Origin of the sequence: Pseudomonas sp. RtIB026 (assembly GCF_016861355.2) — a bacterium.
Lineage (GTDB): Bacteria > Pseudomonadota > Gammaproteobacteria > Pseudomonadales > Pseudomonadaceae > Aquipseudomonas > Aquipseudomonas peradeniyensis.
In genome coordinates this window covers 2938194-2995122 of sequence record NZ_AP023348.2, presented here as the reverse complement: position 1 = coordinate 2995122, position 56929 = coordinate 2938194, and the positions used below count along the sequence as shown (strand labels likewise).

The 56929-nt window shown below is 65.3% G+C and carries 50 protein-coding genes (1 of these 50 running past the window's edge); 30 read left to right on the top strand and 20 right to left on the bottom strand.

All coding sequences use genetic code 11. From position 1 onward, the window contains the following. Positions 1-406, bottom strand: the start of a protein-coding gene (locus PRtIB026_RS13555) for a LysR substrate-binding domain-containing protein (RefSeq protein ID WP_203647171.1). 506 nt of this gene lie to the left of the window's left edge; 406 of the gene's 912 nt are visible here — the first part of the coding sequence; the start codon lies at positions 404-406; the stop codon falls past the left edge of the window. A gap of 94 nt (positions 407-500) precedes the next feature. Here PRtIB026_RS13555 and PRtIB026_RS13550 point away from each other — a divergent pair, with 94 nt between their 5' ends. The 6 genes from PRtIB026_RS13550 to PRtIB026_RS13525 all read left to right on the top strand — a co-directional run bounded on the left by PRtIB026_RS13550 (position 501) and on the right by PRtIB026_RS13525 (position 10152). Beyond that, entirely contained in the window at positions 501-1592 is a 1092-nt protein-coding gene (locus PRtIB026_RS13550; RefSeq protein ID WP_234562408.1) for a tartrate dehydrogenase, read from the top strand. Between the two features lie 264 nt (positions 1593-1856). Further along, positions 1857-3455: a BCCT family transporter gene (locus PRtIB026_RS13545; RefSeq protein ID WP_198744704.1), complete on the top strand. Its 1599-nt coding sequence runs from the start codon at positions 1857-1859 to the stop codon at positions 3453-3455. A 209-nt stretch (positions 3456-3664) separates the two neighbouring features. Then, on the top strand, positions 3665-4786 hold the full coding sequence (locus PRtIB026_RS13540; protein WP_050706148.1) for an aromatic ring-hydroxylating oxygenase subunit alpha: 1122 nt from the start codon (positions 3665-3667) through the stop codon (positions 4784-4786). Positions 4787-4843: 57 nt separating this feature from the next. Further along, positions 4844-5818 (top strand): PDR/VanB family oxidoreductase, encoded by a 975-nt coding sequence (locus PRtIB026_RS13535; RefSeq protein ID WP_267812162.1) that lies wholly within the window; start codon positions 4844-4846, stop codon positions 5816-5818. Positions 5819-6193: 375 nt separating this feature from the next. Continuing rightward, positions 6194-9352 carry a T6SS effector BTH_I2691 family protein gene (locus tag PRtIB026_RS13530; RefSeq protein WP_203647175.1) on the top strand — a complete coding sequence of 1053 codons (3159 nt, stop codon included), beginning with the start codon at positions 6194-6196 and terminating at the stop codon, positions 9350-9352. Positions 9353-9354: 2 nt separating this feature from the next. After that, positions 9355-10152 carry a DUF6708 domain-containing protein gene (locus tag PRtIB026_RS13525; RefSeq protein WP_244670911.1) on the top strand — a complete coding sequence of 266 codons (798 nt, stop codon included), beginning with the start codon at positions 9355-9357 and terminating at the stop codon, positions 10150-10152. 182 nt (positions 10153-10334) lie between these two features. On the opposite strand, the gene nfsB is transcribed toward PRtIB026_RS13525, so the two are convergent. After that, the gene (gene nfsB / locus PRtIB026_RS13520) at positions 10335-10988 is read right to left on the bottom strand and encodes an oxygen-insensitive NAD(P)H nitroreductase (protein WP_110733882.1); all 654 of its coding nucleotides are present in this window, start codon (positions 10986-10988) and stop codon (positions 10335-10337) included. Positions 10989-11092: 104 nt separating this feature from the next. Here nfsB and PRtIB026_RS13515 point away from each other — a divergent pair, with 104 nt between their 5' ends. From PRtIB026_RS13515 to PRtIB026_RS13500, 4 genes are all read left to right on the top strand, one after another. Further along, positions 11093-12013 carry a LysR family transcriptional regulator gene (locus PRtIB026_RS13515; protein ID WP_203647177.1) on the top strand — a complete coding sequence of 307 codons (921 nt, stop codon included), beginning with the start codon at positions 11093-11095 and terminating at the stop codon, positions 12011-12013. 34 nt (positions 12014-12047) lie between these two features. After that, entirely contained in the window at positions 12048-12662 is a 615-nt protein-coding gene (locus PRtIB026_RS13510) for a LysE family translocator (protein ID WP_267812155.1), read from the top strand. 77 nt (positions 12663-12739) lie between these two features. Next, complete coding sequence (locus tag PRtIB026_RS13505; RefSeq protein ID WP_203647179.1) at positions 12740-13570, top strand: AraC family transcriptional regulator; 831 nt, start codon at positions 12740-12742, stop codon at positions 13568-13570. A 49-nt stretch (positions 13571-13619) separates the two neighbouring features. Continuing rightward, entirely contained in the window at positions 13620-14204 is a 585-nt protein-coding gene (locus PRtIB026_RS13500; RefSeq protein WP_203647181.1) for a LysE family translocator, read from the top strand. A gap of 18 nt (positions 14205-14222) precedes the next feature. Here the strand turns inward: PRtIB026_RS13500 and PRtIB026_RS13495 are convergent, their stop codons facing one another. Then, a complete protein-coding gene (locus tag PRtIB026_RS13495; protein ID WP_203647183.1) occupies positions 14223-15110 on the bottom strand; it encodes an EamA family transporter in 888 nt (295 codons plus the stop codon). 262 nt (positions 15111-15372) lie between these two features. On the opposite strand from PRtIB026_RS13495, the gene PRtIB026_RS13490 reads away from it, so the two are divergent. Next, positions 15373-16770, top strand: a complete 1398-nt coding sequence (locus PRtIB026_RS13490) for a purine-cytosine permease family protein (RefSeq protein ID WP_203647185.1) — start codon at positions 15373-15375, stop codon at positions 16768-16770. A 326-nt stretch (positions 16771-17096) separates the two neighbouring features. Continuing rightward, entirely contained in the window at positions 17097-18404 is a 1308-nt protein-coding gene (locus tag PRtIB026_RS13485) for a phosphate ABC transporter substrate-binding/OmpA family protein (RefSeq protein WP_203647187.1), read from the top strand. 5 nt (positions 18405-18409) lie between these two features. Here the strand turns inward: PRtIB026_RS13485 and PRtIB026_RS13480 are convergent, their stop codons facing one another. Further along, positions 18410-19744: an ATP-binding protein gene (locus tag PRtIB026_RS13480; RefSeq protein ID WP_203647189.1), complete on the bottom strand. Its 1335-nt coding sequence runs from the start codon at positions 19742-19744 to the stop codon at positions 18410-18412. Beyond that, a complete protein-coding gene (locus PRtIB026_RS13475) occupies positions 19741-20454 on the bottom strand; it encodes a response regulator (protein WP_232857155.1) in 714 nt (237 codons plus the stop codon). Before PRtIB026_RS13475 ends, PRtIB026_RS13480 begins: the two co-directional genes overlap by 4 nt. Positions 20455-20608: 154 nt before the next feature. Here PRtIB026_RS13475 and PRtIB026_RS13470 point away from each other — a divergent pair, with 154 nt between their 5' ends. Both PRtIB026_RS13470 and PRtIB026_RS13465 read left to right on the top strand, forming a co-directional pair. Beyond that, positions 20609-20944 carry a hypothetical protein gene (locus PRtIB026_RS13470; RefSeq protein ID WP_203647191.1) on the top strand — a complete coding sequence of 112 codons (336 nt, stop codon included), beginning with the start codon at positions 20609-20611 and terminating at the stop codon, positions 20942-20944. After that, the gene (locus PRtIB026_RS13465) at positions 20941-21600 is read left to right on the top strand and encodes a DUF3313 domain-containing protein (RefSeq protein WP_203647193.1); all 660 of its coding nucleotides are present in this window, start codon (positions 20941-20943) and stop codon (positions 21598-21600) included. Before PRtIB026_RS13470 ends, PRtIB026_RS13465 begins: the two co-directional genes overlap by 4 nt. A 35-nt stretch (positions 21601-21635) precedes the next feature. Here PRtIB026_RS13465 and PRtIB026_RS13460 read toward each other — a convergent pair whose 3' ends face one another. Continuing rightward, positions 21636-22688 (bottom strand): NAD(P)-dependent alcohol dehydrogenase, encoded by a 1053-nt coding sequence (locus tag PRtIB026_RS13460; protein WP_203647196.1) that lies wholly within the window; start codon positions 22686-22688, stop codon positions 21636-21638. A 178-nt stretch (positions 22689-22866) separates the two neighbouring features. Between PRtIB026_RS13460 and PRtIB026_RS13455 the strand changes: the two genes are divergently transcribed. Further along, on the top strand, positions 22867-23772 hold the full coding sequence (locus PRtIB026_RS13455; RefSeq protein WP_203652670.1) for an AraC family transcriptional regulator: 906 nt from the start codon (positions 22867-22869) through the stop codon (positions 23770-23772). A gap of 157 nt (positions 23773-23929) precedes the next feature. Here PRtIB026_RS13455 and PRtIB026_RS13450 read toward each other — a convergent pair whose 3' ends face one another. Then, the gene (locus tag PRtIB026_RS13450) at positions 23930-24526 is read right to left on the bottom strand and encodes a TetR/AcrR family transcriptional regulator (RefSeq protein ID WP_203647198.1); all 597 of its coding nucleotides are present in this window, start codon (positions 24524-24526) and stop codon (positions 23930-23932) included. Between the two features lie 93 nt (positions 24527-24619). Between PRtIB026_RS13450 and PRtIB026_RS13445 the strand changes: the two genes are divergently transcribed. The 4 genes from PRtIB026_RS13445 to PRtIB026_RS13430 all read left to right on the top strand — a co-directional run bounded on the left by PRtIB026_RS13445 (position 24620) and on the right by PRtIB026_RS13430 (position 29331). Further along, the gene (locus PRtIB026_RS13445; RefSeq protein WP_203647200.1) at positions 24620-25219 is read left to right on the top strand and encodes an NAD(P)H-dependent oxidoreductase; all 600 of its coding nucleotides are present in this window, start codon (positions 24620-24622) and stop codon (positions 25217-25219) included. 122 nt (positions 25220-25341) lie between these two features. After that, the gene (locus PRtIB026_RS13440; protein ID WP_203647201.1) at positions 25342-25848 is read left to right on the top strand and encodes a sigma-70 family RNA polymerase sigma factor; all 507 of its coding nucleotides are present in this window, start codon (positions 25342-25344) and stop codon (positions 25846-25848) included. Next, complete coding sequence (locus PRtIB026_RS13435; RefSeq protein WP_203647202.1) at positions 25845-26822, top strand: FecR family protein; 978 nt, start codon at positions 25845-25847, stop codon at positions 26820-26822. The genes PRtIB026_RS13440 and PRtIB026_RS13435 overlap by 4 nt, the downstream gene beginning before the upstream one ends. 91 nt (positions 26823-26913) lie before the next feature. Beyond that, positions 26914-29331, top strand: coding sequence for a TonB-dependent siderophore receptor (locus PRtIB026_RS13430; protein ID WP_267812148.1), 2418 nt, complete (start codon positions 26914-26916; stop codon positions 29329-29331). Between the two features lie 7 nt (positions 29332-29338). On the opposite strand, the gene thpR is transcribed toward PRtIB026_RS13430, so the two are convergent. Further along, positions 29339-29884 (bottom strand): RNA 2',3'-cyclic phosphodiesterase, encoded by a 546-nt coding sequence (thpR, locus tag PRtIB026_RS13425; protein WP_203647203.1) that lies wholly within the window; start codon positions 29882-29884, stop codon positions 29339-29341. Between the two features lie 215 nt (positions 29885-30099). Here thpR and lpxO point away from each other — a divergent pair, with 215 nt between their 5' ends. Continuing rightward, entirely contained in the window at positions 30100-30999 is a 900-nt protein-coding gene (gene lpxO, locus PRtIB026_RS13420) for a lipid A hydroxylase LpxO (RefSeq protein WP_028691801.1), read from the top strand. A gap of 184 nt (positions 31000-31183) precedes the next feature. Here the strand turns inward: lpxO and PRtIB026_RS13415 are convergent, their stop codons facing one another. Then, positions 31184-31480 carry a DUF3077 domain-containing protein gene (locus tag PRtIB026_RS13415; protein WP_203647204.1) on the bottom strand — a complete coding sequence of 99 codons (297 nt, stop codon included), beginning with the start codon at positions 31478-31480 and terminating at the stop codon, positions 31184-31186. A gap of 417 nt (positions 31481-31897) precedes the next feature. Between PRtIB026_RS13415 and PRtIB026_RS13410 the strand changes: the two genes are divergently transcribed. The 8 genes from PRtIB026_RS13410 to PRtIB026_RS13375 all read left to right on the top strand — a co-directional run bounded on the left by PRtIB026_RS13410 (position 31898) and on the right by PRtIB026_RS13375 (position 41845). Beyond that, a complete protein-coding gene (locus PRtIB026_RS13410) occupies positions 31898-32803 on the top strand; it encodes an AraC family transcriptional regulator (RefSeq protein ID WP_203647205.1) in 906 nt (301 codons plus the stop codon). Between the two features lie 263 nt (positions 32804-33066). After that, a complete protein-coding gene (locus PRtIB026_RS13405) occupies positions 33067-34377 on the top strand; it encodes an ABC transporter substrate-binding protein (RefSeq protein ID WP_203647206.1) in 1311 nt (436 codons plus the stop codon). Between the two features lie 70 nt (positions 34378-34447). Continuing rightward, positions 34448-35371 (top strand): carbohydrate ABC transporter permease, encoded by a 924-nt coding sequence (locus tag PRtIB026_RS13400; protein ID WP_203647207.1) that lies wholly within the window; start codon positions 34448-34450, stop codon positions 35369-35371. 10 nt (positions 35372-35381) lie between these two features. Continuing rightward, on the top strand, positions 35382-36215 hold the full coding sequence (locus PRtIB026_RS13395; protein WP_011533227.1) for a carbohydrate ABC transporter permease: 834 nt from the start codon (positions 35382-35384) through the stop codon (positions 36213-36215). A 180-nt stretch (positions 36216-36395) separates the two neighbouring features. Next, positions 36396-37508, top strand: coding sequence for an ABC transporter ATP-binding protein (locus tag PRtIB026_RS13390; RefSeq protein ID WP_203647208.1), 1113 nt, complete (start codon positions 36396-36398; stop codon positions 37506-37508). Positions 37509-37873: 365 nt separating this feature from the next. Continuing rightward, positions 37874-39349, top strand: a complete 1476-nt coding sequence (locus PRtIB026_RS13385) for a mannitol dehydrogenase family protein (protein WP_203647209.1) — start codon at positions 37874-37876, stop codon at positions 39347-39349. 16 nt (positions 39350-39365) lie between these two features. Next, positions 39366-40856, top strand: a complete 1491-nt coding sequence (gene xylB / locus PRtIB026_RS13380; RefSeq protein WP_203647210.1) for a xylulokinase — start codon at positions 39366-39368, stop codon at positions 40854-40856. A 41-nt stretch (positions 40857-40897) separates the two neighbouring features. Next, complete coding sequence (locus tag PRtIB026_RS13375) at positions 40898-41845, top strand: carbohydrate kinase family protein (RefSeq protein ID WP_203652671.1); 948 nt, start codon at positions 40898-40900, stop codon at positions 41843-41845. Between the two features lie 64 nt (positions 41846-41909). Here the strand turns inward: PRtIB026_RS13375 and PRtIB026_RS13370 are convergent, their stop codons facing one another. The 10 genes from PRtIB026_RS13370 to PRtIB026_RS13325 form a co-directional block, all read right to left on the bottom strand. After that, the gene (locus tag PRtIB026_RS13370; RefSeq protein WP_203647211.1) at positions 41910-42323 is read right to left on the bottom strand and encodes a hypothetical protein; all 414 of its coding nucleotides are present in this window, start codon (positions 42321-42323) and stop codon (positions 41910-41912) included. Continuing rightward, positions 42324-44102 (bottom strand): FAD-dependent oxidoreductase, encoded by a 1779-nt coding sequence (locus PRtIB026_RS13365; protein WP_267813889.1) that lies wholly within the window; start codon positions 44100-44102, stop codon positions 42324-42326. Between the two features lie 41 nt (positions 44103-44143). Next, positions 44144-44935 carry an SDR family NAD(P)-dependent oxidoreductase gene (locus PRtIB026_RS13360; protein ID WP_203647217.1) on the bottom strand — a complete coding sequence of 264 codons (792 nt, stop codon included), beginning with the start codon at positions 44933-44935 and terminating at the stop codon, positions 44144-44146. Further along, the gene (locus PRtIB026_RS13355; RefSeq protein WP_203647219.1) at positions 44932-46701 is read right to left on the bottom strand and encodes an FAD-dependent oxidoreductase; all 1770 of its coding nucleotides are present in this window, start codon (positions 46699-46701) and stop codon (positions 44932-44934) included. Before PRtIB026_RS13355 ends, PRtIB026_RS13360 begins: the two co-directional genes overlap by 4 nt. Positions 46702-46758: 57 nt before the next feature. Further along, complete coding sequence (locus PRtIB026_RS13350; protein WP_203647221.1) at positions 46759-48177, bottom strand: 3-deoxy-7-phosphoheptulonate synthase class II; 1419 nt, start codon at positions 48175-48177, stop codon at positions 46759-46761. 41 nt (positions 48178-48218) lie between these two features. Next, complete coding sequence (locus PRtIB026_RS13345) at positions 48219-48818, bottom strand: chorismate--pyruvate lyase family protein (protein ID WP_203647223.1); 600 nt, start codon at positions 48816-48818, stop codon at positions 48219-48221. A 36-nt stretch (positions 48819-48854) separates the two neighbouring features. Then, positions 48855-50090 (bottom strand): FAD-dependent monooxygenase, encoded by a 1236-nt coding sequence (locus PRtIB026_RS13340; protein WP_267813918.1) that lies wholly within the window; start codon positions 50088-50090, stop codon positions 48855-48857. A gap of 368 nt (positions 50091-50458) precedes the next feature. Further along, complete coding sequence (locus PRtIB026_RS13335; RefSeq protein ID WP_203647229.1) at positions 50459-51382, bottom strand: LysR substrate-binding domain-containing protein; 924 nt, start codon at positions 51380-51382, stop codon at positions 50459-50461. A 155-nt stretch (positions 51383-51537) separates the two neighbouring features. Then, on the bottom strand, positions 51538-52482 hold the full coding sequence (locus PRtIB026_RS13330) for an LLM class oxidoreductase (protein ID WP_203652672.1): 945 nt from the start codon (positions 52480-52482) through the stop codon (positions 51538-51540). Positions 52483-52529: 47 nt separating this feature from the next. Next, entirely contained in the window at positions 52530-53768 is a 1239-nt protein-coding gene (locus tag PRtIB026_RS13325) for an MFS transporter (protein WP_420713664.1), read from the bottom strand. Between the two features lie 392 nt (positions 53769-54160). Between PRtIB026_RS13325 and PRtIB026_RS13320 the strand changes: the two genes are divergently transcribed. Both PRtIB026_RS13320 and PRtIB026_RS13315 read left to right on the top strand, forming a co-directional pair. Continuing rightward, positions 54161-54583 carry a hypothetical protein gene (locus tag PRtIB026_RS13320; protein WP_203647231.1) on the top strand — a complete coding sequence of 141 codons (423 nt, stop codon included), beginning with the start codon at positions 54161-54163 and terminating at the stop codon, positions 54581-54583. Between the two features lie 71 nt (positions 54584-54654). Next, a complete protein-coding gene (locus PRtIB026_RS13315; protein ID WP_203647232.1) occupies positions 54655-56478 on the top strand; it encodes a hypothetical protein in 1824 nt (607 codons plus the stop codon). A gap of 100 nt (positions 56479-56578) precedes the next feature. On the opposite strand, the gene PRtIB026_RS13310 is transcribed toward PRtIB026_RS13315, so the two are convergent. Next, a complete protein-coding gene (locus tag PRtIB026_RS13310) occupies positions 56579-56788 on the bottom strand; it encodes a hypothetical protein (RefSeq protein WP_203647233.1) in 210 nt (69 codons plus the stop codon). Positions 56789-56929 lie beyond the last annotated feature (141 nt).

The following is a 56929-nucleotide window of genomic DNA, read 5'->3' as shown; positions in this document are numbered from 1 at the left end:
CCACCAGGCGGTCGTGCACATCCAGGCGGATGTCCAGGCGCGGATAGCGCGCCGCCAGTTCCGACAGCGCCGGCGCCACGAAGCGTCGGCCCAGGCCAAGGCTGCTGGCGATACGCAACTGCCCGACCGGCTCGCGCTGGCCGGCGTTGAGGTCGTCGCCCATGCGTTGCAGGGTCTCGAAGATCTGCTGCGCCCACTGGTACACCCGCTCGCCCTCCTCGCTCACCGTCACCCGCCGGGTGGTGCGGTGCAGCAGGCGCACGCCGAGGCTGTCCTCCAACAGGCGGATGCGCTTGCTGACGAACGCCGCCGACATGCCGCGCTCGTCGGCCACCGCGGCAAAGCTGGCGCGACGGGCCACCTGCAGGAAGATATCGAGGTCATCCAGGTTCGGCAGATTATTCACGATTCGTGCACCAAGAATTGATAGATTGCCGGATTATCTCCGAAGCACAGCCTTATAGCATGGCCGCATCTTCCCTGAACACGAGAGGCGCCCCATGACCAAGACCTTCAAGATCGCCGCCATCCCCGGTGACGGCATCGGCAACGAAGTCCTCCCCGAAGGCCTGCGCGTGGTCGAGGCCGCCGCCCGCAAGCACGGCCTGAACCTTGAGTTCGAGTTCTTCGAGTGGGCCAGCTGCGACTACTACCTGGCCCACGGCAAGATGATGCCCGACGACTGGTTCGACCAGCTCAAGGGCTTCGACGCCCTGTACTTCGGCGCCGTCGGCTGGCCGGACAAGGTCCCGGACCATATCTCGCTGTGGGGTTCGCTGCTGAAATTCCGCCGCGATTTCGACCAGTACGTGAACATCCGCCCGGTACGCCTGTTCCCCGGCGTGCCCTGCCCGCTGGCGAACAAGCAGCCCGGCGACATCGACTTCGTGGTGATCCGCGAGAACACCGAAGGTGAATATTCGTCCCTGGGCGGGCGCATGTTCGAAGGCACCGACAACGAGTTCGTGCTGCAGGAGTCGGTGTTCACCCGCCGTGGCGTGGACCGCATCCTCAAGTACGCCTTCGACGTGGCCCAGACCCGCGAGCGCAAGCACGTCACCTCGGCGACCAAGTCCAACGGCATGGCCGTGAGCATGCCCTACTGGGACGAGCGCACCGCCGCCATGGCCGCCCACTACCCCGAGATCAGCTGGGACAAGCAGCACATCGACATTCTCTGCGCCCGTTTCGTGCTGCAGCCGGAGCGCTTCGACGTGGTGGTGGCCTCCAACCTGTTCGGCGACATCCTCTCGGACCTCGGCCCGGCCTGCGCCGGCACCATCGGCATCGCGCCGTCGGCCAACCTCAACCCCGAGCGCAAGTTCCCGTCGCTGTTCGAGCCGGTGCACGGTTCGGCGCCGGACATCCATGGCCAGAACATTGCCAACCCGATCGCGATGATCTGGTCCGGCGCGCTGATGCTCGAGTTCCTCGGCCAGGCCGACAATGACGCCCGCTACCAGGCGGCCCATGACGACATCCTCAAGGCCATCGAGACAGTGATCGCCAACGGCGACACCACCCGCGACATGGGCGGCAGCCGCTCGACCCAGGAAGTGGGCAAGGCCATTGCCGAGCTGCTCGGGGCCTGAGTCGGCGGCGCTTGCTTCGCGGGTAAACCCGCTCCCACAGGATGGATGCAAACCCTGTGGGAGCGGGTTTACCCGCGAAAAGGGTGAAACCAACCATCCGGATTGTCCGACGATCCTATTGCCACCCACTTCGATTCAATGCAGAATCTGTAAACCAAAAGATACTTGTTATCCATCGGTTAACAGAAAGGAAAACCCAGCCTCGATACGGACTTCCCCAACGCCTGACGCCTACTACAAAAAAAATGCTCCAGGAGACAATTGATGTCCCCCAATAACAAAAAGATCGACGTGTTCCTGATCGCCGTGAGCCTGTTGGCCGTGCTGCTCACCGTGATCGGCCTTGCTGCCTTCCCCGCCCAGGCCGAAAGCCTGGCCAACCAGCTGTTCGAGGTGGCCACCCGCACCTTCGGCACCAGCGTCCAGGTCCTGGTGTTCGGCAGTTCCCTGGCCGTGCTGTACCTGGCCTTCAGCAAGTACGGCAACATCCGCCTGGGCGCCGGCAAGCCGGAGTACTCCACCACCACCTGGGTGTTCATGTTCATCTGCGCCGGCATGGGCTCCTCGACCCTGTACTGGGGCGTGATGGAGTGGGCCTACTACTACCAGACCCCGGGCCTGAACATCGCGCCAATGTCGGCCAAGGCCCTGGAGTACAGCGTTAGCTACTCGTTCTTCCACTGGGGCATCAGCGCCTGGTCGATCTACGCCCTGGCCTCGCTGGCCATGGCCTATCACTTCCATGTGCGCAAGAAGAGCGGCCTGAACCTGGCCTCGATCATCGAGGCGGTCACCGGTTTCAAGGCCACCGGCCCCGTCGGGCGCGCCGTCGACCTGATCTTCCTGCTGACCATGATGGGCGCGCTGACCGTGTCGCTGGCGCTCACCGCCTCGACCCTGACCCGTGGCCTTGCCGACCTGGCCGGCACCCCCAACACCTTCACCGTGCAACTGCTGGTGATCGGCGCGGTGGCGCTGCTGTTCTCGCTGAGTTCGTACATCGGCATCGACGGCGGCCTGCAGCGCCTGTCGAAGATGGTCTGCATCGGCGCCCTGGTGTTCGCCGCCATCGTCCTGCTGGTCGGCCCGACCCAGTTCACCCTGAACAACACCGCCAATTCCATCGGCCTGATGCTGCAACATTACGTGCAGATGAGCCTGTTCACCGACCCGGCCGGCGATGGCGCCTTCACCCGCAACTGGACGGTGTTCTACTGGCTGTGGTGGGTGTCCTACGCGCCGGGCGTGGCCATGTTCGTCGCCCGCGTCTCGCGTGGCCGGCTGATCAAGGAAGTGGTGTTCGCCCTGCTGCTGGGCGGCAGCTTCGGTTGCTGGTTCTTCTTCGGCGCGCTGGAAAGCTACAGCATGCACCAGTTCATCAACGGCCAGATCGACGTGCCCAAGCTGCTCGGCACCCTCGGTGGCGAAGCGGCGGTGACCGATCTCTTGCTGGCCCTGCCATGGGGCACGCTGTTCCTCGCCGCGTACCTGTTCATCATGGCGGTGTTCTGCGCCTCGCACATGGACGCCGCCGCCTACGCCGTGGCCGCCACCAGCACCCGCAACCTGCGCGAGGGCGAGGACCCGAGCCCGACCCTGCGCCTGTTCTGGTGCGTGGTACTGACCCTGGTGCCGCTGGCCATGCTGTTCGCCAAGGCCTCGCTGTCGACCATGAAGACCGCCGTGGTGCTCACCGCGATCCCGTTCATGGTGATCCTGCTGGTGAAGATCTACGGCTTCTTCAAGTGGCTGGCGGCCGACTACGGCCAGGTGCCGGCGTACCGCATCGAGGAAGAGGCCACCCGCCTGGCCGGCGAAGAGCCGCAGCAGCAGGCGCCGCGCAGCGCAGCGGCGGTGCACTGACCATGTAGGAGCGGCCTTGTGCCGCGAAAGGGGCGCGAAGCGGCCCCCAGGATCTGGGGTCTACCTCGGATTTGCAGGGGCTGCTGCGCAGCCCTTTCGCGGCACAAGGCCGCTCCTACAGGAAGCAGCGTCACGCAGCAGTACAAAAAAATTTACCCAACTTGTTAACCAACAGATACGCGTTAACCAATAAGAACCGAGATAGAGCCATGAACGATTTCAAACGCCTGCCCGCCGACTTCTGCGCCAACCCCGAAGAGGCCTTCACCCTCCCGGCAAAGTTCTACACCCAGGCCGCCGTCTTCGAGCACGAGAAGGAAGCGATCTTCGCCCGCAGCTGGATCTGCGTCGGCCACCGCAGCGAAGTCGCCGAAAAAAACGCCTACATCACCCGCCAGGTGATCGGTGAGAGCATCATCGTCGTGCGTGGCCGCGACGACGTGCTGCGCGCGTTCTACAACGTCTGCCCGCACCGCGGCCACCAGCTGCTCGAAGGCAGCGGCAAGGCCAAGAACGTCATCACCTGCCCGTACCACGCCTGGACCTTCAAGCTCGACGGCGAACTGGCCCACGCGCGCAACTGCGAGAACGTGGCCAACTTCGACAAGGACAACTCCACCCTGGTGCAGCTGCGCGTCGAAGAGTACGCCGGCTTCATCTTCATCAACATGGACAACGACGCCGGTTCCGTCGAAGACCAGCTGCCCGGCATGCAAAAACGCATGCGCGAGGCCTGCGCGGTGATCGACGACCTGCACCTGGCCGCACGCTTCGTCAGCGACACCCCGGCCAACTGGAAGTCGATCGTCGACAACTACCTCGAGTGCTACCACTGCGCCCCGGCCCACCCCGGCTTCTCCGACTCGGTGGACGTCGGCCAGTACAGCCATAGCCTGCACGGCAACTGGACCTTGCAGTACGGCCTGGCCAAGCCGTCGGAGCAGTCGTTCAAGTTCGATGAAACGGTCAAGGATCCGTCCTTCGCCGGCTTCTGGGCCTGGCCGTGCACCATGTTCAACGTACCGCCAGGGGCCAACTTCATGACCGTGATCTACGAGTTCCCGGTCGATGCCGAAACCACCCTGCAGCACTACGACATCTACTTCCTCAACAAGGACCTCAGCGAGGAGCAGCACAAGCTGATCGACTGGTACCGCGAGGTGTTCCGTCCCGAGGACCTGCGCCTGGTCGAGAGCGTGCAGAAGGGCCTGAAGTCCCGCGGCTACCGCGGCCAGGGCCGGATCATGGTCGATTCGCAGCGCAGCGGCGTGAGCGAGCACGGCATCGCCCACTTCCACAACCTGATCGCCGTCGCCCACCTGGACGACTGAACACGCTCCCCGCCCCGCGCCAGGGCCTGGCGCGGGGCTTCGTTGTCGAGGTACGCCATGGCCAAGCAATACGAAATGTTCAAGGTGCGCGTGACCGACGTGGAACAGGCCACGCCGCAGATCAAGCGCTTCACCCTGGCCCGCGCCGACGGCGCCGCCCTGCCCGCCTTCGGCGGCGGCAGCCACGTCATCGTGCAGATGCAGTCGGCCTGCGGCAGCCAGTTCAGCAATGCCTACTCGCTGATGAGCGACCCGCGCCAGTTGCACAGCTACCAGATCGGCGTGCGCCTGGAGGAGCAGTCCAAGGGCGGTTCGGCGTTCATGCACCAGCAGGTCGAGGTGGGCAGCGAGCTGACCATTTCCACCCCCAACAACCTGTTCGCCCTCGACCCAAGCGCCGGGCGCCATGTGCTGATTGCCGGCGGCATCGGCATCACCCCGTTCCTGGCGCAACTGCACGAGCTCGAAGGCGGCAGCATCCCCTACGAGCTGCACTACGCCTTCCGCGCCCCCGAGCACGGCGCCTTCCAGGGCGACCTGGCGCAAGGCCCGCATGCCGGCAACACCCGCTTCTACATCGACAGCCTGGAGCGCAAGCTCGACCTCGCCGCGCTGTGCGCGGGGCTGGCCGATGACGCCCATCTTTATGTGTGCGGGCCCAAGCCGCTGATCGACGCGGTGATCGCCAGCGCCGCCGCCGCCGGCATCGCCGAGTCCCGCGTGCATTGGGAACAGTTCGCCGCCGCCGCGCCGACCGCAGGCTCGGCGTTCACCGTGGTACTGGCGCGCTCCGGTACCGAACTGGCCGTCGAGGAAGGCATGACCATTCTCCAGGCCATCGAGAAATCCAAGGCCGCCAAGGTCGAGTGCCTGTGCCGCGAAGGCGTGTGCGGCACCTGCGAGACGGCGATCCTCGAAGGCGAGGCCGAGCATTTCGACCAGTACCTGAGCGACGAGGAGAAAGCCTCGCAGCAGACCATGATGCTGTGCGTCTCGCGGGCGCGCTCGGCGCGGTTGGTGCTGGATCTCTGAACCTTGGCGGCGGATCGCCTGCCCGCGCGGATTCGCCGGTGAGATGTAACTGAATAGTGCCAATAAGCGCTGAAAAGGAAAATCAGAGAAACGTCCTACGCGGATTTGGGAAGCCCTGCTGACCACCCACAATCCGTTCCTCGCTAGTGTTTCAAGTCTGCGTAACGTCGCCCGTGGCTGGCTGCAACAGCCAGCCATGGGCCTGCACGACGGTACGGCCATTGCCAGCGAGGACCTTATGCGAAATTCCCCCGGAACACTTCAGCAGGTAATCAACAGCCCCGACGCGGCCCTCGGCCATCAGCTCGACAAACCGGCCATCCCGCACGACTGGTCCAAAGTTGTCGCCGCGCTGCCCCAGTCTCGGAGCTATCCATGACCCTCAGCCTCAGTCAATCCATCCTGGACGCACAACGCCAAGCCATCCCCGTCCCCAAGCCCCGCTGTTCCGCCTGCCAGCGTATAGGCCTGCCCATCCTCCTATTACGTACCGCCTACGCCCCCAGCCCCAAGACCCTGAGCACGCGCAACCTGCCCAACTACAACGGTATCGCCGGCATCCCCATGCACAACGAACAGTTGCGCATCCTGCGCCAGGGCTATGTCTACGTGCTGCTCGATCAACGGGTCTGGCACGCCTACCAGGTCACCCCCGAAGGGGCCCTGCGCCAGTTCCCAGCCTTCCAGCCTCCCCCGCAAGCCGGCAAGCCCTTGTCCACGGCCTGCCGGCAAGAACATCACGATGTCATCGCGTCGTTCATCAACATCAACACCCTGCTGTACTCGACCGCCTGGATCGCCTTCGCCAACGATCCCTGGCCCAAGCCCGTGCTGGACCAGTACAAGCACGCCATCGCGAACAACGACCCCGAGCTCACCAGCCGCTTCCAGGCTCTCGACCTGAAAGCGGCCCGCGAAGCGCCCGGCAGCGTGGGCCGGGCCATGCACGCAGACCGCCTGCAACTCGACGAGGTCCTGGAATACGCCGTGCCAAGCACCGGCCCCTTCACCAGCGTCCATGGCTTCTACCCTCGCCTCGAGCGCCTGGCGGCCACACGCACGTACATCGCTGCCCTGATACAACGCGAAGAGCTCGCCGATGGCGTGCTCGCGCTGACGGTGCCAGACCCCGTCGGCATGGTCCAGGAGTGCAACGCGCAACGCCTCGCCTGGGTCCAGGCCCTGCAGGCCTGGCGCGCCGAGCCGCAACGGCACTTCGAGCATTTCACCTCCCTGGCCCTGCTCGGCATTCGCGAGCTGAACGCCACGCTGGCCGCCGGCGAGGCCGCCGCCGAAGTCGAGCGAGAAGCACGGGAGGTGGAGCGCTGGAACAGCAGCCCCCTGCTCGCCGCCAAGGCTCCCCTCCCCGCCGTGGATGTCGAGGCCCAGTTGCCGCGCCGGATCGAACGCAAGCAGCAGCAAGCACGGGAGCGCTTCGAGGAACGCTACGACGAAGGTGAGCGCAGCGCCTTCGCCAGCGCCTACGAGACCGAACTGCACAACCGCCAACAGCTGATCGACCAGCTCGCCACCTTGTATGCCGAGCTCTACGCCGCCCCGGCGTTTCAACGCATCGCCTACAACGACTACAGCGCCATCGACTGGCGCTCGACGGAGTACTTCGTACGCATGCTGGGCACCTGTCTGTACGGCGGCCCCAGCGAAACCCAGCCGCAGGACGGCGCCGCGCTCGGCGCGAGCCAACGGCTGTGGCAACAGGAACTGGAAGACCCCGACAGCCTGCTGTACCAGGCCCTGGTCGCCAAGCACCAGGGCCTGCTCCGGCAACTGCTGGAGGCCTTGACCAGCCAGGACCTGAGCAAGGTCTACGACACGGTCAAGGGCCTCACCACCAGCTACGAGGGCCAGCAGTTGATGGTCAAGCCGGTGCGCGACGCCATCGGCCAGTTGCTCGCCGCCACCGCCAATGCCGGCAACACCCTCCACCAACACCTGTCCGTCGGCGCCCAGCAGATGATCGGCTACGTGCACAGCGCGGCGCTGCTGCGTTTTGCCGGGCAGCACATGACGCAGCTCGTCGTGCCGCTCAGGGCGGGCGAATACCTGAAGCTGCTCAACGAAGGCCTGCAGGCGCGTACCGATGCGCTGCTGGGCCAGCTGGACCAGGCCTTTCGCAAACCCGCCGCGCACAAGGTCAACGCCATGCTGCTCAGCGGCGCCATCACCGCGGCAGTGTCCGGCAAGCACGGCAAGGTCGTGGAGCTGGTGCTCTGGACCATGGAGAGCGCCGAGGACCTGCAGGCCCGGTTGCAGCACCTGCAGGCCAGCGTGGGTACCGACGCTGGCGAGGCGTTGCGCAGCGTGCGCATAGGGGCCGACAGCCTGCAATACCAGGCCGCCCACAGCCTGCGCCTGCTCAGCCTGAGCGCGGAGCAGACCCGCGCCCTGGCCCGTGAAGCCATGGGCAATCTGCGCAGTGGCTTGTCTGGCCTGGGGCCGGGCCGCGCGGACCTGATGTTGAGCCTGGGTGGGTTGTGGTTCCAGCAGGACAGCCTGCGCAGGAATCATGACGCGCTGACTGCGACCCCCGGCAATGCGGAGGCCGAAGCGCTGGCGGCGGTGTGGTCGTCGTCCATCGGGGTTTTGGGCTTGAGTATTGAGGCGACAGGGAAAGCGATCGAGATATTGCGGCCTGCTCGGGTCGCCGTGACGGCGGGCTCGACATTGATGCAGGGGACGCAACTGGTGAAGTACGGTGGTGCCATTGCTGCTGTCGCTGGTATTGCAGAAGGAACAAATTATTTACTAGCGGCTCAACGAACAGGTGCACAAGGCGATCTAGCATCCAACCAAAAATATAATATTGCAGGCCTATCTGCGATTGGTTCAGCATTCGTAGGAGTAAGCACACTTTACTTTGGGACCGCATTCCTAGGCCCTGTAGGTATAGCACTATTACTTGCACTTTCGGCCTACACGCTTGCTACGATCGCAAAAAAAAACGAATCGTCTCCACTGGAAATCTGGGCTCGCCAGTCCAGATGGGGGCTACCAGCGTCACATCGTGAATGGCAGGTCGCAGAAGACAATGACAACGCTATAGGTGCTCTCAATGCAGCCCTAGTGGGCATCACTGCTCACGCCTCGATAGATATAACATTCAAAGAAACACACCCTCCGAAAACGATAGAGCCGTTCGTCACGCTGAAGGACAGCTTCTCGGTTCCACTCGAAACACGTCTGAACTACACAATCACCATTCCTAACTTTGCTCACGAACAGGCAAGATACGAATGGACACTGGTGGTTTATTCACCGGGTAGAAACACTGTGCCGACCGTGTACTCAGGAGACAGCGACAAGGAAAAAACCGAGTTATATGAGAACACTGGCAGCCCAGAGGATAGTTCTCGCCAAGGAAAGACTCTAAGAATAGAAGGGAGTACACCAACCGCAGATTTCAAAACTATCGACGCCTTTGAGTTAACAGTCAGCTATTGGCCCAACAAGGACGACACCACAAATTTCGCGAAATTGGTAAAAAAACAGGACAAACTGGACGTAAGGGGATAAAAATGAAAAGACCTATCCTGATTCCTCCGTGTCCAGGCTGGAAAGAGGACTTCAACCTCCCAAACGCCCCGACTAAAGTCGACCCTTCTCCCATACTGCTAAACTCAAACCATCAAGACGACATCTACGTAGAGATACCTCGCAACTCAGTCAACACTGGGGGACTATTAACCCTGTGCATTCCATTAAGCATTACAACAATCATTCTTGGCACAAGAATAATAGCAACCAGCATCCAGCACAATGACTACGAGTCACTATTAACCATATCAATACTAATATCCATTATAACTTGGCAGGTAGCAATATATTTTCGCCTAGTCCGCACCGCCCCGCGCGACGAGCCAATACGTTTCAACCGTTCCCGTCAAAAAATCTACGCTTACAACTTTACGTTCTGTTGGTGGAACCCCTTCATCCCATGGCCAATAAAAATCGTCAGCTACGACTGGAAGGATGTACGCGCCGAACGCTGGAGAAAGCAGGCTGTCACCCACCAAGGCTCGCACCTCGTGAAGACAGGGATCATGTTGTCCGTCGTCGAACCGGGCACCAACAAGGTCATCGACCGGTTCTCTTTGAGTAATACGTACGGGGAAGAGTCCATCTGGGCCTACATCTGCACTTACATGCAACATGGTCTCGATGCTGTTTCACCTGCCCCACACAATGAAGATCACAACCTTCTCCTCTGGTATCAGTTCGCCAAGCGTCTGGGAGCAGAGGTCAAGTGGCCAGAAGCGATAGACCGCGAATCGCGAACGGCTCCACAAACCGCTCCACTGGCTGAGTTGCCATGAAGCCTGTCGTCTTCGTCGATCATCGAGACTGGTGCCACGCGAGGGAGACACGAGGAGCCTTGGCGGCGTCATGATAGAAGGTGATCCGGGCTGGCTAGTCGAGTCGCATCGAAGAAGCCCGCTCACCGTCAGCATTACTGGCTGCAACGCTGCCCCAGTTAAGCGGGACTACCTACCGCCAATCACAGAAAAGTAAACACCTCCGCCGCCGCCAACCGCGACTTGCTCAGCCCGGCATTGAAATCCTCCTCGCTGCGATAGCCCAGGCTCAGCAGCACCACGCTGGTGAAGCCCTGCTCGCGCAGGCCCAGTTCGGCGTCCAGGGCCTTGGCGTCGAAGCCTTCGATCGGCGTGGCGTCCAGGCCGTGGGCGGCGGCGCCCAGCAGTGCGGTGCCCAGGGCCAGGTAGACCTGCTTCTCCATCCAGTGCTGCAGGTCCTTGAAGTCATGGCGGTGCAGGTCGACGTAGCCGCGGCGGGTCTGGTCCTGGCCATCACGGGCCTGTTCGGTGCGGAAGCGCCCGTCGGCGGCCTCCTGCGCCAGCACCGCCTGCAGGTGGGCTTCGGTCATGTTGGTGCGGGCGGCGAACACGATCACATGGGAGGCGTCGCGCAGCTTCGGGCTGTTGTAGGCGAAACGCTCATCGGTGGCCTTGGCCAGGCGCGCCTTGCCTTCGGCGCTGTCGGCCACGACGAAGTGCCAGGGCTGCGAGTTGACCGAGGACGGGCTGTGGCGCAGCTGCTCGAGCAAGGCATCGATGGTGGCCTGGGGAATCCTGCGGCTGGCGTCGTAGGCTTTGGTGGTGTAACGGCGTTTGGCGAGGGCAACGGTATCCATCTACGGCAATTCCTCAAAGGGATCGTGAATGAGCCGCATCTTATCTTCCCGGCGGCAAAGAAAAACCAGCACAATGCAGCAACACTTTCATCCCTGGAGTGAAAATGCTGCGCATCAACGATCTCGAACTGTTCGCCCGTGCCAGCGCCCTGGGCAGCTTTACCGCTGCGGCCCACGAGGCCGACCTGCTGCCCGGCCAGGTGGCGGCGGCGATCAAGCGCCTGGAACGCGAACTGGATGTGCGCCTGTTCGCCCGCACCACCCGCAGCCTGCGCCTGACCGCCGAGGGCGAGCTGTACCTGCCCACCGCCCAGCGCGTGCTCGATGCCCTGCGCCAGGGCCGCGAGGACCTGCACGGCAGCCACAGTTGCCTGCGCGGCGTGCTGCAGGTGGCGGCACCATCAGACATGGGGCGCAACCTGCTGCGGCCCTGGCTCAGCGCGTTTCGTCGCGAGCATCCGGGGCTCGGCCTGCGCTTCTTTCTCTCCGACCAACTGGCCGACCTCTACCGCGACCCGGTGGATGTCGCTATCCGCTACGGCCAGAACGAGGACGCCAACTACATTGCCCTGCCCCTGGCACCGTGGAACCGTCGGGTGCTGGTGGCCTCGCCCGACTACCTGGCCCGCCATGGCCGGCCGGACAGCCCCGACGACCTGCAGCAGCACGACTGCCTGCTGTACCTGCAACAGAGCCGGGTCTACGACAAATGGCGGCTGGGCAACCGCACCGTGCAGGTGCGCGGGCCGCTGTTCAGCGACGACGCCGACGTGGTGCGGCGCTGGGCGCTGGAAGGCGAAGGCATCGTCTACAAGTCGTGGCTGGATGTCAGCGCCAATGTTGCCGCCGGCGAGCTGGAGGTCCTGCTGCCCGAACACCCCGGCGAGCTGACCCCGGTGACCCTGGTATGCCCGCACCGCAAGCAGCTCACCCCGGCGGTGGCCCAGCTGCACCTGTGGCTGCGCGAGCGCTTCGCCACGCTGCGCCCGGAGGGCATGTTGCAGCCGCTGTCGCCGGGCGTATAGTGCATCCACCCCCGACTGCAAGGAGCTGTCATTCATGCCGAGCCTGGAGTTTCTCGTTACCGCGCTGATCATCGTGCTGATTCCCGGCAGCGGGGTCATCCTCACCGTCTCCAGCGCCCTGGTGGCCGGGCGCCGCGCCTGCCTGTGGACTGCCTCCGGCTGCACCCTGGGTATCGTCCCGCACCTGCTGGCCTCGGTGCTGGGCCTCTCGGCCTTGCTGCACACCAGCGCCCTGGCCTTCCAGGGCCTGAAGTTCGCCGGCGTCGCCTACCTGCTGTACCTGGCCTACGCCACCTGGCGTGACCGCGCGGCCTTCGCCGTGGACACCCAGGCCGCCCCAGCCAGCGCCGGCCAACTGGTGCTCAAGGCCTGCCTGCTGAACATCCTCAACCCCAAGCTGACGCTGTTCTTCCTCGCCTTCCTGCCGCAGTTCATCAGCCCCCAGGCCGGTTCCGCGACCGTGCAGATGCTCGGCCTGAGTGCGGTGTTCATGGCCATGACCTTTGTCGTCTTCGTGATCTACGGCCTGCTCGCCCACCTGTTCCGCCGCGCCGTGATCGACTCGCCCCAGGTACAGGCCTGGCTACGGCGCAGCTTCGCCGCCTCGTTCGCCGGGCTCGGCATCAACCTGGCATTCGCCCAGCGCTGACGGCTGCACAATCGTTCTAAACGCCCGGGCCGTTTCTGCGTTAAGGTCGTCTACCGACACCCACACGGCCCGCGCCCATGAGCAACTGGATCGACCTCAGACAGGACGCCGACACCGGCATCGAGTCGGTCCGCGCCCATTTCACCGGCCATGCCTACGACCCGCACTGGCACGACAGCTTCCTGGTCGGGGTGACCGAACAGGGCGTGCAGCAATTCAACTGCCGCCGCGCACGCCACAACAGCACCCCCGGCCAGGTGTTCGTGCTCGAGCCGGGCGACCTGCACGACGGCCATGCACCCACCGTTGAGGGTTTCACCTACTCGACCCTGTACCTGGATGCCAACTGGCTGGAAACCGAGCTGCGCGCCCTGTTCGAACACGCGCCCTCGGGCGCCCTGCCCAGCTTCGGCACCCTGCTGCACCAGGATCCGCGCCTGGCCGGGGCCACCGCCCGGGCCTTCGAGACGGTGCATTACAACGACCTGCGCATCGTCCGCCAGACCGCCCTGGACGACCTGCTGGCCTGCCTCACCGGCCACCTGCACTGGCGCAAGCGCCTGGCCCCCGATCCGCGCCTGCCGCTGTGCGCCCAGGTCGCCCGCGATTACCTGCACACGCACCTGGACCAGGACATCGGCCTGGTCGAGCTGGCTCAGGTGTGCGGCGTCGACCGCTTCCGCCTGACCCGGGCGTTCAAGGCGGCGTTCGGCCTGGCGCCGCATGCCTACCTGATCCAGCTGCGCCTGGCCCGTGCACGGCGGCGGCTGGCCCTGGGTGAAACGCCGGCCAGCGTCGCCACCTCCCTGGGCTTTGCCGACCAGAGCCATCTGGGGCGCTGGTTCCGCCGCGCCTACCGACTGACCCCGGCGGACTACCGCAAGCGCTGCTCAAACCTTCCAGACTGAACCCGCGCCCGGCGCGACCATGGCGCTTCGATCACTCGGAGCCTTGACCATGTCGCATACGCTGTTGCCCTTCATCCTCTTCGCCCTGGCCGCCAGCATCAGCCCCGGGCCGACCAACCTGCTGATCCTCGCCCACGGTGCTCAACGCGGCCTGCGTGCCAGCCTGGCGCCGATTGTGACGGCGTGCTGCGCGGCGGCAACAGTAGTGCTGCTGGTGGGCCTGGGGCTGGGCGAGGTGCTGCTGCGCTACCCGCTGGCGCAGCAGGCCATGAGTTGGGTGGGCGCCCTGTGGCTCAGCTGGCTGGCCTGGAAGATGCTGCGCAGCGCCGGTGCGCCGCTGCAGGCGGGCAGCGATAGCGGCCTGGACCCGCTGAGCGCGGCGACCCTGCAGGTGGTCAACCCCAAGGTGTGGGTGACGGCGGTGGCAATGGTCGGCCTGTTCGCCGGCCCGGCACTGCCGATGTGGTGGTTGAGCCTGGTGTTCCTGCTGATCGCCCTGCCGAGCATGACCGCGTGGGCGCTGATGGGCATCGGCAGCGCCCGCTGGTTACGTTCGCCCCAGGCGCTGCGGGTGTTCAATCAGGGCCTCGCCGGCCTGCTGCTGGTGTCGGCGTGGTCGGCCTTGCTGGTGTGACGCGGCGGGCATCGGCCTTCAGCGCGCGGTAGCCGCGCGCAGACGCAGCCCCAGGCGCGGCCCGAACACATTGATCAGCAGCCCGAGCATCACCAGCAGCGCGCCCCAGCCCTGGGCCTCGCTCAGGCGCTCGCCCAGCAACACGGCCGAGGAGCTCAGGCCGACCACCGGCACCAGCAGCGAGAACGGCGCCACCTTGCCCGCCGGGTGGCGCGACAACAGGGTGCTCCACAGGCTGTAGCCGACCATGGTGGCGACGAAGGCCAGGTAGGCCAGGGCCAGCACCGAGCTCCAGCCGATGTTGGCCAGGGCATGGCCGATGCGCTCGGGCCCTTCCAGCCACCAGGACAGCGCCAGGAACGGCAGCGGCGGGATCAGCCCGCCCCAGATCACCAGGGCGACCAGGTCGACCTTGCCGAAGCGCCGGGTGATGATGTTGCCCATGCCCCACATGGCGCCGCCGCACAGGGTCAGCAACAGTGCGAGCAACGGCACGTGGCCGCTGTCCTCGCTGCCGATCACCGCCAGGCCGCCGGCGGCCACCAGCAAGCCCAGCACGCTGGCCAGGCGCAGCCGCTCGCCGAGGAACAGCGCGGCAAAGCCCAGGGTGAAGAACGCCTGGGACTGCAGCACCAGCGAAGCCAGCCCCGGCGGCATGCCACTGGCCATGGCCTGGAACAGGAAGGCGAACTGGCCCAGAGAGATGGTCGCGCCGTAGGCGATCAGCCAGCGCCAGGGCAGGTTCGGGCGCTTGATCAGGAACACCGCCGGGAAGGCCACCAGCAGAAAGCGCAATGCCCCCAGCAGCATCGGCGGCAGGCCGTCGAGGCCGACCTTGATGACCACAAAATTGACGCCCCAGGCGATGATCACCACCAGGGCGATCAGCAGGTCCTTGAGTGGCATGGCACGCATTCCTTCTTCAGGCTTGTTATAGACATATTTGGTTACAGCATAAGGGCATCGCGCCGCCTCGGACCAGCACAGTTGCGCGCCAGCCTTGCGCAACAGTCGGCTGTGATGGCTGCGGAACACTCATGAAAACCCTGCGCAAGCTTCACTTGACCAGACTTGTATATACATGCTCATATCGGGCTTCGGCCATCCGCCCTGCGTCCCGCCGATAGCCGCCGCCTTTCACAAAAACAACGAAGCGGAGCCCTCCCCGATGTCCAGCAAACCCGTGATCGAGCGCCGCTCGATCGACTACATCCCCGAGTCTGAACGCCATGGACGCGTCTACAGCCAATTCACCCTGTGGCTGGGAGCCAACCTGCAGATCACCGCGATCGTCACCGGCGCCCTGGCCGTGGTGCTGGGCGGCGATGTGTTCTGGTCGTTGATCGGCCTGCTGCTCGGGCAACTGGTCGGCGGCGCGGTGATGGCCCTGCACGCCGCCCAGGGGCCGCGCCTGGGGCTGCCGCAGATGATCTCCAGCCGGGTGCAGTTCGGCGTGTACGGCGCGGCCATCCCCATGGCCCTGGTGTGCCTGATGTACCTGGGCTTCACCGCCACCGGCACGGTGCTGTCCGGCCAGGCCATCGGCCAGTTACTGAGCATCAGCGACAGCGCCGGCATTCTCATCTTCGCCGGAGTGATCGTGCTGGCGACCCTGGCCGGCTACCGGGTGATTCACTGGATCGGTCGGGTGGCCAGCGTGCTGGGGATCATCGCCTTCGTCTACCTGTTCAGCCGCATCCTGATGCTCGCCGACATCGGCCAGCTGCTCGACAACCGCCATTTCAGCTGGGCCAGCTTCCTGCTGGCGGTGTCGCTGGCGGCGTCCTGGCAGATCGCCTTCGGCCCGTACGTGGCCGACTACTCGCGCTACCTGCCCAGCCATACCTCGCCGCTCAAGACCTTCCTCGCCGCCGGCCTGGGCTCGGTGATCGGCGCCCAGGCCTCGATGATCCTCGGCGTGTTCGCCGCGGCCATCGCCGGCGGCCAGTTCTCCGGACGCGAGGTAGCCTACATCGTCGGCCTGGGCGGGGCCGGCACCACGGCGGCGCTGCTGTACTTTTGCATCGCCTTCGGCAAGGTGACCATCTCCACCCTCAACAGCTACGGCAGCTTCATGTGCATCGCCACGATCATCAGCGGTTTCCGGGGTCACCTGCAGATCAGTCGGGTACAGCGACTGGTGTTCGTGCTTGGCATCGTCGGCGCCGCGACCCTGGTCGCCCTGCTCGGCCAGCATTCGTTCCTCAGCGCGTTCAAGTCGTTCATCCTGTTCCTGCTGACCTTCTTCGTGCCGTGGAGCGCGGTGAACCTGGTGGACTACTACTTCATCACCAAGGAACGCTACGACATCCCGGCACTGGCCGACCCTGACGGCCGCTACGGGCGCTGGAACTGGCCGGGCATCGGCGTGTACACCTTCGGCGTGCTGGTGCAGATGCCGTTCATCGACACCAAGCTGTACACCGGGCCCATGGTCGCGCACCTGGGCGGCGTGGATGTGTCGTGGCTGATCGGCCTGGTGGTGCCGAGCGTGCTGTATTACTGCGTGGCCCGCCGCCGGGCGGCCGAGGCGCCGGCCGGGATCATCGTGCCGGAGGGGCGCTGAGCCGGGTTGCTCACACATATCCTGCATGAGATCGCCCAGCCCCTCGGGCTGGGCTGTCGCACATGAAATGGTGTCCCTGTGGGAGCAACTGTCTTGCTAACTTTTAGAATCTGGCGCGATCCCTGTGGGAGCGGGCTTGCCCGCGAACACGGGCGAAGCCCGTGCCATCCACCACGGTGTCGGCTTCGCGGGTAAACCCGCTCCCACAGGTTCTCTGCCCGCCGGCCCAGCCAGATAGGCTGGGCGATCTCTTACGGGACACTGTCATCTTTCGGTCAAGCAACTGTCGTAATCTGCGGCGCAACTCTGTGCCACGGGTCTTCGGCATGCCTCGCCTGCTTCTGCTTCTGCTGTGCCTGCTCCCGGGCCTGGCCTGCGCCGGGCCCGCGCAACTGCATATCCAGGGCTCCAACACCATCGGCGCGGCCCTTGGCCCGGCCCTGGTGCAGGGGCTGCTGCAGGCCCAGGGCGCAAGCGCCATCGAGCACCGGCCCGGCGCCACGGCCAACGAGACCGAGGTCCACGCCCGCGATCCGGATGGCCAGCCCGTGCGCATCGACATTGCCGCCCACGGCACCAGCACCGGCTTTGCCGCGCTGGCCCGGGGCGAGGCCGACCTGGCCGCGGCCTCGCGGCCGATCAGCGACAGCGAGGCGCAACAGTTGCAGGCCCTGGGCAACCTGCGCGGCGCGGGCTCGGAACAGGTGATCGGCCTGGATGGCGTGGCGGTGATCGTCCACCCGGACAACCCGCTCACGCAACTGAGCACCGAGCAACTGGCCCAGGTGTTCTCCGGCCAGTTGCAACGCTGGGAACAGCTGGGCGTGCCCGGCGGGGCGATCCACCTGTATGCCCGCGATGATCGCTCCGGCACCTTCGAAACCTTCAAGGCCCTGGTGCTTACCCCTCAGCAAGCGACACTGGCCACCCAGGCGCGGCGCTTCGAGTCCGCCGACGAACTGGCTGCCCAGGTCATGGCCGACCGCCAGGCCATCGGTTTCAGCGGCCTGGCCACGGTCCACCGGGCCAAGGCACTGGCCGTGGCCGAGGGCGATGCACCAGCGCTGCCACCCAGCCGTGCCCTGGTGGCCAGCGAGGACTACCCGCTGTCGCGTCGCCTGTTCTTCTACCTCCCCACCCACCCCACGCCGCTGGCCAAGGCGCTCGCCGAGTTTGCCCAAAGTCCCGCCGGCCAGGCCATCGTCGCCGAGCAGGGCTTCGTTTCCCAGCAGATCAAGCCACAGCAGGTCGCGGCCCAGGGCGACATGCCGCCACGCTATCGGACACTGGCCGGCGAGGCCCAGCGCCTCAGCGTGAACTTCCGCTTCCAGGAAGGCAGCGCCGGCCTCGACAACAAGGCCCTGCGCGATGTGCAGCGGGTCGGCGACTACCTGCGCCAGGCCGGCAAGCTACAGGGCAAGGTGGTGCTGGTGGGCTTCGGCGATCCCAAGGAGACACCGGGCCGCGCCGCGCTGCTGTCGCGCCTGCGGGCCATGGCGGTGCGCCGCGAGCTGGCCCGCGTCGGGGTGCAGGTCAGGGACGTGGCGGGCATGGGCGACGAACTGCCGGTGGCCGGCAACGACCTGGAGCAGGGGCGCCTGCGCAACCGCCGGGTCGAGGTCTGGGTGTACTGACCCGCTCAGGACCCGTCAGGCAGTTCAACCCGCGCCACCAGCCCACCGCCAACGCGATTGCGCAAGGTCAGCTCGCCGCCCTGCTCGCGCACGCTGGCACGGGCGGCCGAGAGGCCGAGGCCGACGCCACCGGTGTCACGGTTGCGCGAGCCCTCCAATCGGTAGAATGGCTCGAACACCTGCTGCAGGGCCTCCTCGGGAATACCTGGCCCACTGTCGCGAACCTCGATGACGATCAGGTGAGCGGCGCGGCGCAGCGTTATCTGCGGATCGCGGGCATACTTCATGGCGTTTTCCACCAGGTTGACGACCACCCGCTTGGTCGCCAGCGGGCGGCCGTCATGCACCAGGTGCGCCGGGCCCTTGAAGGCGATGTCCAGATGCTGGTCGCGGTAGTCGTCGACCAGGGTCTGCAACAGCTCCGACAAATCATAGGCCGTGCGCTGCTCCAGTTGCGTGCCTTCGCGGAAGAACGCCAGGGCCTCGTTGATCATCGTCTGCATCTCGTCGACGTCGCGGATCAGCTTGCGCTGGTGGTCCAGGTCTTCCATGAACTCGCTGCGCAGGCGCATGCGCGTCAACGGCGCGCGCAGGTCGTGGGAGATGGCCGCGAGCATGTGGGTGCGCTCGCGGAGGAAGTGTTGGATCTGCGCCTGCATGGTGTTGAAGGCGATGATTGCCTGGCGGATTTCCTCGGGCCCCTCGATGGCGATGGGCGGCGCCTGCAGGTCGCCGCCGAAGCGCCGCGCCGCGCTGGCAAAGCGTTGCAGCGGCGCGGCCAGTTGGCGGGTAGCAAGCCAGGCCACCAGCAAGGTCGCCACCAGCCCCAGGCCGATGACCACCGCCAGGCGCGCCGTCGCGCTCATGCCCCAGCTGCGCTCAGGCGGCACGAACAGCAGCCAGCTGTCATCAGCCAGGGCAACCAGCGCCACGTAGTGCGCCTCGGCGCTGCCCATGGGCCAGTCATCCGGGTTGTACACTTCGATCGGCCGCGAGGGCCCCAGCAGCTGGGCCATCGCCGGCACCTGCCCGGAATTGAGCATGGTGCCCGGGCCAGGCAGGCCAAAGTCGTCACGCCGGGTACTCCAGGTCACCCGCAGCGTTGGCGTGCTCGCCGCCTCGGCCAGCTGCCCGCGCAGCGTCGCCGGCGCGGTCTCGATCACTCGGGTGGTCACGGCGATCTGTTCGAGCAGGCCGGTGCGCTCGATGGGCGGGCGTGCCCAGCTGCCGGCAACCTGGACGAACAGGGCATTGAACGCCAGCGAGGCGAGCAATGCGGTGAAAATGGTCAGGGCGATGCGCTTGCGCAGAGTGTCGCGACCCAGCAGGCGACGGATCACGAGCGGGTCACCGTGGCGCTGAACAGGTAGCCGCCATTGCGCACGGTGCGGATCAGGTCCGGGCGCTTGCTGTCGGGCTCGATCTTGCGCCGCAGGCGGCTGACCTGCACGTCGATGCTGCGGTCGAAGGCGTCATGCCCATGGCCACGGGTAAGGTCGATCAACTGCTCGCGGGTGAGGATGCGCTGCGGGTGCTCGAGAAACACCACCAGCAGGTCGAACTCGGCGCCGGACAGCGGCACCATCACCCGCTCGGGCGAGCGCAGCTCGCGGCAAGTGATGTCCAGCTGCCAACCGGCGAAACCGATCACCGGTCGCGCCGCCTCGCCCCGCGGTGGCTGTTCACCAACCCGGCGCTGCACGGCGCGCAGGCGGGCCAGCAGTTCACGTGGATCGAACGGTTTGGTCAGGTAATCGTCGGCGCCCAGTTCCAGGCCGATGATGCGGTCACTCAGCTCGGCCATGGCGGTGAGCATGATGACCGGCACGCCAAGCTGCGCACGCAGCTTCTGACACAGGCCCAGGCCACTTTCGCCGGGCAGCATCAGGTCGAGGATGATCGCATCCGGGCGCTGCCGGGCGATGGCGGCCCACATCGCCTGCCCCTCGGCGGCCAGGTCCACCTCGTAGCCGTGCTGGACGAAGAACTGCTTCAGCAAGGCGAGGATTTCGACGTCGTCATCGACGATCAACAGTCTGCTCACGGTGATACCGATCCGGGAAAAAAGGCGTATCTAAAACCATTGCGCCACGCGGGTCATTTATTTCAATCGCGCAACATTTCGTCATGCACGACACAAAGCGGACATCACCTGGCAACGATAACCCTTCACCCTGCCAGCCTTCCATCACCGAGGGCTTCCCATGACAATAGCCGACAGCCGCAACAGCACCGATGGGCACGAAGGTTCGATGCCCCTGATCCTCAGCCAGCGCAACACCACCCGCGGGCACACCGGATCCCTGATCGTGCAGCAGGAGAGCCTGGAGCTGGCGGACAACCAGGGCTACATCACCCTGCGCCGGTACTTCGAACATTACGACCCCACCAGCGGCGAATGGGTCGAGTACAGCCACACCGTGCCAATTCGCGACCTGGTCCACTGGTTGATGGCCCACGGGCAACTGCGCATCCACTCCTCGCAGGAAGTCGGCACCCAGGCCTGGCAGGCGGCAATCCCGGAGGAGCGCCATCCATGAGCCGGCGTCACCTCATGGCGCTGGTGCTGACGTCCACCCTGGGCCTGTCCGCGTGCGGCAGCAACAAGCCGACACCGACCGGCTACCTCAAGGATTACGGATTACTCACCCCGCACCAGGCGCCTTCGGGCGCAACGGTGCTCAGCTGGGCCGACCCGAAATGGCCAAAGGGCCGTTACATCGAGGTCTACCTGGCACCCAGCCGGTTCTACCCGGCTCCCGAGCCGAGCACGCGCATCCCCCAGGCCACCCTCGCCAGCATCACCCACTACTACGATGCGGTACTGCGCAACGAACTGGGCAAGGTGATGACGGTGGTCGACAGGCCCGGCCCGAACACCCTGGTGGTCAGGCCGGCCATCACCCGCATCAGCGCCGACACCCAGGGCCTGCGCTTCTACGAGTGGCTGCCGATCACCCTGGTCGCGGCCGGGGTGAGCAGCGCCGCGGGCATTCGCGACCGGGACAGCGCGATCGCCAGCGAGCTGTCGTTCGAGGCGGGGGCAAGCGGCAAGGTGGTCGGCGAGGCGATGCTCGCGGGTACCGGCGTGCCGCTGGACAACGACCGCCAGGTGATGACCGCCGACAACGTCAAGGCCGTGCTCGACGGCTGGGCCGTGGACCTGCGCCAGGGCTATGCGGCGCCGCTCAGGTAGCGTGACGCTTCACAGGACAAGCCCAGCTCGCCTGGTCAGGCCTTGAGCGTGGCCATGTCGATGACGAAGCGGTACTTCACGTCGCCGGCGATCATCCGCTCGTAGGCCTGGTTGATGTTACGGATGTCGAGCATTTCGATATCGCAGCTGATCCCGTGCTCGGCGCAGAAGTCGAGCACCTCCTGGGTTTCGGCGATACCGCCGATCAAGGAACCTGCCAGCACCCGGCGCTGCATCACCAGGTTGGCCGCATGTACCGGTGGATCAACCGGTTCGATCAGCCCGACCAGGATGTGCACGCCGCCAAACTTCAGGGTTTGCAGGTAGGGGTTGAGGTCGTGCTGCACCGGGATGGTGTCGAGCAGGAAATCGAAGCGACCCGCCGCACTGCGCATCTGTTCGGCATCGGTGGAGACGATCACATGGTCGGCGCCCTGCCGACGGGCTTCCTCGGCCTTGGCCGCGGAGCGGGTGAACAGGGTCACTTCCGCCCCCAGGGCCTTGGCCAGCTTGATGCCCATATGGCCCAGGCCACCCATGCCCAGCACGCCCACCTTGTGCCCGGGGCCCACGCCGTGGTGCTTGAGGGGCGAATAGGTGGTGATGCCGGCGCACAGGATCGGCGCCGCGCTGGCCAGGTCCATGCCCTCGGGAATGCGCAGGACGAAATGCTCGCTGACCACGATGCTGCTGGAGTAGCCGCCCATCGTGTTGCTGCCGTCGACCCGGTCGGGGGTGGCGTAGGTCATGGTCGGGCCTTCCAGGCAGTACTGTTCGACGTCCTGGCGACAGGCCTCGCACTGGCGGCAGGAATCAACCATGCAGCCGACGCCGACCAGATCACCGACCTGGTAACGGCTGACCTGCGCGCCCACCGCGCTGACCCGGCCGACGATCTCGTGGCCCGGCATCAGCGGGTAGACGGCGATGCCCCATTCATTGCGGGCCTGGTGGATATCGGAATGGCACACGCCACAGTAGAGGATCTCGATGACCACATCGTCGGGCCGCGGGCTGCGGCGCTGGAAGGTCATGGGGGCCAGGGGGCTGGTGGGGGATTGGGCGGCGTAACCGATGGCGGTGTACATGGGGCACCTCGTGCAAGTGAAACGATTCAGGCGACGCATTCTGCGCGCCGGGACCAGCCTCGCCCACCGCCGATTCTCCAGTATGCATGCCTGATTCTCCGGACCTTGCCACCAACCTCTGGCATGACCCCGCGAATCTGCGAAGATGCCAGTGTCCGATTCTCTGCCCGGGTTCACCATGCACCTGACTCACCATGTGGATGCCAATGCCACGCTCTGCTCACTGATCCGCGCCCTCGCCACAGGCCCCGGGTTCGTGCCCACCGTCCTGCCCCAGGTCCAGGTGCTGACCTGGGACCACTACGTGGCCAGCAGCCCGCAAATCTACGAACCCAGCCTGATCATCCTCGCCCAGGGCAGCAAACTGGCGCGCCTGGGCCCACGTACCCTGGAGTACGGTGCCGGGCATTACCTGGTGCAGGCGCTGTCGGTACCGTTCATGTGCGAGACCTTTGCCACGCCCCAGGCGCCGCTGCTGGGTGTGGCGGTGGACATCGACCGCGCCCTGATCGGCGAGTTGGTGCAAAGCATGGACCTGGGGCCGGATGCCGCGGTGCAGGCGCAGACGCCACAGTCGATGACCTCGGCAGTGCTGGACACGGCCATGCGCGACAGCGTCGAACGCCTGCTGCAGTGCCTGCAGGACCCACTGGACGCCAAGGTGCTGGGGCCGGCGCGGGTGCGCGAGGTGCTCTACACCGCGTTGCGCGGGCCAAAGGCCGGGGTGCTGCGGGCGCTGGTCGAGCAACAGGGGCATTTCGCCCGGATCGGTTCGGCCCTGACTTATTTGCGCGAGCACTACGCCGAGCCGTTGGGGGTGGATGAGCTGGCCAGCCGGGCGAACATGAGCGTGTCGACCTTCCACGAGCACTTCAAACGCTGCACCGACCTGGCGCCGATGCAGTACCTCAAGCGCCTGCGCCTGCTCAAGGCGCAGCAGATGCTAATCGGCGAGGGGCTGGGCGTGGCCCAGGTGGCGCACCGGGTGGGCTATCAGAGCACCTCGCAGTTCAGCCGCGAGTACAAGCGCCAGTTCGCCCGCAGTCCGGGGGAAGAGCAGCCGTACCAGAGCCTGCCGGCCTGATCGGGGCCGTCGTAGCAGACTGCAAGAGCAGGATGCGTGGGAGCAGGCTTGCCCCGCGATCACCGGCGCAGCCGGTGCCATACCCCCTATCGCGGGGCAAGCCCGCTCCCACGCCGGTCACGCTATCCGCTACAAAAACCACTTGCACGATGATCGCCTACTGGCGCAAAACCATCGCCACAATGGTCGCCTGCAGCTCGCGCTTGGCTGCTTCAGCCGTCAGCTCCCCGGCCGCCGCCGCCAGGGACAGCGCATCCGCCGCCCCCACCAGCACCCATAGCCCGGCCACGCCGATATCGCCACCCGGCGCGAACGGCAGCAGCGCTTCACGGCATTTATCCATGAACGGCCCGTCATAACCACGCTTGAGCGCCTCCAGCTCCGGCGAGCCGGCCAGCGCGGCGCTGACCCCGGGGATCTCCCTACCCTGAGTGGCCACACAGTCCACATAGGCCTCGGCAATCACCCAGGCCCGCTCCGCCAGGCCGGCCGGGCAGCCGGCCAGGGCCTTGTCGAGCATGGCGGTCTGGCGGGCGTCGTATTCCTGGTACAGCGCCAGCAACAAGCCGTTGCGGGTCTCGAAATGGTCGTACACCACCGGCTTGGTCACCCCGGCCTGCTCGGCCAGGCGCCCCAGGCTCAGGGCATCGGTGCCCTCCTCACGAACCAGCCGCCAGGCCACATCCAGCAACTGACGGCGGCGCTCCTCGCGGGACAGGCGTTTGCGCGGCGCGGTCTTTTCCTCGCTTGACATTGCTTACCTACCAAAAGTAACTTACTAAGCGTAACTTACCTTGAGTATATAACGCTCCCGGTGTCCCTGCATCCTGATTCTGGAGATTCCACCATGCATGCCCTGATCGTCATCGGTCACCACGACCCCGACTCCCTCACCCACGCCCTCGCCCAGCAGGTCGCCGAAGGCCTGCGCACCGCCGGCCATACCAGCGAGTTCGCCGACCTGGCCAGCGAAGGCTTCGACCCACGCTTCAGCCTGGCCGACCACGCCGTGCATCGACGCCTGGGCCAGCCACCGGCCGATGTACTGGCCGAACAGGCGCGCATCGAGCGGGCCGACACCGTGGTCATGGTCTACCCCATCTACTGGTGGTCGCTGCCGGCCCTGCTCAAGGGCTGGGTCGAGCGGGTGTTCAGCAACGGCTGGGCCTTCGACCAGGCCGCCGACGGCAGCACCACCAAGCTGCTGCACGGGATGACAGCGCACCTGGTCGGCGTGGCCGGCGCCGACGCCGGCACCTTCGAGCGCCATGGCTATGGCGAGGCCATGCGCGTGCAGATCGAGCACGGTATCTTCGACTACTGCGGTGCCCGGGTCATCAGTTCGACCCTGTTCACCGACAGTGAAGGCGCAGCCCCCGCCAGCCTCCTGCCACAAGCCCGTCAACTGGGGCTGACCCTGTTCGCGGGCCAGGAAGCTGCGGCCTGATGCGCCAGCGCGCGCCGCTGCGCAGGCAGCGGCGCGAATTGTTGTGACATGCCCCATTGCGAGACGATGAACCTCCCGGCTACCATTGAGAACGATTCACACTCACAACTGGATAGCCACCGTTGGACAGCACCTCGACCCGCAAGCTGGGCTTCTTCTTCAGCGACCACCATCGCTGGCTGCTCCAACACATCCACAAACGCCTGCGCAACCGTGCCGACGCCGAGGACACCGCCGCCGAGGCGTTCTGCCAGATGCTCGGCGCGCAGGTCGATCCGGACAGCATCCAGCAACCTCGCGCCTATCTGTCCACCATCGCCCGGCGGCTGATCTTCGATCGCCACCGTCGCCGTCAACTGGAACTGGTCTACCTCGAGCGCCTGGCGCTATTGCCTGAACAAGTCGCCCCATCGGCCGAAGAGCAATTGCTGCTGATCGAAGCGCTGGTGACCATCGACCAGGTGCTGGACGGCCTGCCAGCCATGGTCAAGGCCGCTTTCCTCTACAGCCAGCTCGACGGCATGAGCTATGTCGAGATCGCCGCCCGCCTGCAGATCTGCGAACGCACCGTCAGCCGCTACATGAAGCAGGCCCTGCGCCAATGCTACCTGTGCGAAGTACAACCATGAGCGCCCGCAGCCTGGACCCGATCGGCGAGCAGGCCATCGACTGGATGGTGGCGCTCAATGCCCGCGCGCCGGACGATGCGCTGTTGCGCCAACTGGAGCAGTGGCTGCGCCAGGACCCGGCGCACCGGCAGGCCTGGGACCGGCTGCAACAGCGCCTGGGCAGGCCTTGCGCAGCCCTGCGCGCCCTCGAGCAACGGGCCCCCGGACAGGCCGCCGAGGCGCGCCGGGTGCTGCTGCAACCGAGCCATTCACGTCGCGAAGTGCTGGGCGCCCTGGCCAGCCTCGGCCTGCTCGGCGGGGCGCTCTGGGGCGGCTGGCGCAGCGACGCCACCCAGGGCTGGCTGGCCGACCTGCACACCGCCAGCGGCGAGCGGCGCAGCTTCACCCTGGCCGACGGCAGCCGGCTGAGCCTCAACAGCGCCAGCGCCGTGGACCTGCGTTTCGATGCCCGCCAACGCCTGGTGCTGCTGCGCCACGGCGAACTGGTCATCCAGGTCGCCGCCGACGCCGCACGACCGTTGCGCGTGCGTACCGCGCAGGGCCAGGTGCAGGCCCTCGGCACCCGCTTCCTGGTCCGCCAGGAAGACACCGCCACCCGCGTGGTGGTACTCGAACACAGCGTGCGCCTGAGCCTGCCCGACGGGCGCTGGCAAGACCTGCAACAAGGCCAGGCGGCGCTGCTGCGCAGCAACGGCATCGAGCGGCTGGGCAGCGAGCAACAACAGCGCGCGGCCTGGGTGGAGGGCCGCCTGGAAGTGCTCGACGAACCGCTGCATGTGGTGGTCGACGCCCTGCGCCCCTACCAGCGCGGCTACATGCGCCTGGCCCCGGCGGTGCGCGACTTGCGGGTACAGGGCGTGTTCCCGCTCGAGCAGCCGCAACAAGCCCTCTCGGCACTGGCCGAAACCCTGCCGGTCAGCATCGAGCACTTCGGCCCCTGGCTGACCTTGATCGGCCCAAAAGCGGCTACGTGAAACTTTTTTTGAAAATCATTCGCAAAGGTGTCCGGTTTTCATTTCTCGGCCCACCTATCTCCTGACAACTCACAACATCCGGGAGATTTCCGTGCGCAACCCCTGGCCCATTGCCGCCGTCCTGACCAGCTTCAGCCTGTTCGCCCAGGCACAGACCCTGTCGTTCGACCTGCCCGCCGCGAGCCTGGCAACCACCCTCAACCGCATCGCCAGCCAGAGCGGCACCATCATCGCCCTGGAACCTGGGCTGGTACGCGGCAAGCAGGCCCCCGCGGTGGTCGGCCAGATGAGCGCCGAGCAAGCCATGCAGGCAGCGCTGGCCGGCAGTGGCCTGCAATTGCGCATCACCGGCAGCGGCCACTTCAGCGTGGCCCCCGCCAGCCAGGGCGGTGAGGCGCTGGAGCTGGGCAGCACCAGCATCACCGACAACTACCTGGACGCCACCAGCGAAGGCAGCGGCTCCTACGCGGCGCGGGCGGTGACCCTGGGCAAGGGCGTGCACACCCTCAAGGAGATCCCCCAGTCGGTGACGGTGATCACCCGCAAGCAGCTGGACGACCAGGGCATCACCGACCTGCAGGATGCGCTCAACCACACCACCGGCCTGGTCGGCGCCCAGGGCATCGGCCCTGGCGTGGTGGTGACCTCGCGAGGCTTCCAGATCGACGACTGGCAGTACGACGGCGTGCCGATCCCGCGCAACAACTACTCGCTGGGCAACTGGGCGACCCAGGACCTGGTGTTCTTCGACCGGGTTGAAATCCTGCGCGGCGCCTCCGGCCTGCTGCAAGGCACCGGCAGCCCGGGCGGCGCGATCAACCTGGTGCGCAAGCGTGGCCAGGCCGCACCGACCGTCACCGTCACCGGCAAGGCCGGTTCCTGGGACCACTATGGCCTGCAACTGGATGCCGGCGGCCCGCTGACCGCCGATGGCCGGGTACGCGGGCGGATGGTCGCCGACGAGGACCAGAGCGACAGCTTCATCGACTATGCCTGGAGCAAGTCGCACTCCCTGTACGGCGCGCTGGATATCGACCTGAACGACGACACCACCGTCGGCGCCGGCATCAGCTACAACCGCCAGCAGTCGCGGCCGATGCTGCGTGGTATCCCCCGCTATGCCACTGGCAAGGCGGTCGACCTGCCCCGCTCGACCTTCACCGGTGCGCGCTGGAACCGTGCGCAAACCGATGTCACCACCTACTACCTCGATCTTGAGCACCGCTTCGACGACGACTGGACGTTCAAGGCCGCCGCCGTGCGCATGGACGAGACCAACACCTCCATCCACCAGCGCACCCAGACCGTCGGCGAAGGCCTGGAAGCGGACGGCAGCGGCGTCGAGTACGCCAACTGGATCACCGATTTCCACAACACCAAGCTGGGCCTGGACATGAACCTGGTCGGCCACTTCGATACCGGTGCGGTGGCGCATGAGGTAACCGTGGGCGGCAACTACTCCAAGCTGACCTCAGATGATGAGTACTGGCGCACCTTTGGCGGCAACGACAACATCTTCGACATTGACCATGACCGCCCCGAGCCCAGTCGCGACGAGCTGCTCGCCGCGCCCACCGGTCGCCATGAGCACAGCGGCTACGACATTCGCCAGAAAGGCCTGTATGGCGCCTGGCGCATCAAGCCGACCGATCGCCTGACGCTGATTCTCGGCTCGCGCGTCAGCTGGTACGACTACAGCTACGCGAGCACCACTTATCGGGGACTCAACCCGGGCCAGGTCAATCCCACCAGCCGCATGACCGAGTCGGGCGAAGTCACACCGTACGCCGGCTTCGTCTACGACCTGACCCGCGAATGGGCCTGGTACGCCAGCTACACCGATGTGTTCGCCCCGCAGACCGAACGCGGTGTCGGCAATGTGCCGCTCAAGCCTGTGATCGGCAGCAACTACGAAACCGGCTTCAAGGGCGAGCTTCTCGATGGCCGCGTCAATGCCTCGCTGGCAGTGTTCCGCTATGACCAGGAGAACCGCGCCGTCACCGACACCGCCTCAGGTTTTGCCTGTGACGGCTGGTATTGCTCCAATGCCGCGGGCAAGGTGCGCAGCCAGGGGATCGAAGCCGAGGTCAGCGGCGAGGTGCTCAGCGGCCTGCAACTGTTCGCCGGCTACACCTACAACACCACCAAGTTCCTCGACGATCCGGAAAACGAGGGACGGGTGTTCAGCCAATGGACCCCCAAGCACATGCTGCGCGCCTGGGCCGACTACACCTTGCCCGTGGAGGGCCAGCGCTGGAGCACCGGGCTGGGCTTTACCAGCCAGAGCCACACCCTGGGTTACGAGCGCACCTATGAGGTACCCGGCTACACCGTGTGGAATGCCCGCCTGGCCTACCAGCTGACACCGGAGGTAAGCCTGGCGGTCAACGCCTACAACCTGTTCGACAAGAAGTACTGGGTGGCAGGCTTCAACCAGCTCAATGGCAGCAACAACTTCGGCGAGCCGCGCAACCTGATGTTCTCGGTCAAGTACACGCCCGAGTTCTGATCGCCGTTCAGGCGCTCAACGGCCATTGCGCCAAGGGCCAGTAACGGCCCTTGCGCGACTCGTAGAGCGTGAAGTGCCGGGCGGCAAGGAAGAATTCCGGCGCCGTGCCGGCCTCTGGCGGCTGGCCGCGAAAGTCCCTGGCCAGGGTCAGGTGCGGGCGATACTCACGGCTTGCCGCCTCCACGCCCAGGGGCAACAGCGCCTGCTGCAGGCCATACACCAGTTGCAGCAGCGCCGCAGGCGCCTGCTGCGCCTCCAGCACCAGCGCACTGGCCCGCGGCCAGACCTGCAGGCGGTCGAGCAGCAAGCGTGGCGGTGCGACCGGCCGCCTGAGCTGATCGACCGCCGCGCAGATCGCCGGCACCTGCTCGGCGTCTACGTCACCGAGAAACAGCAAGGTGACGTGGAAATTCTCCGCAGGCACCGGTTTGCCGCTGCGCAGGTTCAGCCCTCGACGCCACTGCGCCAGGGCGCGGCATTGTTCTTCGCCTACCGGCAAGGCGAAGAACAGCCGTTTGAACGGCGCGCCGCTGGGGCGCGGATCCTGGACCATGTGAATCTCCCTGACAGCGGTTCGAGCCATCGAGTGTAGTGCTTTACCCAGTCGTAACGGCGACGCAAGCTGTTGAATCGTTTGCGCAACCTGTCAGCCATTGCACCTAAGTCGGTCAGACAAGACGTAACAATAAGTACAAACCCGCGCCACGATTGTTTATGCTGGCGGGCTTACGCCATGGCGCATGGCCATTTTTCGACAAGTAAACGTCCATGAAAATTGCACTCGTACTGATCTTCGTCCTCTCGATCGCCTATGTTCACCTGCGCGGTCGGGTTCGTCACAAGCTGACCCGCCAGCTGGGCGATCACTCCAGCTTCCTGGCCCCGGTCAACGCCTTCCTGTACCTGTTCTCCAAGCATCCGGCCAAGCCGTACCTGCCGGTCAGCGCCTTCCCCGAGCTGCAGGTGCTGCAGGACCACTGGCAGGAAATCCGCAAGGAAGGCCAGCAGCTGTTGCAGGCCGGCGAGATCAAGAAGTCCGACAACTACGACGACGTCGGTTTCAACTCGTTCTTCAAGACCGGCTGGAAGCGCTTCTACCTGAAATGGTACGGCGAGAGCCACCCGTCGGCGATGACCCTGTGCCCGCGCACCACCGAACTGCTCGCCGGCATCGGCACGGTCAAGGCGGCGATGTTCGCCACCCTGCCGCCAGGCGCCAAGCTGGTGCGCCACCGTGACCCGTACGCCGGTTCCTACCGCTACCACCTGGGCCTGGACACGCCCAACGACGATGGCTGCTACATCGACGTGGACGGTGAAAAGTACTCCTGGCGTGACGGCGAGGGCGTGGTGTTCGACGAGACCTACATCCACTACGCCGCCAACACCACCGAGCACAACCGCATCATCCTGTTCTGCGACGTCGAGCGCCCGCTCAAGTACCGCTGGGCCGCGGCGTTCAACCGCTGGTTCAGCCGCAACGTCATGGCCGCCGCCGCCGCGCCCAACGATGCCAGCGACAAGACCGGCGGCATCAACCGCCTGTTCACGCGCATCTACAAGATCCGCGAGCGCGGCAAGGCGATGAAGAAGCGCAACCGCACCCGCTACTACCTGGAGAAGTGGGCGGTGGTCGCGGCGCTGGTGCTGGTGTTCATCTACATCTGACGCCGGAGCAAACCCGCTCCCGCAATGTGCGAGCGGGTTTGCCCTGCCCCGGATACTCTGGCCCCATGAGCAACTGAATCTGGCTTGCTGTGCTGCCATCCTCGGCCATGCTGCCTGACGAAATCAGCGACAAAAAAGCCGCTCTCGATTGCTCGAAAGCGGCCCTTGCCTTGGTGCCGACAGTTCAGCTGTCGCCTTGCTCTCGCTTCACCGGCAACTGCCCATCGATCATCGCCTTGGCCATGCCGCTGAGGTAGTACGTCGCCCGCATCAGCGTCTGTGCGTCTTTCGGCTGGCTCAACGCCTGGTAGGTCAGCCCGGTGATGCAGCCCAGGATGATCGTTGTTTCCTGCAGCACGTCCTCGGTCGGCAACCCCGGGATCGCCTGTACCCAGTCACGCACCGAGTAGCGCTTGGTGCGGCCTGCCAGGCTGACGATCTTCAGATCTGCGGTGCCCTTTGCGTGTTCGTCCTTGTCCATGACCTTGCCCCCTGGAAAAAGAAAGAGCCCGTCGCGGTTCATCCCTCGGAGCCGCCAGACCAAACCGCGCGATCCCTGCGCGGTAAGCTGCCCAGTGGCCCGGTCGACCCCGGAGGGTGAAGCGCGACGAGCAGGCCGAGACTAAAGCGAGCGCCAATCCACTACAACGGGCACCGAGGGGAAAAGGTGCCTTTAGGAAAAGGACTACATAAACAACGGAAGAAAAGCTGTAGGACCTGCAATATTCTCTGCAGATGTTGTCGGCTTAAGCCCATAGCGGGGCAAGTCGCATCGACGCACCGCCGCTCCCACAAGGGCCACGTTGGCCGGCATCGCGTGGAGCCCGCTTCAAGCATCTGCCCTGCTCCAGCACTTCAGGCTACGATGACACCTCGCCCTCCAGGCCCAGCCACCGCCATGCCCAGACCGAGCAAAGTCACCGATCCGTCCTACGAGCTGATGGACGACCACGAAGGCGCCTCGCTGATCTACCGCCAGCACGGCTTCCCCAGCCCGCTGGTGCGCTGGCACTTTCACAAGGAATACGAACTGCACCTGATCGTCGCCAGCGCCGGCAAGGTGTTCATCGGCGACTATATCGGCAACTTCGCCCCCGACACGCTGTTTCTCACCGGCCCCAACCTGCCGCACAACTGGATCAGCCAGGTCGGCCCCGACGAAGTGGTGGGCAAGCGCGACATGCTGGTCAACTTCACCGACGAGGTGCTCGAGGAAGGCGGCCAGGTGTTCTCCGAGCTCACCCAGCTTGCCCCGCTGCTGGCCCGGGCGCGCTATGGCATCGAGTTCCGCGATCCGGCGCTGATCCAGGAGAGCCGCCAGCTGCTGCAACGCATCGCCGACAGCCGCGGCATGACCCGCCTGGGATACTTTTTTATCCTCATGGAGCATCTGGCCGCCTGTGACGACTACCAGCTGCTGTCCACCGTCACCTCCTCGCAGCTGGCCGACGAGCACAATGTCGAGCGCATCAACCGGGCGGTGGACTACATCTTCCAGCACTACGCCCAGGACCTGAGCCAGAACGCGGTGGCCGAGCACCTGGGGATGACGCCGACGTACTTCTCGCGGTTCTTCAAGCAGGCCGCCGGGCGCGGCTTCGTCGAGTTCGTCAACCGGCTGCGGGTGAGCAAGTCGTGCGAGCTGCTGGCCAAGGGCGAGCTGCCGGTGACCGAGGTGTGCTTCGAGTCGGGGTTCAGCAACCTGTCGAACTTCAACCGGCGGTTTTTGCAGCTCAAGGGCATGACACCCTCCGATTACCGCAGCCTGGTGACCCAGCGGCTGACCGAGCAGAACCGGGGCTGAACGCCGTGCGCAACCTCCTGTAGGAGCGGCCTTGTGCCGCGAAAGGGGCGCGTGGCGGCCCCGGCGATCAATGCGTCAAGGCTGAAATCCTGGGGCCGCTGCGCGACCCTTTCGCGGCACAAGGCCGCTCCTACAGGGGGAACGTGACAGCAAAAAAGTATCAGTCCTGGTGCAGGCCAGGCTTTGTCGGCATCGCCGTACGCGGGTGTAATCGGCAGCGAGCGACACAAAAACAATAACGTCATCCCCGAGGGAGTTCACCGATGAACGACTCGATCAAGGCCTGCCTGGCCGCCGCCTGCCTCAGCCTGCCGCTGCACGTCCAGGCCGCCGAGACCCTGACCATCGCCACGGTCAACAACAACGACATGATCCGCATGCAGCGCCTGGCCAAGGTGTTCGAGCAGCAGCACCCGGACATCCAGCTCAAGTGGGTGGTGCTCGAAGAGAACGTGCTGCGTCAGCGCCTGACCACCGATATCGCCACCCAGGGCGGCCAGTTCGACGTGCTGACCATCGGCATGTACGAAGCCGCGCTGTGGGGCGTCAAGGGCTGGCTGGCACCAATGACCGACCTGCCCGCCGACTACAACCTCGAGGATGTATTCCCCTCGGTGCGCAACGGCCTGTCGGCCAACGGCACGCTGTACGCCCTGCCCTTCTACGCCGAAGCCTCGATCACCTACTACCGCAAGGACCTGTTCGAAAAAGCCGGGCTGAGCATGCCCGAGCAACCCACCTGGACCCAGCTCGGCGAGTTCGCCGCCAAGCTCAACCACCCCGACCAGGGCCAGTACGGCATCTGCCTGCGCGGCAAGGCCGGCTGGGGCGAAAACATGGCACTGATCGGCACCGTGGCCAACGCCTTCGGCGCGCGCTGGTTCAATGAGCAATGGCAGCCCGAGTTCAGCGGCAGCGAGTGGAAGAACGCGCTGAATTTCTATGTGAACACCCTCAAGCAATACGGCCCGCCCGGCGCCTCCAGCAACGGCTTCAACGAAAACCTCGCGCTGTTCAACAGCGGCAAGTGCGCGATGTGGGTCGATGCCAGCGTCGCCGGCTCGTTCGTCACCGACAAGACCCAGAGCAAGGTCGCCGACCAGGTCGGCTTCACCTTCGCGCCCAAGGAAGTCACCGACAAGGGCGCCACCTGGCTGTATTCCTGGGCGCTGGCGATCCCCACCAGCTCCAAGGCCAAGGACGCCGCCAGGACCTTCGCCACCTGGGCCACCTCCGAGGCCTACGGCAAGCTGGTGGCCGAGCAGGAAGGCGTGGCCAACGTGCCACCGGGCACCCGCGCCTCGACCTACAGCGACGCGTACCTGGCCGCCGCGCCGTTCGCCAAGGTCACGCTGGAATCGCTCAAGCGCGTCGACCCCAACCACCCCACCCTCAAGCCCGTGCCTTACGTGGGCATCCAGCTGGTGACCATCCCCGAGTTCCAGGCCATCGGCACCCAGGTCGGCAAGCTGTTCGCCGCCGCGCTCACCGGGCAGATGAAAGTGGACCAGGTGCTGGCCTCGGCCCAGCAGTCCACCGAACGCGAGATGAAACGCGCCGGTTACCCCAAGTAGCTCGCACCGCCGTAGACCGCGCCAGCCTGCGGCGCGGTGACCGCCCCTTTCCGAAGCACACGGAGTCGCCATGAATACCTCGGCCCTCGACACCCCGAGCCTCGCCACCGCGCGCCCCGGCAAACGCCGCGTCGGCCCCGGCTGGTTCCTGGTCAGCCCTTCGGTGGCGCTGCTGCTGTTGTGGATGATCGTGCCCCTGGGCATGACCCTGTATTTCTCGCTGATCCGCTACAACCTGCTGTACCCGGGCGAAAACCAGTTCGTGGGCCTTGAGAACTTCGCCTTCTTCGTCACCGACGCCGGCTTCATGCCCGGCGCCCTCAACACCCTGACCCTGGTCGGCAGCGTGCTGGCGATCAGCGTGGTGCTCGGCGTGCTGATCGCCGCGCTGCTGGAGGCCGGCGAGTTCTGGGGCCGCGGCGTGGTGCGGGTGCTGCTGATCTCGCCGTTCTTCATCATGCCCACGGTCAGCGCGCTGCTGTGGAAGAACCTGATCTTCCACCCGGTGTCGGGCATCCTCGCCGCCGTGTGGCGCCTGTTCGGCGCGCAACCGGTGGACTGGCTGGCGCACTACCCGCTGCTGTCGATCATCCTGATCGTGTCGTGGCAGTGGCTGCCGTTCGCCATCCTGATTCTGATGACCGCCATGCAGTCGCTGGACCAGGAACAGAAGGAAGCTGCGCGCCTGGATGGCGCAGGCCCCTTGGCGATCTTCTGGCACCTGACCCTGCCGCACCTGGCGCGGCCGATCGCCGTGGTGGTGATGATCGAGACCATCTTCCTGCTGTCGGTGTTCGCCGAGATCTTCACCACCACCAGCGGCGGCCCCGGATACGCGTCCACCAACCTCGCCTACCTGATCTACAACCAGGCGCTGCTGCAGTTCGACGTCGGCATGGCCTCGGCCGGTGGCCTGATCGCCGTGCTGATCGCCAATATCGCCGCCATCGTGCTGGTTCGCATGATCGGCAAGAACCTCACCGCGCGCAGCTGAGGAGCCCGCCATGCTGACACTCAAGCAAACCCGCACCCTGAAGAACGCGCTGCTCGGCCTGCTGTGCTGGGCCATCGCCCTGGTGATCTTCTTCCCGATCTTCTGGATGTTGCTGACCAGCTTCAAGACCGAGCTGGACGCCTTCGCCACGCCGCCGCAGTTCATCTTTGCGCCGACGCTGGAGAACTACCTGCACATCAACGAACGCAGCGACTACTTCGCCTACGCCTGGAACTCGGTGCTGATTTCGTTCTCCGCCACCTTGCTATGCATGCTGATCGCGGTGCCTGCGGCCTACTCGATGGCCTTCTTCGAGACCCGCCACACCAAGCGCACGCTGCTGTGGATGCTGTCGACCAAGATGCTGCCGCCGGTGGGCGTCTTGATGCCGATCTACCTGCTGGCCAAGCAGTTCGGCCTGCTGGATTCGCGCCTGGCGCTGATCATCGTCTACACCCTGATCAACCTGCCGATCGTGGTGTGGATGGTGTACACCTACTTCAAGGACATCCCCGTGGACATCCTCGAGGCCGCGCGGCTGGACGGCGCCGGTACCTGGCAGGAGATCGTCCGCGTGCTGCTGCCGATTGCCCGCGGCGGGCTGGCTTCGACCTTGCTGCTGTCGCTGATTTTGTGCTGGAACGAGGCGTTCTGGTCGCTGAACCTGACCTCGTCCGCCGCCGCGCCGCTGACGGCGCTGGTGGCTTCCTATTCGAGCCCTGAAGGGCTGTTCTGGGCCAAGCTCTCGGCCGTCTCGACCCTGGCCTGTGCGCCGATTCTGATCTTTGGCTGGATCAGCCAGAAGCAGTTGGTGCGCGGGCTTTCGTTTGGGGCTGTCAAATGATCCCGCTATCTGGGGCTGCTTTGCAGCCCTTTCGCGGCACAAGGCCGCTCCTACAACAGGGGCGCGCGATCTCCTGCAGGAGCGGCCTTGCGCCGCGAAAGGACCGCGAAGCGGTCCCAGCATCAGCAGCCTTCATACATGCCCAAAGGCCTTACCCCACTCCCCTGAAGGACACCCCCCATGGCTGACCTGAAAATCCGCAACCTGCACAAAGGCTTCGATGGCCAAGCCATCATCAAGGGCATCGACCTGGACGTGCGCGACCGCGAGTTCGTGGTGTTCGTCGGCCCGTCCGGCTGCGGCAAGTCCACCCTGCTGCGCCTGATCGCCGGCCTCGAGGAGGTCAGCAGCGGCAGCATCACCCTCGACGGCGCCGACATCACCGACACCGCCCCGGCCAAGCGCGACCTGGCCATGGTGTTCCAGACCTACGCCCTGTATCCGCACATGACCGTGCGCAAGAACCTGTCGTTCGCCCTGGACCTGGCCGGGGTCGGCAAGCAAGAGGTGACAGCCAAGGTCGACAACGCCGCGCGTATCCTCGAACTGCAACCGCTGCTCGAACGCAAGCCGCGCCAGCTCTCCGGCGGCCAGCGCCAGCGGGTGGCGATCGGCCGGGCGATCGTGCGCAACCCGAAGATCTTCCTGTTCGACGAGCCACTGTCCAACCTCGACGCCGCCCTGCGCGTGCAGATGCGCCTGGAACTGGCGCGCCTGCACCAGGAGCTGGCCGCGACCATGATCTACGTGACCCATGACCAGGTTGAAGCGATGACCCTGGCCGACAAGGTGGTGGTGCTCAACGGCGGGCGCATCGAGCAGGTCGGCTCGCCGCTGGAGCTGTACCACCATCCGGCCAACCTGTTTGTCGCGGGGTTTCTGGGGACGCCGAAGATGGGCTTTTTGCGTGGGCACCTGAGCCGTAATCAGGGCAACCAGTGCGAGGTTGCGCTGGAGTGCGGCGCTCGCATCGCCTTGCCGCTGTGCGCGGGGGAGTTGCATACCGGCAGCCAGGTGACGCTGGGGATTCGTCCCGAGCATCTGAACATTGATCGCGCCGGGCAAGGTACCCAGGGCTCGTTGCAGGTGACTGCCGATGTCAGCGAACGACTGGGCAGCGACAGTTATTGCCATATGCGCGCGGCCTCCGGGGAGATGCTGACCGTGCGTGTGCGCGGGGACTTTGCGCCGGGGTTTGGTGAGGGGTTGGAGCTGGGCTTTGATCCGGGCCATTGCCATTTGTTTGATAGCAATGGGCAGGCGATCGACAAGCGATTGCGGCAGGTGGCCTGAGGTGTTCGCCGAGAGGGTTGTGGCGCCTATGAGATCGAGCGCCGCCCGCGCGGCGCATCGCGGCACAAGGCCGCTCCTACATCTGTTTCGGGCCAGTGAGTCCTGTAAGGGTACCTCTGCCCGCCTTGGCGCATGCCTTGAGACAGGTGGAGCGGCAGTGGTGCCCACGCTGAAAGCGCGTCGAGCCAACAAGGCGGACCAGGCAATGGCGCAGGATTGACTGGCCCGAAACAGATGTAGGAGCGGCCTTGTGCCGCGATGCGCCGCGCGGGCGGCGCTCGATCTCAAGAACGCCACAAGGCTCCCGCCAGGCACATCGCCGCCATCACGCGATCCACACATGACCTCCAAAGGGATGCTCCAGGATGAAATTGAACCACCCCAACCTCACCCAATTGCCCCCCTCCGTCGCCCGCCCCAGCTACGACCCAACCCAATTGCGCCAGGGCATCGCCCACATCGGCGTAGGCGGCTTCCACCGCGCCCACCAGGCCGCCTACACCGACGCCCTGATGAACTGCGGCGAAGGCCTCGACTGGGCCATCTGCGGCATCGGCTTGCGCAGTGAAGACCGCGCCATGCGCGACGCCCTGGCCGGCCAGGACCACCTCTACACCCTGTTCGAACTGGGCGACCAGCCCGACACCAAGGTACGCGCAATCGCCGCCATCAACGGCATGCTGCTGGCCGAGGACGGCGCCGAACCGCTGCTCGCCAAACTGGCCGAACCCGGCATCCGCATCGTCTCGCTGACCATCACCGAAGGCGGCTACTGCATCGACGACAGCACCGGCGAGTTCCGCGCCGACCTGCCGCAGATTCAACATGACCTGGCCAACCCACAAACCCCTCAAAGCGTGTTCGGCTACCTCTGCGAAGCCCTGCGCCGCCGCCGCGAAGCCGGCACCGGCCCGTTCACCGTGATGTCCTGCGACAACCTCCCGCACAACGGCGACGTCGCCCGCAAGGCCTTGCTGGCCTTCGCCCAACGCCTCGACCCCGACCTAGCCGACTGGATCGCCAGCCACGTCAGCTTCCCCAACGCCATGGTCGACCGCATCACCCCGATGACCAGCCCCGCCCACCGCCAGCAACTGCGTGAGCGCCACGGCGTCGACGATGCCTGGCCGGTGGTGTGCGAGCCGTTTTTGCAATGGGTGGTGGAAGACAACTTCGTCGCCGGCCGCCCGGCCTGGGAAAAGGTCGGCGTGCAGTTCACCCGCGACGTCACGCCCTATGAAGAAATGAAAATCAAGCTGCTCAACGGCAGCCACCTGGCCCTCACCTACCTGGGCTTCCTGCAGGGTTACCGCTTCGTCCACGAAACCCTCGCCGACCCGCTGCTGCGCCGCTACATGCACGCCTTCATGGACCAGGACGTAACCCCGCAACTGGCCCCGGTACCGGGTATTGATCTTGAGCGCTACAAGCAAAGCCTCAGCGAACGCTTCGCCAACCGCGCCATCGCCGACCAGCTGGAGCGCGTGTGCTCCGACGGCTCGTCGAAGTTCCCCAAGTTCATCGTGCCCACCGCCAACCGCCTGATCGCCGACGGCAAGCCGCTGGAGCGCGTGGCCCTGGTGGTGGCCGCCTGGGCCCTGTACCTGCGCGGCGAAGACGAGCACGGCACCCGCTACAGCATCCCCGACCCCCGCGCCGCCGACTGCCAGGCCCGGGTGGTGCAGCGCGACGGCCTGGCCGCCCGGGTACTGGGCGACGAGGCGATCTTCGGTAGCGCCATCCCTGCGTCCAAGGCTTTTGTCAGCGCCTTCGAGCGCCTGTACGACAGCTTGCGCGAAGTCGGCGTGAGTGAAACCCTGCGCCAGGTCCTCGGCGACTGACACGGAGTGTTTCGAAATGGACGGATTGTTCCTCGGCATCGACTGCGGCACCCAGGGCACCAAGGCCCTGGTGCTGGACGCCGGCAACGGCCAGGTGCTCGGACTGGGCAGCGCCGCCCATGCGCCGCCCCAAGGCCGCGATGGCAGGCGCGAGCAGGCCCCCGCCGACTGGCTGGAGGCCCTGCGTGCGGCGGTGTCCGCTGCCTTGCGAGAAGCCGGTGTGGATGGCCAGGCGATCCGCGCACTGGCAGTGTCCGGCCAGCAGCACGGCCTGGTGATGCTCGACGCCCAGGGCCAGGTGCTGCGCCCGGCCAAGCTCTGGTGCGACACCGAGAGCGCGCCCGAGAACCAGACACTGCTCGATGCCCTCGGCGGCGCCCAAGGCTCGCTCGAACGCCTCGGGTTGGTGATCGCGCCGGGCTATACCCTGTCCAAATTACTGTGGACCAAGCGCCAACACCCCGAGCTGTTCGCCTGCCTCGCCCATGTCCTGCTGCCCCACGACTACCTGAACTACTGGCTGACCGGTCGCGCCTGCACGGAGCCCGGCGACGCCTCCGGCACCGGCTATTACGATGTGCGCCGACGGACCTGGGCGCCCGATGTCCTTCAGCACATCGAGCCGGGCGAGCGTCTTTTGGCGGCGCTGCCTGAGTTGGTCGAATCCGGCGATTGCATCGGCACCCTGCGCGAACAGATCGCCACTGCACTCGGCCTGAGCCCACAGACCTGGGTGGCCACGGGCGGCGGCGACAACATGCTCGGCGCCATCGGCACCGGCAATATCGCCCCCGGCATGATCACCCTGAGCCTCGGCACCTCCGGCACCCTGGCCGCCTACGCCGACCAACCCCACGTCAGCGCCCAGGGCGAAGTGGCGACCTTCTGCGCCTCCAGCGGCGGCTGGCTGCCGTTGATCTGCACCATGAACCTCACCAGCGCCTGCGCCCTGGTGCGCGACCTGCTGGAGCTCGACCTCGACCGTTTCACCGCCCTCGCCACCCAAGCCCCGATCGGCGCCGACGGCCTGCTGATGCTGCCCTTCTTCAATGGCGAGCGCGTGCCCGCCTTGCCCGAAGCAACGGCCTGCCTGCATGGCATGACCAGCGCCAACCTGACCCGCGCCAACCTCTGCCGCGCCGTGCTCGAAGGCACCTGCTTCAGCCTGCGTTACGGCCTCGACCTGCTGCGCGCCAGCGGCCTGCCAGGCAGCGAGATCCGCCTGGTCGGCGGCGCGGCGAAAAGCCCGCTGTGGCGCCAGACACTGGCCGACCTGCTCGGCCTGCCGGTGGTATGCCCCCAACAGACCGAAGCCGCCGCCCTGGGCGCCGCGATCCAGGCCGCCTGGAGCCTCGGTCGCCAACTGGGCCAGGGCGACAGCCTCGAAACCCTGTGCAAACGCTGCGTCGCCCTCGACGAAAGCACCCGAACCCTGCCCCGCCCGGCGCAACAGGCCGAGTACGAAGCCGCCTATCAACGCTACCGGGAGCAACTGCCCGCGCGCTGAGTGCGGGTATCCTTCCCTTGTCTTTCGTTCTGGAGAACTGCATGTACCTGGTGTGTGGCGAGGCCCTGTTCGATGTCTTCAGCGTGGAAAACAGCAGCCGCAGCAGCGAGCTGGGGTTTACCGCGATTGCCGGCGGATCGCCGTTCAACGTGGCCGTCGGCCTGCGCCGGTTGGGCGTGGCGTCGGCGTTGTTTGGCGGGTTGTCCAGCGACTACCTCGGTGCCCGGCTACGCCGGGTGCTGGACGAGGAACGGGTGGACTGCCGCTACGTGGTGACCAGCGATGCGCCGACCACCCTGGCCATGGTCGGGCTGGATGCCAATGGCTCGGCGCAGTATCAGTTTCGCGGTGAAGGCTGTGCGGACCGGCAGGTGACGCTGGCGCATCTGCCGGAGCTGGATGAGCGTGTGCGGGGGTTGCATGTGGGCTCCTACACCCTGGTGGTGAAGCCCGTGGCCGATACCCTGATGACGCTGGTAGAGCGCGAGCGGGACCGGCGGCTGATCAGCCTGGATCCGAATGTGCGGCTTGATCCGCAACCGGATGTAGCGCTGTGGCGGCGGCAGGTGGAGGCTTTTGCCGGCCATGCGCATGTGATCAAGGCCAGTGAGGAAGACATCGCCTTGCTCTATCCGGGGCGGGAGACTCGTGATGTGGCGCGAGGCTGGCTTAACGAACGCTGCCGGTTGGTTTTTGTCACTCACGGTGCTGACGGTGCCAGTGTGCATTGCGCACAGGGTTCATGGCAGCGCCCGGCGGATACCTCATTGCCGGTACACGACACCGTTGGCGCCGGTGACACCTTCCAAGCCGCCGTGCTCGCCCACCTGGCTCGCCTCGGTGCAGACAGCCCGGCCGGTGTGGCGAAGCTCACCCATGAAACCATTGATGCAATCCTCGCCTACGCGATCCGTGCCGCCGCGATCACCTGCTCACGGGCAGGCCCGGATCTGCCTTTCGAACGCGAACTGCCGCCCATGCGCTCATGATGCCAGCAGCCTGGGCTGGCCCCGCGATGAGGCACGCCCAGGCTGTCCATGAGCGCCAGCGCTCTCAGTTGTTCGGTGCGCCACTGGCGATCCAGGCCTGCACGGCCTGGATCAGCTGGGTGTCGGCTTGCGCCTGACCGAAAGGCATCGCCACACCCTTGCCCCCCACCGACAACTGGTCGCCTGTGAGTTTGTGCAGCAGATAGCTGGCCTGCGGATCGCCGGGCATGACACGCTTGAGCGTGCTTTGTACCGAAGCGATGCCCACCAGCTGCCGATAGGCGCTACCGCGCTGCAACACCAGATCTTCCGGGGCCGAACCCTGCAGATGGCAAGACACGCAATAGGTGTCGAGCATGGGCTGGATGGTCTTCCTGAAACTCGGCACCTCGTCGGCCAGCACCGGCGAGGCAGACGTCACCAGTGCACACAGCCATGCCACGCGCCAACGCCGCGCGCAAACGCCGATGCCGTCCATTCATGCCTCCCTGATCGGCTCGCGGGCCGCGTGGTCGCCGGCCAGGCGACCGAACGTCATGGCCGTGCCAAGGGTCGCCCCCGCCGCCCAGTAGGTATCGTGGGCGGGGCTGGCGATGCAGTTGCCGGCACCATACAGGCCAGGGATGGGCTGGTCATCGTAGCCGAGCACACGGCCATGGCTGTCGATTACCGGACCGCCATTGGTATCCAGCGTCACCGGGCACATGATGATCGCGTAGTACGGCCCCTTGCCCGCCAGCGGAAACATGGTGAAGTTTTCCTTTTCGTTGGCCGGGTGGCGCGGGTCCTTGCGCGGGGGGCTGGGGTAGAAATACATGTAGTCGCGGTCGTAGGCGAACTTGCCGCGCTGGTGGTCCTCGTCGCTGCCGCTCTCGGCGAAGCGGTTGAAACGCGCCAAGGTCTCCTTCATCTGCGTGGCGAAGCCCGGGTCCAGGCGCAAGCCACCAGTGTGACTGGCCAGCGAGGCCAGGCGTTCATCGAGGGCCTTGGCCAGCTCGGCGAAAGTCTCGCCGCGCAGCACATAACGCTCGGTGGTACCCGGCGCCGGAATGGGGGGATGACCGGCAAACAGGTCGGCCGTGCGCTGGTCGTAGACCATGAACATCAGCAGGTTGGGATAGCTGGCGGTGCTTGGGTCCCAGGTGAAATGAACCTTCGAGCGGTCATGGTAGTTGCGCTTCTCGTTGACCACGCGACGCCCGTAGCGGTTGACCAGGATCATGCTGTCGCCTGGCGGTACCCAGATTTCCCGAGGTACGCTGGGGAAGGCGATGGCTTCCTCGAGCAGGGTCTGGGCACGCCAGGCGCCACCCATGTTGCCCAGCTGTGCACCGATGGCACCGCCGATGCGGATGAAATCGCCCGTGCAGGTGGGGATGCCGCAGCCACCGAACACCGGGTTGACCTGATACTGGGCGCGCAACTGGCGGTTGGCGGTATAGCCGCCCGTACCGAAGACGACCCCTCGGCGCGCGCGCAGCAGCACCTGGCGTGGCTCGTCGTTGTCGTCCAGGGTGGACACCTGCAGGCCAATGACTTCGCCACGGGCGTTGGTCAGCAGGCGTTCGGCGCTGCTGGCCAGGCGCACCGGGATTGCGCGGCTGTCGAGCGCGCCACGCAGTTGGCGCATGAGCTCCGCTCCCAGGCCGAGACTGTTGTCCGGCTGCTTCGGCCCCAGCGCCCGGCCGCGCAGGCCAATCGAGCCGGCGATGACGTCACCGTAGTCGGGCTGGTCAGGCACATCGTCCGGGAAGATCGAGTAACGCATCGACTGCAGCGCATTCATCTGCGCGAGCTTGTCGATGGTCGGCGACGCTTCGCGATAGAAGGTGCGCATCAGCTCATACGTGGCTTGCGGGATGCCCAGGGTGGGGTGATCCGGGTTGAACAGCTGGGGGTAGCTGTAGCGGGCCATGTAGGCCAGGCAGGCGGCCTCGCTGTCCGCAAGTCCCTTGGCCTTCATGTGGAAGTTGTCGGGAATCCAGTAGGCGCCGCCCGACTTGGCCGAGGTGCCACCGAAGAACGGAGCTTTCTCCAGCACCACGACCTTGGCACCGGCCTCATGGGCAAACAGTGCGGCGCTGACACCGGCGGCACCACTGCCGACGACGATGACATCGAACTCCTCGTGCCACTGCGGGGATTGTGGCGTGGCCGCCCGGGCGCTGGCGGCCATGCCCAGGGAGGAGACGGCGGCACCGGCGGCGCTGGCCTTGAGCAGCGAGCGCCGGGAAATACGCGAAGCATTCTTGGACATGCGGGTTGTTCCTTGATTCGAGAGCTGCGACGGGAGCGCGATCAGAAGCAGGCGCGTACCACACCACCGTCCACGCGCAGGGCGGATCCATTGATCGAGGCGGCCTGCTCGCTGCAGACGAAGGCCACCGCCGAGCCGATCTCGGCCGGCTCCTGGAAGCGCTGGATCAGCGAGCTGGGGCGCAGGGTGCGGAAGTATTCCTCGGTGAAGGCTTCCAGGTTGCCGCCGCCCAGGCCCTGGACGAAATCGCGCACACCGTCGGTCAGGGTCGGTCCGGGCAGCACGGAGTTGACCGTGACACCGGTGGCGGCGCAGGTCTCGGCCAGGCCGCGGGCAATGGCCAGCTGGGCGGTCTTGGTCATGCCATAGTGGATCATTTCCCTGGGAATCTGGATGGCGCTTTCACTGCTGATGAACACGATCCGCCCCCAGTTGCGCTGCTTCATGCCGGCCAGGTACTGACGCGACAGACGCACTCCGCTTAGCACGTTGATGTCGAAGATCTCCTGCCATTGCTCGTCGCTGATCTCGTCGAACTCGGCGGCTCCGTACACCCCCAGGTTGTTGACCACGATGTCGACCTGAGGATGCGCCTGGTGCAGGCGCTGCACCGCATCGGCACGACTGAGGTCCGCAACGAACGGGATCAGTTCGGCCTGGTGCTCGCCGACGCGTTGGCGAAGGCCGGCAATGGCGGTATGCACGGCATCGGCGTCACGGCCATTGATGATCACGTTGACGCCTTCGGCATACAGTGCCTCGGCAATGGCCAGGCCGATGCCTTTGCTCGATCCGGAGACGACGGCCAGGCGGGGTTGACTGAACAGTTTCATGCAAGCTCCTTGTGCAGGTGTTCGTGAGTGCTGTGGGTGCGCGCCGTGGGCAGGAGTTGCTCGAGCACCTGCGCCAGTACCTGGCGCGGCGTCCCTTCGGCCTTGGCGGCCCAGGCGACATGGCCGTCCGGGCGGACCAGGGCCAGGTCGGTGTCGGTGAAGCCCACGCGGTTACGCAGGTCGAAGTAGATATCGTCGAAGCCGTCGGCTGCGCTCAGGCGCAGCCCGTGCAGGGGTATGCCGCGCGCTCGGGCCAGCTCGCCCGCCGCCTCGACCCAGGCACCTGCCTGACTGCCGGCAATCAGGGTGAAGCGGCCCTTGCCCAGCAGGGCCAGGGTCGACACGCGCTCGCCCCGACGCGTCACCCAGGCATGGGGGAAGCGTGCGCCGGCGACCACCTGCGAATGGTAGGCGCCCGCCAGCTCGTCGAGCGGTTCGGGCGGCGCGTCGGCCGCTTCGAGGATGGCGGCGGAGCGATAACGCAGATTGCTTTCCACCCCGAGACAGTTGAACTCGTAGTTCTTCTGCCAGATGGCCTGGGCCAGCCGCTCACGGACCTGAGCACCGCCGACGTCGTCAGCGAATACCGCCTGCAGGTCCAGCTGCCCCTGCTGGCCGTCCGGCTCGAGCACCGCCAGCAGCTCACGGGTCTGACCGATGCTGCGGATCGCCCGGGTGACGATCTGACGGCCGATCGGCGCACGCTCATCACTGTAGCTGTGAAGCAGGCGTGGAGCGGCGATGCCCTTGAGCACGTAGGCAAGCTTCCAGGCCAGGTTGTAGGCGTCCTGGATCGAGGTGTTCGAGCCCAGGCCGTTGTTCGGTGGATGCCGGTGCACCGAGTCGCCGGCACAGAACACTCGCCCACTGGCGTACTCGGTGGCATAGGCGCGGTTGACGGTCCAGGTGGAAATCGAGCTGATGTCCGGCTCGACATCGTCGGTCCCCAGGACCTTGCGAATGATGTCCGCCGCTTCGGCATTGCCCAGGCGCGGGGCCGGCTGGTTGATGTCGTAGCTCCAGACGCACAGCCATTCATTCCACGGGCGCACCATGCGCAGCAGGCCGACCCCCAGCCCGCCGATACGGGCTTCCGGGTTGAGCATCCAGAAAAGGGCGCTGGGGCGGTGGGCGACGTAGCGGCTGAGGTCGGCCTTGAACAGGATGTTGATGCTGCCGGCCAGGCCCATCTCGCCTGACATCGGTAGCCCGATGGCTTCGGCCACACGACTGCGGCCGCCATCGGCACCGATCAGGTACTTGGCGCGAATGGCGAACTGCTCGCCGGTCAGGTGGTCGAGCACCTGGGCCGTGACGCCCTCCTCGTCCTGCTCGAGCGAGAGGAACTCGCTGCTGAAACGGATTTTCGCCCCGGCCTTGACCGCGTTGGCCACCAGCACCGGCTCCAGGAAATTCTGCGGGATATCGCAGATTTCGTGGGGGCTGGTGAGGCGGTATTCCGACAGACGCTCGGGGGCCGCGCCCCAGGAGCGGATGCGTCCGATCTCGCGTCCGGTCAGCGACTCGCAGAGGATGCTGTCACCGATCAGGTGATTGGGCACGGCATCGCGCAGTGCTTCCTCGACCACTCCGGCGTCGTCGAGGATCTCCATGGTGCGCTGGTTCATGATGTGCGCGCGTGGGGTATCGGCCAGCCAGGGGTATTTGGTCACCACCAGGGTCTGGATACCGTGGCGGGCGAGAAACAGCGCGGCCGAGGCGCCGGCCGGGCCGCTGCCGATGACGAGGACTTCGGTTTCAATCATGGTCTCTTCCTTGAACGTGTGGGCACTGCCCGCACGCGACAGGCTTCAGGGGCGTGGTCAAGCGAACTTCTGTGCCAGGCGCAGGGCCAGTTCCAGCGATTGCTCACGATTCAGGCGTGGATCCACGCTGCTGCGGTAGTTGCGCGGCAGGTCGGCTTCGGTGAGGTTGCCCGCGCCGCCCAGGCATTCGGTGACGGCTTCGCCGGACATCTCCAGATGCACGCCACCCAGGTGACTGCCGTGGGCGGCATGCAACTCGGCGGCCTGTTCCAGCTCGGCGAGAATGTGCTCGAAGTAGCGGGTCTTGTAGCCGTTGCCGAGACTGCAGGTATTGCCGTGCATCGGGTCACACACCCACAACACGCGACGTCCCTCGCGACGCACCGCGTCGATCAGCGCAGGCAAGGCGTTGCCAATGGTTTGTGCGCCCATGCGGGTGATCAGGGTGAGACGGCCAGGTTCGTCGTCCGGATTGAGGCGTTCGATCAGGCGTAGCAACTGGTCGCTGCCGGTTGCCGGCCCAACCTTGACCGCGATCGGGTTTTCGATGCCGCGCAGGTATTCGACATGGGCCCCCTCGAGGTCGGCGGTACGCACACCGATCCACGGGAAGTGGGTCGACAGGTTGAACCAGCCATGATGGGACGGCACATAGTGCGTCAGTGCCTGTTCATAGGGCAGCAGCAGGGCCTCATGGGAGATATGCAGGTGCGCCGATGGCTCGCTGCCGCCACCCTCCTGGCGCAAGGCCTCGAGCAGTTGCAAGGCTTCGCGCAGGGAGCCCAGCAAGCGTTCCTGGGCATCGGCCCGGGGGCTCTGGCGCAGCCAGTCGAAGGCCCAGCGCGACGGCTGGTACAGGTCGGCAAAGCCTTTGCGCATCAGCGCGCGGGCCAGGTTCAGGGTCAGTGCCGAGCGGGCATGGGCCTGCAGCATGCGCTGCGGATCGGGTTCGCGCGCACTGGCTTCGAAACGGTGCCCGTTGACGATATCGCCGCGGTACACCGGCAGTTCGACGCCATCGATGCATTCGCTGTCGGCCGAGCGTGGCTTGGCATACTGGCCTGCCAGACGCCCGACACGGATGATCGGGCGACGCAGGCCATGGGTCAGCAGCAGCCCCATTTGCTCCATATGTTCCAGGCGCGTGTGTATCGCCGCGCCGGTGCAGTCCTCGAAGCGTTCGGCACAATCGCCGCCTTGCAGCAGGAACAGCTTGCCTTCCTGGGCTCGCGCCAGCGCCTGCTTGAGCTGGACCACTTCCTCGGCCATGACCAGCGCCGGCTGCCGGGCGAGCTCCTCCAGGGCCTGCTCCATGGCCTGGCGGTCGGCATAGCGGGGTTGCTGCAGGGCGACCCGTTGTTGCCACGACGCCGGTGACCAGTCGGGATCACGGCGTGGTTCAGCGATATCGGCAGTGAACGGCACCGTTGCGCTGCGCGAAGGAGGAACAGCGTCTTGCAGATTCAGAGAAACCATGGGGATCCTGCTCTCAAGTTGGGTGGACGAAGGCACTGCACTCACAGATGTTGCGTCAGCGCTCCGGCAGGCCGGGCAAGGGGCCGTGCAGCGGGAGACGGGGCACGGCCCTCGTGGTGCCAGAAGCCTGACAGGAAGCACTCGGCAATCAGCAGCGGCGCGCCGTGACGGTGGAACAGCGAGCGTCGCGCCAGCCAAGGACCGCTGTCGTCAAGGCAGCGCGACAGCCTGCCCAAGGGCTCGTCCAGGGCCAGCACGCCCCATTCGAACGGCCCTCGGACGATGTCCGGGTCCTGATACAGCATCATGCCCAGAGGCTGGGAGCCGTAACCGTCAAGCACCGCCCAGCCCTGGTCGAGGGCACCGAGCGGAGCGATGCTGCGCGCCAGCACACAGGGGCGTTGATCAAGGCGCATCAGCACCGTGCGCACCCACAGCGGGGTGCCGGCGGCGATGCCCAACGCCTGGGCATCGGCGAAGCAGGCCTGGGTCGGGTACTGATCGATCAGCTCGAGGCGATATTGGCCCAGCGCCTTGAGGTGCAGGGTCAGCGAGCCGGGCAGGAACAGCCAGTGGCATTGTTCGGTGGAAAGCCAGGGCAAGGGCGCACGCTGCCACTGGGTGCACGAGTCGGTGTTCATCACTTGAATCCCTTCAAGAGGCGCGCAAGGCGGTGGTCAGGCGCAGGTAGTCCGTGGAGTGTTCGTCTGGGTCACGCTGGCATAGTCCGGCAAGGCCAGGCGGCGGGCTTCGGCAAAACTCATCAAGGCGTCGAAGTCGGCGAACGGCAGGCCATCGGCACGCCGGTCGGCCTCGTGGATCAGTGCGTCGGGCAGCTCTTCGCGGTCGCCGAGCACGATGGCCGAGGTCAGCGGTTTGCGCTGGGCCTCGTACTGCTGCAGGGCCTGCTCCAGTGAATCGCCGCTGGCCAGTGCCTCTGCCAGGCAGTGGGCATCGAGAATGGCCTGGCCGGCACCGTTGGAGCCCACCGGCACCATGGGGTGCGCGGCGTCGCCGATCAGGGTGATGCGCCCCACCGTCCAGCGTGGCAGCGGATCGCGGTCGGCCATCGGTGTCTGGATGATCGGCTGGTTGCTGCGCATGAGCAATTGCGGGATGTCCAGCCAGTCGAAACTGCGCGAAGCGAAGAAACGCGCCAGGTCCTCGAGGCGGTCGGGGGCGAACTCCGGGTCGTGCTCGAACAGCGCACGGTCCAGTTCGGCGACCCAGTTGATCAGTTGCTCGCCACGCTCGTTGACCTGGTCGCGAATGGGGTAGATCACCAGCTTGCCATGTGCTGGCACACCGATGCGCACCATGCTGGCACCGCTCAGGAACGGCGGCGCCACCGTCACCCCGCGCCACATGTGCACGGCCCGATCGACCGGGGCCAGGTGCTCGCCGAACAGGCTGCGACAGACCTGCGAACGCACGCCGTCCGCACCGATCAGCGCACTGCAGTGCACCTGGACCAGGGGGGCCTGCGGCCCTTGGGAAAAGGTGGCGATCACACCCTGGTCATCCTGGACGACATCGCGCAGCGTGTGCCCGGTCAGCAGGAAGTCGGCGCCCAGGCGTTGGCGGGCGGCGTCCAGCAGGGTCTGCTGAAGCACCCCGCGGTGAATGGACAGCTGCGGCACCGAGTGACCGTTGCGCAGCCCCAGCGGCAGGCTGTGCAGGCGTTGGCCATATCGGTTGAAGAACACCATCTCCTGGGTGGTGACGGCATTTTCCTGCAACTTTTCCAACAAGCCAAGTTCGGCAAACACTTTCATCGCATAGGGCTGAAGGTTCAAACCTACGCCCAGCGGCTCAATGGTTTTTGCCGACTCGTAAACTTTTACCCGGAAGCCTTTTTTATGCAGTGAGAGTGCGAGCGTAAGCCCTGCTATCCCCGCGCCGACAATAATCATTTGATTCATGACGTGCTCTACGCGCTGTATGGAGTTTAAGTATTGAATTGTTCTATTTGTTCCCAGGAATCCTAGCATGTGCATTTTTTTATAATCAAGGCGTTGATTTCAGTTGTTTATTCCAGTGATTTTTGAATATTTTTCCACAATTTAGGCGTTTCCAGGCCGGCCGTTGCGGAAACGACAAAACTGTTTCAATTTTCAGGCAACAATTGGAAATACAACCAAATGAGAACGCAATGAGCAGCACACACACTCAATTGCAGGCGCGGGAAAAGTGACTGAAGAGTCAGCGATAACAGGCGGGCACAAAAAAGCCAGCGGCATAACTTAAAGTTCTGGGCGCCGGCAGTAATGAAATAATTGAATTAATTATGATCGAGGAACAAGGGCGTCAAATGCCGGGAAAGAAAGCGCAGCATGATGTCGACCTTGGGCAGCAGTTGCCGGCTGCGTGGCCAGATGAGGTGTACCGGCAGCCCGGGTGTCGAGAGGTGCGGCATGATTTCCACCAGATCACCGCGCTGCAGTTCGTCGCGGATCATCCAGGTCGCCAGCTGCGATATGCCATAGCCGCCCTTCACCGCCTGCACCTGGGCCTCGCCGCTGCCGACGATGATCCTGCCATTCATGGTGCGCCGTTCGATCTGGCCATCGGGGCCACTGAACATCCAGGGGCTGACACTGCCATCGGCGCGGCCATACATCACGCAGTCGAACTGGTCGAGTTCATGTCCGTGCTGGATGTTCAGATGCTGGCGCAGGTACTGCGGCGCCCCGCAGAAGATCAGGCGCTCCTGGCCGATCTGCTGGTGCGCCAGCAAGTTCGACAGCTGGTCGACACTGCCAATGCGCACCGCCAGGTCGATCCCCTCCTCTATCACATCGACGAAGCGGTCGGTGAACGAGGCATGCAGGCGCAAGCGTGGATTGTGCTCGGTGAAGTTCAGCAGCAACGGCAGCACATGTTGCTTGCCGAAGGTCACCGGCACATCGATGCGCAGGCGTCCGGCCGGTTCCTGGCGCTCTGCGGCCAGGACCGTCTCGGCCTCCTCCAGCTCGGCCAGGATACGTGCGCAGGTACGATAGAAGGCCTCGCCCGTGTCGGTCAGGGAAAGGCTGCGGGTCGTGCGCTCGAACAGTCGGGTGCCCAGCCGGCCTTCAAGGCGGGCAACCCCCTTGCTCACAGCCGAAGTCGAAAGGTTGAGTTGCGCGGCGGCGGCGGTGAAGCTGCCGGCGTCCGCAGTGGTGACGAAAACTTCGATGCCTTTGAGGTGCTCGGTAAGCCTCATTGAAAATCCTTTTACTGCCGCGCCCGCGATGGGCGCACACGCTTCATGCGTAGATTGCGAGGGGCTCGCCATCCGCCCTGCGAGGGCGGACAGCGTAGTGACGGCGGTCAGGGTAGCAGCAAGCGCAACAGGTCGAAACCGAACTGCCCTCCTCGTCAGGCGAACTGGGGCAGCACATGCTCGGCGAGTTCATCCAGAACCGCCTGTACAGGGCGTCGACTGATGCGCAGGTTCAGGGCGATGTGCGAAACGCCCTGCTCGCGCTGGCGCAGCCAGAGATCGAGCAGGGCCTGCCGTCCGCCACGCAGCCCCCGCCCCGCTCGCAAGGGTGCGCCCGGGTCCTGCTCCAGATCGAAGAACGCGCCGTAGCCATACGGCTTGAACTGCCCCGGCTCCTGGCAGGCGCGCCATTGCTCGAGGACCCAGGGCAAGGCCTGGGCATCGCTCTGGTGCCAGATCCAGCCATCGGTGTGCTGGGCCAGCCAGGAAAGCTCCTGACCGCAGCGACCCACGGCCAACGTTGGCAACCTGCCAGTAACCGGTTTGGGGACCAGGTCCAGGGTGCCGTCCAGCGTGCCATGGAAGTGCGAGTAATGCACCGGGTAGTCCTGGCTCACCACGCTCTGCAGCATCTGGTAGGCATCCCGGTAGCGCTCGGCACGCTGCTGGTAGTCCACGCCGAACGCCGGGTACTCGCTGGGTCGGTCGCCTGTGGACAAGCCCAGCAGGAAACGCCCTTGCAGCAGCTGGTCGACACTGCAGGCCTGCTTGGCGACCAGCAGCGGGTTGCGCAAGGCCAGGATGATCCCGGCAGTACCAATGGCGATGCGCTGGGTATGCGCCGCCAGCCAGCCGGCATAGACCATCGGATCATGGACCTGGGCGACGTCCCCGAAATCCGGGTCGTGAAACGGCACGTCGCGCAACCAGATGGCGGAAAAGCCCAGGGCCTCGGCATGCTGTACCAGCTGCAGGTGCTGGCGCAGCGGTGGAACGGCACTGTCGGGATAGGCCTCCAGCGGCGCGATCAGGCCGAAGGTCAGTTGCCCCGGGCGGAACACCCGGGCATACGCAGGGTGAGCAGCCAACGCAGCGTCCATTCCAGGGTACGCCGGCGTGCCGTGGGCCGGCAGGGTGTGCGGCGCGGTCATCGGCGCAGCGTCCCGGCGCGCTCGAGGCCCGCATCGGTGGCGCGGCGCTCCTTGAACTGCACCAGCAGCAGGCAGATCACCGCGGCGGCCAGGGCAATCGTGGCGGCGATGTAGCCGAGGCTGGCCAGGCCGGTCTGCTCGATGCTGTAGCCCCCGATGATGGCACCCAGGCCGATGCCGGCGTTGGCGGCAGAGACGTTCAGGGTGCCGGCAAGGGCCTGGGCGTGGCTGGCGGCTTTCATCACGCGTACCTGGCACACCGGATACAGCGCGGTGTAGGCGATGCCCCAGACGGTCAGCGCCACCGCCAGGCCGACATACGAACCGGCCAGGGGAATGCTCATGGACATGCCTGCGGCCAGGATCAACACGAACACCGCCGTGGCGCCCAGCGGGTTGCGGTCGACGAAGTGACCGCCTAGCCAGTTGCCAACCAGGCCGATGGCACCAAAGCCCATCAGCCACCAGCCCACTGCCACCGGCGCGATACCGGCCAGGCGTTCGAGCATGTCAGCCAGGTAGGTGTAGGCGGTGAACATGGCGGTAAACACCACCACCGAGAGCACGATGTTGCCGATGAAGCGGCCATCGCGCAGGATGCGCATCTGCTGGCCGATGCTGCTGCGCTCCGGACGGGCCAGGGTCGGCATGTACAGCGCGAGCAACAGCAGCATCAGCAGCGACAGCGCGGACAGCCCCCAGAACGCGCCACGCCAGCCGATCAGGTTGGCGAACACCGTGCCCAGCGGGATACCGAACAGCGTGGCCGCAGCGATGCCCAGGTAGACCTGGGCGACGGCGCGACCGGCCCGATCGGGGCCAACCAGTTGGCTGGCCGTTTCACTGGCCGTGCCCCAGAACACCGGCAACAGCAGTGCCGGGATGAACCGGGCAATGCACAGCACCCAGATGTTCGGTGCCACGGCCGCCAGGGCGTTGGAGGCGGCGAAAATCAGCATGATCACCATGAACAGCCGCTTGCGCTCGAAATGGGCCAGGGCGGCAGTCAGGGGCGGGCCGAACAGCATCACGGTAAAGGCGAACAGCGTCACCAACTGGCCGGCGGCGGAAATGGAAATGTCCAGGTCCCGAGCGAGTGCCGGCAGCAGCCCGATGATCAGAAATTCGGTGGTGACGATCACGAAGGCGGCGATGGCCAGCAGCGTGATAGAGAAGGCGCTGTGTCGCGACCCCGAAGCGGACGTGGGAGACGAAGTGGCGTGTGTCATGGCAATGCGATCCAGGCAAGGTAGATCGCGCTAGTCTAGGAAAGCAAAAAATTCCTATCTCGGGTAATTATTCCTCTGATTGTTGCCCCAATTTCCACAATCTCCCTTGCCCTTGTGCAAACCTGAGCCACGCAGCACTTGCTGACCGATCACCCCAGCCAAAGCCGAACAGGGCGGCCATCCTGAGGCGGAGGATTCGTGCGGATGCCGCTCGTAGACATCATTCACTACCCTCCGCGCGCATGTATGACATCTGCTACAGCCTGCGCTATCGACGCCGATTGCAGTTGCAGGGTCTCCCTGGATCGTTACACGGGTAAGTCCAAAGGATGATGCCATTCGGACATCAAGCCACGCTAATCTAGGAAGACGGCCAGCGAACAACAAGGAGTAACGCCATGCAGCACATTACCCAGGTCGATAACACTCTCTGGGCACTGATCAGCCGCTTGCAGGGCACGGAGCTGCAAACGCCCTCCAACGCCAGCAATACCCATTTCAGAATCACGTCGGTCAACAACGACCAGGTAGAGGTGGTAACCGGCGCCAATAACAGCTCGGTCACCCTGCCCCGTACGGCTTTCCAACAAACGCTGGATTATCTTGCCGCTAATCATCACTTCGGCGAGGCACGCGCTGTCGAGATCCGCTCCAACCGCAAGCCTGAGGACGCCGGCCCGCTCTGCCACGCCGCTCGTCGCCAACCTGATGGTCGTCCAGGCACCGTCGTCATCACCTACATCCTGCCGATACTGGAACACTGCCAAGCTGTCGCCATTCAGCGCGACGTCAGGCCGACCAGCACCTGGCTGGTGCCTTGAGCCCACCCAAATTTGCATGGGGGCACCCGCTCCCTTTACCCGATACACCGTTCAAAAGGTAAGGACACACGATGGCAACCTCAGGAATCGATTGCGACGACGACCTGTTCACCAGCCTCATCAGCGCCACGCCCGAAGAAGTGGACATTCTGGTGGACATCATCACCGACTTCTCCCGGGGCCGCGCCGGCCTGGATGCGGACATCAAGAAACAACTGGTACAGGCCAAGCACAGCTCGCGACCGGCGGGCTACAGCGAGCAGCAGCTCGACCTGCTGGGCCATGAGCTGCAGCAGTTCGGCGGGCATTCGGCAATGAACCTGGCCCGTCGCCTGTTGAAGAAATCGGCGGTGCCCTACGCCGAGATCGTCAACGACGTTTACCAGAAGCTTAACGGCAGCGGCGCAACCAGCGTGGCGGACAAGGAACGCCAGATCGCCCTGGCGCTGTTCGGTGCAGGCTGGCGGGAGCTGCCGGACAGCGAGCGTTTCGAGCGGGCCACCAGCACCAAGGTACTGACCGGGCTGTTCAAGCTCGAAGAGGCTCTGCCCAAAGGGGCCGCCAGCATGATCGGCCTCTCCGCCTCGCGCAGCGCGGCACTGTTCACCATGGCCGCGACCACCGGATTGCGCCTGAACCCCTTTGGCGCTGCCTTCACGGCCGGCGTGGGCCTGCATAGCAGCGTGGCTGAAGCCTACCGCGTGACCGTGCCTTTCGTTGCCCAGATGGGCTGGATCCGCCTGCGTCGGGAAGCACCCGCCACGCCCCCGGCCACACGCCCCGATGCCCAGCCAGTGGTCACCACCTCCCCGACCACGGCCGACCTGGTGATCCAGGACGGCCAGGGCGGCACATTGCTCAAGCTCAACGTCGTGCAACGCCCACCCGCAGGTACCCACCGCCCACTGCCAACTGACCGGATCAGTGCGCTCAACCCGCTGCTGGCCAATGTGCCCGGCCTGGCCGCCATGGGCGAGCTGGCCAGCGGCAACTACGTGGTGTGCAGCCTGCCATTCGAGACACTGACCAAGAACGCCAACGGCGACGGCAGCGTCCGGGCCTTCGTGCGTACCGGCGGCAAGATCAGTGAACAGGCCAGCCTTTCGTTGCCTGAAGACCTGCAGAACGTGCTGCTCAGTGGCGCGGTGTGGAACGCGGTGTCCTCGGCGGTGGGCCAGAAACACCTGCACGACATCAACGAGAAGCTGGATGCCATCAAGCGTCAACTGGATGCCGTGCAGCACGATCTGGACGAAAAGCAGTGGGAAAAGCTGACCGGGATGTTCGAGTACACCCAAGGCGTGCTCGATCACTATCAGCAAGAAGGCATCGACAGCACTGCCCGCCAGACACTGGAAAATCACCATAGCCAGATCACCTCCCTGGCCCAGTACTTCGCTCGCAAGATGAACGAAGAACTGAAGCGCGCCCAGGATGTGCAGGCAGACAAACTGTTCGGTGTGGACAGCACCCGCCAGGCATTGCAGGACAGCCTGACGAAGATGGAGGGTTGGGTCAGCGGTTACCTGCAAACCGCACAGCTGCAGGTGGTCAGTTGTGCCTTGCGCTACCTGGCCGAACCACTGCAACGCTATCGCGCCCAGGCGGCCAAGGCTCTCGAAAGCCTCGGCCAGCTAGAGGAAATCGGCAACCAGAGCCGGAGCATCTACAACTCGCAGATGGAACTGACCAGCTCACGCATGTTCAGCCTCGACGCCTCCCTGAAACAAAGCTTCACGGCGCAACTGGACGGCCTGACCAGCGTCTTGGCCCAAGGCCCGCAGGACACCCAGCAACTGCAGCAGTCGCTGTTCGATCAAGGGGAGCGTCAGGTACTGCTGCGTTATGAGAACGGACAGATCGCCGAAGCCCAACTACTGGAGCGGGCAATCTGAGGGCGACCAACGTAGCCTTTGGTGTAAGCGAAACGGAGGATGGCACAGGCAGGACCGGGGTGCGCGAGGGTGCAGAAGTGTTCTGCTGACTCTCGTACTCTCAACCTTCGAACAGCACGGTGCGCTTGCGATTCGCTTGTGCCCGTGCCCGAAGACCAGCAATGCGACTCAGCAACGATGCAGGGATGGGCTGGAGACGTTCCGGGTTCTCGGTAATGTCCGTGTGCACAAGCTCAAGAATGGCCTTTTGGGCCTCCTGCGCTTCGCATTCGATGGCCAGAAGAGCCACGTTCACCCTTGATTTTGACATGTTTTGCTCCTTCATCCGAACCATGCGACGACTGCCGCATGTGCGGTCTGATCAGATGAATGCTACAGCAGAATCGTTTACGGCAAATCAAGAGCGAGCCACCGTTACAAATGTAAAAAAATATGATGGCACTATGCCTCG

What these genes read in the sequence shown, in the direction of transcription:
- PRtIB026_RS13550 (WP_234562408.1), top strand. Translation starts at nt 501, where the DNA reads ATGACCAAGACCTTCAAGATCGCCGCCATCCCCGGTGACGGCATCGGC.
- PRtIB026_RS13545 (WP_198744704.1), top strand. Translation starts at nt 1,857, where the DNA reads ATGTCCCCCAATAACAAAAAGATCGACGTGTTCCTGATCGCCGTGAGC.
- PRtIB026_RS13540 (WP_050706148.1), top strand. Translation starts at nt 3,665, where the DNA reads ATGAACGATTTCAAACGCCTGCCCGCCGACTTCTGCGCCAACCCCGAA.
- PRtIB026_RS13535 (WP_267812162.1), top strand. Translation starts at nt 4,844, where the DNA reads ATGGCCAAGCAATACGAAATGTTCAAGGTGCGCGTGACCGACGTGGAA.
- PRtIB026_RS13530 (WP_203647175.1), top strand. Translation starts at nt 6,194, where the DNA reads ATGACCCTCAGCCTCAGTCAATCCATCCTGGACGCACAACGCCAAGCC.
- PRtIB026_RS13525 (WP_244670911.1), top strand. Translation starts at nt 9,355, where the DNA reads ATGAAAAGACCTATCCTGATTCCTCCGTGTCCAGGCTGGAAAGAGGAC.
- nfsB (WP_110733882.1), bottom strand. Translation starts at nt 10,988, where the DNA reads ATGGATACCGTTGCCCTCGCCAAACGCCGTTACACCACCAAAGCCTAC.
- PRtIB026_RS13515 (WP_203647177.1), top strand. Translation starts at nt 11,093, where the DNA reads ATGCTGCGCATCAACGATCTCGAACTGTTCGCCCGTGCCAGCGCCCTG.
- PRtIB026_RS13510 (WP_267812155.1), top strand. Translation starts at nt 12,048, where the DNA reads ATGCCGAGCCTGGAGTTTCTCGTTACCGCGCTGATCATCGTGCTGATT.
- PRtIB026_RS13505 (WP_203647179.1), top strand. Translation starts at nt 12,740, where the DNA reads ATGAGCAACTGGATCGACCTCAGACAGGACGCCGACACCGGCATCGAG.
- PRtIB026_RS13500 (WP_203647181.1), top strand. Translation starts at nt 13,620, where the DNA reads ATGTCGCATACGCTGTTGCCCTTCATCCTCTTCGCCCTGGCCGCCAGC.
- PRtIB026_RS13495 (WP_203647183.1), bottom strand. Translation starts at nt 15,110, where the DNA reads ATGCCACTCAAGGACCTGCTGATCGCCCTGGTGGTGATCATCGCCTGG.
- PRtIB026_RS13490 (WP_203647185.1), top strand. Translation starts at nt 15,373, where the DNA reads ATGTCCAGCAAACCCGTGATCGAGCGCCGCTCGATCGACTACATCCCC.
- PRtIB026_RS13485 (WP_203647187.1), top strand. Translation starts at nt 17,097, where the DNA reads ATGCCTCGCCTGCTTCTGCTTCTGCTGTGCCTGCTCCCGGGCCTGGCC.
- PRtIB026_RS13470 (WP_203647191.1), top strand. Translation starts at nt 20,609, where the DNA reads ATGACAATAGCCGACAGCCGCAACAGCACCGATGGGCACGAAGGTTCG.
- PRtIB026_RS13465 (WP_203647193.1), top strand. Translation starts at nt 20,941, where the DNA reads ATGAGCCGGCGTCACCTCATGGCGCTGGTGCTGACGTCCACCCTGGGC.
- PRtIB026_RS13460 (WP_203647196.1), bottom strand. Translation starts at nt 22,688, where the DNA reads ATGTACACCGCCATCGGTTACGCCGCCCAATCCCCCACCAGCCCCCTG.
- PRtIB026_RS13455 (WP_203652670.1), top strand. Translation starts at nt 22,867, where the DNA reads ATGCACCTGACTCACCATGTGGATGCCAATGCCACGCTCTGCTCACTG.
- PRtIB026_RS13450 (WP_203647198.1), bottom strand. Translation starts at nt 24,526, where the DNA reads ATGTCAAGCGAGGAAAAGACCGCGCCGCGCAAACGCCTGTCCCGCGAG.
- PRtIB026_RS13445 (WP_203647200.1), top strand. Translation starts at nt 24,620, where the DNA reads ATGCATGCCCTGATCGTCATCGGTCACCACGACCCCGACTCCCTCACC.
- PRtIB026_RS13435 (WP_203647202.1), top strand. Translation starts at nt 25,845, where the DNA reads ATGAGCGCCCGCAGCCTGGACCCGATCGGCGAGCAGGCCATCGACTGG.
- thpR (WP_203647203.1), bottom strand. Translation starts at nt 29,884, where the DNA reads ATGGTCCAGGATCCGCGCCCCAGCGGCGCGCCGTTCAAACGGCTGTTC.
- lpxO (WP_028691801.1), top strand. Translation starts at nt 30,100, where the DNA reads ATGAAAATTGCACTCGTACTGATCTTCGTCCTCTCGATCGCCTATGTT.
- PRtIB026_RS13415 (WP_203647204.1), bottom strand. Translation starts at nt 31,480, where the DNA reads ATGGACAAGGACGAACACGCAAAGGGCACCGCAGATCTGAAGATCGTC.
- PRtIB026_RS13410 (WP_203647205.1), top strand. Translation starts at nt 31,898, where the DNA reads ATGCCCAGACCGAGCAAAGTCACCGATCCGTCCTACGAGCTGATGGAC.
- PRtIB026_RS13405 (WP_203647206.1), top strand. Translation starts at nt 33,067, where the DNA reads ATGAACGACTCGATCAAGGCCTGCCTGGCCGCCGCCTGCCTCAGCCTG.
- PRtIB026_RS13400 (WP_203647207.1), top strand. Translation starts at nt 34,448, where the DNA reads ATGAATACCTCGGCCCTCGACACCCCGAGCCTCGCCACCGCGCGCCCC.
- PRtIB026_RS13395 (WP_011533227.1), top strand. Translation starts at nt 35,382, where the DNA reads ATGCTGACACTCAAGCAAACCCGCACCCTGAAGAACGCGCTGCTCGGC.
- PRtIB026_RS13390 (WP_203647208.1), top strand. Translation starts at nt 36,396, where the DNA reads ATGGCTGACCTGAAAATCCGCAACCTGCACAAAGGCTTCGATGGCCAA.
- PRtIB026_RS13385 (WP_203647209.1), top strand. Translation starts at nt 37,874, where the DNA reads ATGAAATTGAACCACCCCAACCTCACCCAATTGCCCCCCTCCGTCGCC.
- xylB (WP_203647210.1), top strand. Translation starts at nt 39,366, where the DNA reads ATGGACGGATTGTTCCTCGGCATCGACTGCGGCACCCAGGGCACCAAG.
- PRtIB026_RS13375 (WP_203652671.1), top strand. Translation starts at nt 40,898, where the DNA reads ATGTACCTGGTGTGTGGCGAGGCCCTGTTCGATGTCTTCAGCGTGGAA.
- PRtIB026_RS13370 (WP_203647211.1), bottom strand. Translation starts at nt 42,323, where the DNA reads ATGGACGGCATCGGCGTTTGCGCGCGGCGTTGGCGCGTGGCATGGCTG.
- PRtIB026_RS13365 (WP_267813889.1), bottom strand. Translation starts at nt 44,102, where the DNA reads ATGTCCAAGAATGCTTCGCGTATTTCCCGGCGCTCGCTGCTCAAGGCC.
- PRtIB026_RS13360 (WP_203647217.1), bottom strand. Translation starts at nt 44,935, where the DNA reads ATGAAACTGTTCAGTCAACCCCGCCTGGCCGTCGTCTCCGGATCGAGC.
- PRtIB026_RS13355 (WP_203647219.1), bottom strand. Translation starts at nt 46,701, where the DNA reads ATGATTGAAACCGAAGTCCTCGTCATCGGCAGCGGCCCGGCCGGCGCC.
- PRtIB026_RS13350 (WP_203647221.1), bottom strand. Translation starts at nt 48,177, where the DNA reads ATGGTTTCTCTGAATCTGCAAGACGCTGTTCCTCCTTCGCGCAGCGCA.
- PRtIB026_RS13345 (WP_203647223.1), bottom strand. Translation starts at nt 48,818, where the DNA reads ATGAACACCGACTCGTGCACCCAGTGGCAGCGTGCGCCCTTGCCCTGG.
- PRtIB026_RS13340 (WP_267813918.1), bottom strand. Translation starts at nt 50,090, where the DNA reads ATGATTATTGTCGGCGCGGGGATAGCAGGGCTTACGCTCGCACTCTCA.
- PRtIB026_RS13335 (WP_203647229.1), bottom strand. Translation starts at nt 51,382, where the DNA reads ATGAGGCTTACCGAGCACCTCAAAGGCATCGAAGTTTTCGTCACCACT.
- PRtIB026_RS13330 (WP_203652672.1), bottom strand. Translation starts at nt 52,482, where the DNA reads ATGGACGCTGCGTTGGCTGCTCACCCTGCGTATGCCCGGGTGTTCCGC.
- PRtIB026_RS13320 (WP_203647231.1), top strand. Translation starts at nt 54,161, where the DNA reads ATGCAGCACATTACCCAGGTCGATAACACTCTCTGGGCACTGATCAGC.
- PRtIB026_RS13315 (WP_203647232.1), top strand. Translation starts at nt 54,655, where the DNA reads ATGGCAACCTCAGGAATCGATTGCGACGACGACCTGTTCACCAGCCTC.
- PRtIB026_RS13310 (WP_203647233.1), bottom strand. Translation starts at nt 56,788, where the DNA reads ATGTCAAAATCAAGGGTGAACGTGGCTCTTCTGGCCATCGAATGCGAA.